The 57398-nt window shown below is 60.6% G+C and carries 51 protein-coding genes (1 of these 51 running past the window's edge); 17 read left to right on the plus strand and 34 right to left on the minus strand.

The genetic code is table 11. From position 1 onward, the window contains the following. Positions 1 to 370: 370 nt before the first annotated feature. The gene (locus P406_RS20210; protein ID WP_003412089.1) at positions 371 to 1789 is read left to right on the plus strand and encodes a short-chain fatty acid transporter; all 1419 of its coding nucleotides are present in this window, start codon (positions 371 to 373) and stop codon (positions 1787 to 1789) included. 4 nt (positions 1790 to 1793) lie between these two features. Here P406_RS20210 and P406_RS20215 read toward each other — a convergent pair whose 3' ends face one another. The 3 genes from P406_RS20215 to P406_RS20225 all read right to left on the minus strand — a co-directional run bounded on the left by P406_RS20215 (position 1794) and on the right by P406_RS20225 (position 3881). Then, on the minus strand, positions 1794 to 2120 hold the full coding sequence (locus tag P406_RS20215; protein ID WP_003407631.1) for an antibiotic biosynthesis monooxygenase family protein: 327 nt from the start codon (positions 2118 to 2120) through the stop codon (positions 1794 to 1796). After that, positions 2117 to 2839 (minus strand): CTP synthase C-terminal region-related (seleno)protein, encoded by a 723-nt coding sequence (locus tag P406_RS20220; RefSeq protein WP_046237160.1) that lies wholly within the window; start codon positions 2837 to 2839, stop codon positions 2117 to 2119. Before P406_RS20220 ends, P406_RS20215 begins: the two co-directional genes overlap by 4 nt. Positions 2840 to 2948: 109 nt before the next feature. Next, positions 2949 to 3881 carry a 2-hydroxyacid dehydrogenase gene (locus P406_RS20225; protein ID WP_046237161.1) on the minus strand — a complete coding sequence of 311 codons (933 nt, stop codon included), beginning with the start codon at positions 3879 to 3881 and terminating at the stop codon, positions 2949 to 2951. A gap of 274 nt (positions 3882 to 4155) precedes the next feature. Between P406_RS20225 and P406_RS20230 the strand changes: the two genes are divergently transcribed. After that, positions 4156 to 5298: a glycerophosphodiester phosphodiesterase gene (locus P406_RS20230; RefSeq protein WP_046237162.1), complete on the plus strand. Its 1143-nt coding sequence runs from the start codon at positions 4156 to 4158 to the stop codon at positions 5296 to 5298. Between the two features lie 38 nt (positions 5299 to 5336). On the opposite strand, the gene P406_RS20235 is transcribed toward P406_RS20230, so the two are convergent. Continuing rightward, positions 5337 to 7523 carry a TonB-dependent receptor gene (locus P406_RS20235; RefSeq protein ID WP_046237163.1) on the minus strand — a complete coding sequence of 729 codons (2187 nt, stop codon included), beginning with the start codon at positions 7521 to 7523 and terminating at the stop codon, positions 5337 to 5339. 291 nt (positions 7524 to 7814) lie between these two features. Between P406_RS20235 and pssA the strand changes: the two genes are divergently transcribed. Next, on the plus strand, positions 7815 to 9158 hold the full coding sequence (gene pssA / locus P406_RS20240) for a CDP-diacylglycerol--serine O-phosphatidyltransferase (protein WP_046237164.1): 1344 nt from the start codon (positions 7815 to 7817) through the stop codon (positions 9156 to 9158). A gap of 84 nt (positions 9159 to 9242) precedes the next feature. Here the strand turns inward: pssA and ligD are convergent, their stop codons facing one another. Both ligD and ku read right to left on the minus strand, forming a co-directional pair. After that, complete coding sequence (gene ligD, locus P406_RS20245; RefSeq protein WP_046237165.1) at positions 9243 to 11846, minus strand: DNA ligase D; 2604 nt, start codon at positions 11844 to 11846, stop codon at positions 9243 to 9245. A gap of 20 nt (positions 11847 to 11866) precedes the next feature. Beyond that, the gene (ku, locus tag P406_RS20250) at positions 11867 to 12772 is read right to left on the minus strand and encodes a non-homologous end joining protein Ku (protein ID WP_003412100.1); all 906 of its coding nucleotides are present in this window, start codon (positions 12770 to 12772) and stop codon (positions 11867 to 11869) included. Between the two features lie 388 nt (positions 12773 to 13160). On the opposite strand from ku, the gene ssuD reads away from it, so the two are divergent. Both ssuD and P406_RS20260 read left to right on the plus strand, forming a co-directional pair. Next, positions 13161 to 14300, plus strand: coding sequence for an FMNH2-dependent alkanesulfonate monooxygenase (gene ssuD / locus P406_RS20255; RefSeq protein WP_003407645.1), 1140 nt, complete (start codon positions 13161 to 13163; stop codon positions 14298 to 14300). Then, positions 14300 to 15406, plus strand: a complete 1107-nt coding sequence (locus P406_RS20260) for a sigma-54 interaction domain-containing protein (RefSeq protein ID WP_003391680.1) — start codon at positions 14300 to 14302, stop codon at positions 15404 to 15406. The genes ssuD and P406_RS20260 overlap by 1 nt, the downstream gene beginning before the upstream one ends. 367 nt (positions 15407 to 15773) lie before the next feature. On the opposite strand, the gene P406_RS20265 is transcribed toward P406_RS20260, so the two are convergent. Both P406_RS20265 and P406_RS20270 read right to left on the minus strand, forming a co-directional pair. Continuing rightward, on the minus strand, positions 15774 to 17177 hold the full coding sequence (locus P406_RS20265; protein ID WP_046237166.1) for an FAD/NAD(P)-binding protein: 1404 nt from the start codon (positions 17175 to 17177) through the stop codon (positions 15774 to 15776). Between the two features lie 41 nt (positions 17178 to 17218). Further along, a complete protein-coding gene (locus P406_RS20270) occupies positions 17219 to 17788 on the minus strand; it encodes a helix-turn-helix domain-containing protein (protein ID WP_046237167.1) in 570 nt (189 codons plus the stop codon). Positions 17789 to 17899: 111 nt separating this feature from the next. On the opposite strand from P406_RS20270, the gene P406_RS20275 reads away from it, so the two are divergent. From P406_RS20275 to P406_RS20305, 7 genes are all read left to right on the plus strand, one after another. Next, positions 17900 to 18835, plus strand: a complete 936-nt coding sequence (locus tag P406_RS20275) for a DMT family transporter (protein ID WP_046237168.1) — start codon at positions 17900 to 17902, stop codon at positions 18833 to 18835. Between the two features lie 194 nt (positions 18836 to 19029). Continuing rightward, positions 19030 to 21948, plus strand: a complete 2919-nt coding sequence (locus tag P406_RS20280) for a monovalent cation/H+ antiporter subunit A (RefSeq protein ID WP_046237169.1) — start codon at positions 19030 to 19032, stop codon at positions 21946 to 21948. Continuing rightward, entirely contained in the window at positions 21948 to 22292 is a 345-nt protein-coding gene (locus tag P406_RS20285; RefSeq protein ID WP_011268310.1) for a Na+/H+ antiporter subunit C, read from the plus strand. The genes P406_RS20280 and P406_RS20285 overlap by 1 nt, the downstream gene beginning before the upstream one ends. Further along, the gene (locus P406_RS20290) at positions 22289 to 23974 is read left to right on the plus strand and encodes a monovalent cation/H+ antiporter subunit D (protein ID WP_046237170.1); all 1686 of its coding nucleotides are present in this window, start codon (positions 22289 to 22291) and stop codon (positions 23972 to 23974) included. The genes P406_RS20285 and P406_RS20290 overlap by 4 nt, the downstream gene beginning before the upstream one ends. After that, a complete protein-coding gene (locus P406_RS20295) occupies positions 23971 to 24459 on the plus strand; it encodes a Na+/H+ antiporter subunit E (protein WP_003427088.1) in 489 nt (162 codons plus the stop codon). Before P406_RS20290 ends, P406_RS20295 begins: the two co-directional genes overlap by 4 nt. Next, on the plus strand, positions 24456 to 24734 hold the full coding sequence (locus tag P406_RS20300; RefSeq protein WP_002554071.1) for a K+/H+ antiporter subunit F: 279 nt from the start codon (positions 24456 to 24458) through the stop codon (positions 24732 to 24734). Before P406_RS20295 ends, P406_RS20300 begins: the two co-directional genes overlap by 4 nt. Next, positions 24731 to 25111: a Na+/H+ antiporter subunit G gene (locus tag P406_RS20305; protein ID WP_046237171.1), complete on the plus strand. Its 381-nt coding sequence runs from the start codon at positions 24731 to 24733 to the stop codon at positions 25109 to 25111. The genes P406_RS20300 and P406_RS20305 overlap by 4 nt, the downstream gene beginning before the upstream one ends. A gap of 18 nt (positions 25112 to 25129) precedes the next feature. On the opposite strand, the gene P406_RS20310 is transcribed toward P406_RS20305, so the two are convergent. After that, entirely contained in the window at positions 25130 to 25597 is a 468-nt protein-coding gene (locus tag P406_RS20310) for a hypothetical protein (protein ID WP_003349255.1), read from the minus strand. Between the two features lie 442 nt (positions 25598 to 26039). Here P406_RS20310 and P406_RS20315 point away from each other — a divergent pair, with 442 nt between their 5' ends. Then, positions 26040 to 26279 (plus strand): DUF2789 domain-containing protein, encoded by a 240-nt coding sequence (locus P406_RS20315; RefSeq protein WP_046237172.1) that lies wholly within the window; start codon positions 26040 to 26042, stop codon positions 26277 to 26279. A 19-nt stretch (positions 26280 to 26298) separates the two neighbouring features. On the opposite strand, the gene P406_RS20320 is transcribed toward P406_RS20315, so the two are convergent. The 14 genes from P406_RS20320 to P406_RS20380 all read right to left on the minus strand — a co-directional run bounded on the left by P406_RS20320 (position 26299) and on the right by P406_RS20380 (position 44055). After that, positions 26299 to 27783: a T6SS phospholipase effector Tle1-like catalytic domain-containing protein gene (locus P406_RS20320; RefSeq protein ID WP_046237173.1), complete on the minus strand. Its 1485-nt coding sequence runs from the start codon at positions 27781 to 27783 to the stop codon at positions 26299 to 26301. Positions 27784 to 28055: 272 nt separating this feature from the next. Continuing rightward, positions 28056 to 29660 (minus strand): methyl-accepting chemotaxis protein, encoded by a 1605-nt coding sequence (locus P406_RS20325; RefSeq protein ID WP_046237174.1) that lies wholly within the window; start codon positions 29658 to 29660, stop codon positions 28056 to 28058. Between the two features lie 192 nt (positions 29661 to 29852). Continuing rightward, positions 29853 to 30257, minus strand: a complete 405-nt coding sequence (locus tag P406_RS20330; RefSeq protein WP_002554078.1) for a TraR/DksA family transcriptional regulator — start codon at positions 30255 to 30257, stop codon at positions 29853 to 29855. A 302-nt stretch (positions 30258 to 30559) separates the two neighbouring features. Further along, positions 30560 to 31585 carry an ABC transporter permease gene (locus tag P406_RS20335; protein ID WP_003370536.1) on the minus strand — a complete coding sequence of 342 codons (1026 nt, stop codon included), beginning with the start codon at positions 31583 to 31585 and terminating at the stop codon, positions 30560 to 30562. A gap of 47 nt (positions 31586 to 31632) precedes the next feature. Next, positions 31633 to 33210, minus strand: coding sequence for a sugar ABC transporter ATP-binding protein (locus P406_RS20340; protein WP_046237175.1), 1578 nt, complete (start codon positions 33208 to 33210; stop codon positions 31633 to 31635). Between the two features lie 69 nt (positions 33211 to 33279). Then, positions 33280 to 34215: a sugar ABC transporter substrate-binding protein gene (locus P406_RS20345; protein WP_046237176.1), complete on the minus strand. Its 936-nt coding sequence runs from the start codon at positions 34213 to 34215 to the stop codon at positions 33280 to 33282. 44 nt (positions 34216 to 34259) lie between these two features. Continuing rightward, positions 34260 to 34430, minus strand: a complete 171-nt coding sequence (locus P406_RS29070) for a hypothetical protein (protein WP_154284836.1) — start codon at positions 34428 to 34430, stop codon at positions 34260 to 34262. Between the two features lie 252 nt (positions 34431 to 34682). Further along, the gene (locus P406_RS20350; protein ID WP_046237177.1) at positions 34683 to 35702 is read right to left on the minus strand and encodes a Gfo/Idh/MocA family protein; all 1020 of its coding nucleotides are present in this window, start codon (positions 35700 to 35702) and stop codon (positions 34683 to 34685) included. A 25-nt stretch (positions 35703 to 35727) separates the two neighbouring features. Then, positions 35728 to 36738: a bifunctional inositol 2-dehydrogenase/D-chiro-inositol 1-dehydrogenase gene (iolG, locus tag P406_RS20355; RefSeq protein ID WP_046237178.1), complete on the minus strand. Its 1011-nt coding sequence runs from the start codon at positions 36736 to 36738 to the stop codon at positions 35728 to 35730. A gap of 66 nt (positions 36739 to 36804) precedes the next feature. Continuing rightward, a complete protein-coding gene (iolD, locus tag P406_RS20360; protein WP_046237179.1) occupies positions 36805 to 38742 on the minus strand; it encodes a 3D-(3,5/4)-trihydroxycyclohexane-1,2-dione acylhydrolase (decyclizing) in 1938 nt (645 codons plus the stop codon). 54 nt (positions 38743 to 38796) lie between these two features. Beyond that, complete coding sequence (locus P406_RS20365; protein ID WP_046237180.1) at positions 38797 to 40299, minus strand: CoA-acylating methylmalonate-semialdehyde dehydrogenase; 1503 nt, start codon at positions 40297 to 40299, stop codon at positions 38797 to 38799. A 28-nt stretch (positions 40300 to 40327) separates the two neighbouring features. Further along, the gene (gene iolB, locus P406_RS20370) at positions 40328 to 41137 is read right to left on the minus strand and encodes a 5-deoxy-glucuronate isomerase (protein ID WP_046237181.1); all 810 of its coding nucleotides are present in this window, start codon (positions 41135 to 41137) and stop codon (positions 40328 to 40330) included. A 13-nt stretch (positions 41138 to 41150) separates the two neighbouring features. Then, a complete protein-coding gene (gene iolE / locus P406_RS20375) occupies positions 41151 to 42056 on the minus strand; it encodes a myo-inosose-2 dehydratase (RefSeq protein WP_046237182.1) in 906 nt (301 codons plus the stop codon). A gap of 61 nt (positions 42057 to 42117) precedes the next feature. Then, on the minus strand, positions 42118 to 44055 hold the full coding sequence (locus P406_RS20380) for a bifunctional 5-dehydro-2-deoxygluconokinase/5-dehydro-2-deoxyphosphogluconate aldolase (RefSeq protein WP_046237183.1): 1938 nt from the start codon (positions 44053 to 44055) through the stop codon (positions 42118 to 42120). Between the two features lie 283 nt (positions 44056 to 44338). Between P406_RS20380 and P406_RS20385 the strand changes: the two genes are divergently transcribed. Next, positions 44339 to 45247 (plus strand): MurR/RpiR family transcriptional regulator, encoded by a 909-nt coding sequence (locus tag P406_RS20385; protein WP_003315787.1) that lies wholly within the window; start codon positions 44339 to 44341, stop codon positions 45245 to 45247. Between the two features lie 11 nt (positions 45248 to 45258). On the opposite strand, the gene P406_RS20390 is transcribed toward P406_RS20385, so the two are convergent. Genes P406_RS20390 through P406_RS20400 form a run of 3 tightly spaced genes read right to left on the minus strand, consistent with a single transcriptional unit; the run spans position 45259 to position 48286 of the window. Beyond that, a complete protein-coding gene (locus P406_RS20390; RefSeq protein WP_046237184.1) occupies positions 45259 to 46257 on the minus strand; it encodes a lysylphosphatidylglycerol synthase domain-containing protein in 999 nt (332 codons plus the stop codon). Further along, complete coding sequence (gene clsB, locus P406_RS20395; protein WP_046237185.1) at positions 46254 to 47504, minus strand: cardiolipin synthase ClsB; 1251 nt, start codon at positions 47502 to 47504, stop codon at positions 46254 to 46256. The genes P406_RS20390 and clsB overlap by 4 nt, the downstream gene beginning before the upstream one ends. After that, positions 47501 to 48286 (minus strand): endonuclease/exonuclease/phosphatase family protein, encoded by a 786-nt coding sequence (locus tag P406_RS20400; RefSeq protein WP_046237186.1) that lies wholly within the window; start codon positions 48284 to 48286, stop codon positions 47501 to 47503. Before P406_RS20400 ends, clsB begins: the two co-directional genes overlap by 4 nt. A gap of 204 nt (positions 48287 to 48490) precedes the next feature. Between P406_RS20400 and P406_RS20405 the strand changes: the two genes are divergently transcribed. Continuing rightward, complete coding sequence (locus tag P406_RS20405; protein ID WP_003412145.1) at positions 48491 to 49030, plus strand: cytochrome b; 540 nt, start codon at positions 48491 to 48493, stop codon at positions 49028 to 49030. A 1-nt stretch (position 49031) separates the two neighbouring features. Here P406_RS20405 and P406_RS20410 read toward each other — a convergent pair whose 3' ends face one another. The 3 genes from P406_RS20410 to psrA all read right to left on the minus strand — a co-directional run bounded on the left by P406_RS20410 (position 49032) and on the right by psrA (position 51633). Next, positions 49032 to 49772, minus strand: a complete 741-nt coding sequence (locus tag P406_RS20410; protein WP_046237187.1) for an S-methyl-5'-thioinosine phosphorylase — start codon at positions 49770 to 49772, stop codon at positions 49032 to 49034. Between the two features lie 9 nt (positions 49773 to 49781). Continuing rightward, a complete protein-coding gene (nagZ, locus tag P406_RS20415; RefSeq protein WP_046237188.1) occupies positions 49782 to 50792 on the minus strand; it encodes a beta-N-acetylhexosaminidase in 1011 nt (336 codons plus the stop codon). Positions 50793 to 50916: 124 nt separating this feature from the next. Next, positions 50917 to 51633: a transcriptional regulator PsrA gene (psrA, locus tag P406_RS20420; RefSeq protein ID WP_003403692.1), complete on the minus strand. Its 717-nt coding sequence runs from the start codon at positions 51631 to 51633 to the stop codon at positions 50917 to 50919. A gap of 256 nt (positions 51634 to 51889) precedes the next feature. Here psrA and lexA point away from each other — a divergent pair, with 256 nt between their 5' ends. Both lexA and sulA read left to right on the plus strand, forming a co-directional pair. Continuing rightward, on the plus strand, positions 51890 to 52498 hold the full coding sequence (gene lexA, locus P406_RS20425) for a transcriptional repressor LexA (RefSeq protein ID WP_003315796.1): 609 nt from the start codon (positions 51890 to 51892) through the stop codon (positions 52496 to 52498). Between the two features lie 9 nt (positions 52499 to 52507). Next, a complete protein-coding gene (sulA, locus tag P406_RS20430; protein WP_046237189.1) occupies positions 52508 to 52978 on the plus strand; it encodes an SOS-induced cell division inhibitor SulA in 471 nt (156 codons plus the stop codon). 14 nt (positions 52979 to 52992) lie between these two features. Here the strand turns inward: sulA and P406_RS20435 are convergent, their stop codons facing one another. From P406_RS20435 to fadA, 5 genes are all read right to left on the minus strand, one after another. After that, a complete protein-coding gene (locus P406_RS20435) occupies positions 52993 to 53226 on the minus strand; it encodes a hypothetical protein (RefSeq protein WP_002554102.1) in 234 nt (77 codons plus the stop codon). A gap of 64 nt (positions 53227 to 53290) precedes the next feature. Next, entirely contained in the window at positions 53291 to 53812 is a 522-nt protein-coding gene (locus tag P406_RS20440) for a DUF6586 family protein (RefSeq protein WP_046237190.1), read from the minus strand. Between the two features lie 123 nt (positions 53813 to 53935). Continuing rightward, positions 53936 to 56548, minus strand: coding sequence for a type I DNA topoisomerase (topA, locus tag P406_RS20445; RefSeq protein ID WP_003417673.1), 2613 nt, complete (start codon positions 56546 to 56548; stop codon positions 53936 to 53938). A gap of 113 nt (positions 56549 to 56661) precedes the next feature. After that, positions 56662 to 56898: a DUF1653 domain-containing protein gene (locus P406_RS20450; RefSeq protein ID WP_003315802.1), complete on the minus strand. Its 237-nt coding sequence runs from the start codon at positions 56896 to 56898 to the stop codon at positions 56662 to 56664. 102 nt (positions 56899 to 57000) lie between these two features. Next, positions 57001 to 57398 carry the final stretch of an acetyl-CoA C-acyltransferase FadA gene (gene fadA / locus P406_RS20455; protein ID WP_003417674.1) on the minus strand. The gene runs 778 nt beyond the window's last position, so only the last 398 of its 1176 coding nucleotides appear in the window; the start codon falls outside the window, past its right edge; the stop codon is at positions 57001 to 57003.

Here is a 57398-nt window from a genome sequence, read left to right on the forward strand (position 1 = left end):
TCTTTTTTTTTTTAATGATCCGGCGACCACCGAGATCTACACTCTTTCCCTACACGACGCTCTTCCGATCTGAATTCGGGCCGGAAACGGAGCCAGGGGCTTTGGTCACTTTGGCCCCATCAAAGTGACTCGCCGAGGGGCGAAAAGGTGACCTGAGCCGAACCTCAATCCACCTGACATCGCAGAACCCCCGTGTGACGCGGAGCGTCACGAACTGCATTCCCACGCGGAGCATGGGAACGAGAGTCAACCGCCCAACTTTTTGGGGTCAGGTCACCAGCGTGGGAACGCCGTTCTGAATGCTCTGCGTCCGCAATAGTCGGCTGTTCAAGTAACTCCCCGATAATAATTACAAAAAGAGGTGCCCCAGATGGCCGCCAACATAGAAGAAAGCCGCTCCGCCCGATTTGCCTTGCGCTGTGCTGCGTGGGCTGAACGCTGGTTTCCCGATTCATGGGTATTTGCCGCACTGGCAGTGGTCATCGTCACGCTGGCGACACTGGCGATCGGCGCACGCCCTGCCGAGGCTGCCAAGGCGTTCGGTGACGGGTTCTGGAGCCTGATTCCGTTCACCATGCAGATGGCCTTCGTGGTCATCGGCGGTTACGTGGTCGCCAGTTCACCGCCTGCGGTGCGCCTGATCGACCGCCTGGCAAGGGTGCCGCGCAACGGCCGTTCGGCGGTGGCCTGGGTGGCGCTGATTTCCATGCTCGCCTCGCTGCTCAACTGGGGCCTGTCGCTGGTGTTCGGCGGCCTGTTGGTGCGTGCCCTCGCCCGCCGCACTGACCTGCGCATGGATTACCGCGCAGCCGGCGCCGCCGCCTATCTGGGCCTGGGTGCAGTCTGGGCGCTGGGGCTGTCGTCTTCGGCCGCGCAATTGCAGGCCAACCCGGCCAGTCTGCCGCCGTCGATCCTGGCGATCACAGGCGTGATCCCGTTCACCGAAACCATCTTTCTCTGGCAATCCGGGGTCATGCTCGCCGCGCTGGTGGTCATCTCACTGATCGTTGCCTACGCCACCGCGCCAGGCCCGAACAGCGCCCGCGACGCCAAGGCCTGCGGTGTCGACCCGGCCTTCAACCTGCCGCCACTGCCGCCCCGCACACGGCCCGGGGAATGGCTGGAATACAGCCCGCTGCTGATCATCCTCATGGTGCTGCTGGGGGTTGGCTGGCTGTTCAACGAGTTTTCGAGCAAACCGGCGATCACGGCGATTTCCGGGCTCAACACCTACAACTTCCTGTTCATCATGCTCGGTGCCCTGCTGCACTGGCGGCCGCGCAGTTTTCTCGACGCCGTCGCGCGGGCGGTGCCCACCACCACTGGCGTGCTGATTCAATTCCCTCTGTACGGTTCGATCGCCGCGCTACTGACCACGGTCAAGGGCGGCGATGCGCAAACCCTGGCGCATTACATCTCGACGTTCTTCACCAGCATTGCCTCCCACGACACTTACGCGATTCTGATGGGGGTCTATTCGGCCATATTGGGCTTTTTCATTCCGTCAGGCGGCGGCAAGTGGATCATCGAAGCACCCTACGTGATGCAAGTTGCCAACGATCTGCAGTATCACCTCGGCTGGGCAGTACAGATCTACAACGCAGCCGAAGCCCTGCCCAACCTGATAAACCCGTTCTACATGCTGCCGCTGCTGGGTGTACTGGGCCTGAAGGCGCGTGACCTGATCGGCTTCTCGTTCGTGCAGCTGCTGGTGCACACGCCGCTGGTGCTGTTTCTGCTCTGGGCACTGGGCACCACGCTGGCCTATGTGCCGCCGGTAATGCCCTGAATGCTTACGCGTCGAACGCGTAGTCACGCTCGACCCGGCAGATTCGCGTGGTAAACGCCTGATACCAGTGCGCACGTCCCTGCTCGCGGACCTGGGCATGATCGGCCTGCTGCTTCCAGGCCAGAATCGCGGCTTCATCGCTCCAGTAGGACACGGTGATGCCCAGGCCGTCGTCACCGCGCGCCGACTCCACGCCCAGAAAACCTGGCTGTTGTCGGGCCAGGCTCACCATGCGCTGCGCCGCCTCGGCGTACGCCTGATCATCGTCAGGCGTACGCAACGAGGTGAACACCACGGCAAAGTAAGGCGTGGCAAACCGCGCGGCCATCACGATAAGTTGCTCAGGCAGGCGCGGACGAACGCGGCCACCACAGGAGGCGTCTGGCCCTGCAACGCAGCGCGCTCGGGCTGGAACAGTGTGGCGACGTAGAACGGGTGCCCCTGCAATTCCATACAGCGCACTTCGCCCTCGGGACCGCGCCCACTGACCTTCAGATGCTCGCCGAACAGCGCCGACTCCAGCTCGCGGCGCAGGCCGTAGCGGCAGTGATAGCGCTCGTCGATGTCGAGCCGGCCATAGGCGTGGGCAATCAGCGTGTCGGGTTGCAACTGAATCGCTGCCACCGATTCAACCAGCGAGCAACTGAGTGGCTCGATAATCACGTTTGCCGCGTCCGGCGCCGTTTCGCCATGCTCGGCGTCTGCCCAGCCCAGCTGGTTGCGGGCGTACTCGACCAACGCGTGCTGAAAGCCGCCGCACGTCCCCAGAAACGGCACCCGATGCTCGCGAGCGAAACGAATGGCCGTCAACGCGCCCTGCATGTCCCGATACGGGCTGGCCGGAACGCACCACAGGCCGTCGAATTCGGCGAGTTGCGCACCGCTGCCAATCAGCGGCGTCGGCAACCATTCGAAACCGACCGGCACCTGCACGACCTCCGCGGCTCTCTGCAAGGCCAATGGAATGGCCTGATGCGCAGGGACATCCGCACTGAAGTCCCCTACCAGACCGATCCGTATCCCGTTGCGCGTGTTATCTGCTTTGCCCATGCCCTGCTCCCTGTTTGATGTCGTACAGCCCGGGCGGACTATAAACAGGCAGCAAAACCAGCAGAATGGGCGTTACAGCAATGCCTCGCGTGCAAGCGTGCACGGTTGCTCATTCAGTCACAGGCGTCAGCACCGGCTGCCCGGCGAAAAACGCCAGCAGGTTATCGTTGACCATTTGCACACTGTCTCTCGAAGCCTCGGGGGACAGGCCTGCCACGTGCGGTGTCAGCACCACATTGTCCAGCGTCTTGAGCACATCCGGCACAGTCGGTTCATCGTCGAACACGTCCAGCGCGGCCCCGGCAATCTGCTCATGCTGCAGTGCACTGACCAACGCCTGGGTATCCACCACGCTGGCGCGGGCAATGTTGACCAAAAACCCGTCAGGGCCCAGCGCCTCAAGCACCCGAGTGTCGATCAGATGCTGCGTGCCGCTGCCACCGGGCGTGGCGATGACCAGAAAATCCGATGCGGCCGCCAGCGCCTGCGCTGTCGCATGCCAGGTGTAATCGCAGTCGCTACGCGGCTTGCGGTTGTGGTAACCGATGGCAATATCGAAGGCGGCTGCACGCTTGGCAATCGCCAGCCCTACCGCCCCCAGCCCGACGATCCCCAGACGCTTGCCGGCCAGCGACGGGCGCACCACCTTGCGCCATTCACTGCGTCGCACCGAGGCATCGGCCTGTGGAATGTCGCGTACCAAAGACAGCAGCAACGCCAGCGTATGATCGGCCACCGTGGCGGCGTTGACGCCTGCACCATTGGTCACGACGATGCCCCGTGCCTGCGCGGCAGGCAGATCGACCTTCTCGTAGCCGGCGCCGCTTACGCAAATGATGCGCAGCTGCGGCAGTGCATCCATTTCCTCGGCGAAAAATCCCAGCGGCCCGCGTGTCACCACTGCGCTGATGCTCGGCCCGTGCGTGGCAATCGCCTCGGCGCGCAGTTCGGCCGTCGGGGCGCGAATCAACTGATAACCGCTGCTTTCAAGAATCGGCAAATACGTGTCCAGGTTTTCCACCAGCACCAATACCGTTGTCATGCGCGCTCCCGTTCGATCAGCAAAACGCTGACCTTAACGCGACTCGACGCGCTTGTGCAGCGTCGCTGGCGCCGGAACTGAAAAAAGCCTTCCCGAATACGCCGGGCGTTCATAAAGTGGACGCATTTGCCGGACAGACTAATGCGCAAGCTGACCCGGCAATCACCCTGGTGCGCTATCGTTGCGTGCAGTGACGCGCCCAGCGCCGCTATGATCTGGCGCGCAGGCTGCTCATAAAAACAGGCTTTCTCAAAAAACAAGGAAACACCCGCCCATGCAAGGACTTCCCACCACCCTGTTGAAAAAGACCCTATTGGCTGCGGCTGTCATGTCGGGCCTGATGCTGTCGTCAGGCATGGCAGCGGCGGCGGACGCCCCAGGCAAGGTGCTGAGCGAGAAATACGGCCTGCCCTGGCCGGCCGTGATCGCCCATCGCGGTGCTTCGTTCGATGCGCCGGAAGAAACCATCCCGGCCTACACCCTGGCGCGGGACTTGGGCGCGGACTACCTGGAAATGGACATCCAGCGAACCAAGGACAACGTGCTGATAGCGCTGCACGATGACGTGCTGGAACGCACTACCAACATTGCTCAAGTGTTCCCGACACGGGTGAAAGACCCGGTCAGCACCTTCACTCTGGCGGAGCTCAAGCAACTGGACGCCGGTTCGTGGTTCAACAAGGCTTACCCGGACAGGGCCCGCGACAGTTACAACGGGCTGCAGATCCTGACGCTGGATGAGGTCATCGACATCGCCGAGGGCGGCGCCAACAAGCCGGGGCTGTACATCGAGACCAAGGTGCCGAACAAGTTTCCCGGCGTCGAAGCCGACCTGAAAAAACTGCTGGCCAAACGCGGCTGGCTCGAACAGCGCCCTGCGGCAGCGCCCGGCCATGTCAACGTCGCGCACATGCCAGGACGCGTGGTCCTGCAGACGTTCGAGAAGCAAAGCCTGGAACTGTTGCAGAAAGAAATGCCGAAAGTGCCCAAGGTCATGCTGCTGTGGATTGGCGAAGGCTCGATAGAGCCCAAATCCAGCGTCGCGTTCAAGGACTCGGGGGCCAAGGACAAGGCCAGCTATTACGCGACCCAGGAAGTCAAATCAGCGCAAGAGTTCCAGCAGTGGATTAACTGGGCCAAGGCCCACGGCGCCATCGGCACCGGCCCTTCGTCGCAACTGGCCAAGGGTGGCGACCAGAGCTACATGGACCTGGTCAAACCCTGGATGAACAACCTGACCCACGAGAAAGGCATGGTGATCCACCCGTACACGGTGGACGACGCAGAGGACTTCAAGCGGATCAGCCATGATGGCGCGGACGGCTTCTTCACCAACCGCACCGCCGAACTGTTGAAGTTCTACGGGCGGCCGGCAAAAGAAAGCATTGAAACGATTCTGAAGCGTAACGGCTACTGATCCAGCGGCTGGCCGCATCCTGCGATGCGGCCAGTCAATCAGAAATCGATAGTGCCCGACAGCTTGAGGGTACGTGGCTCGCCCTGAGTCAGGTAACCGCCATTGGCTGATGCCCAATAATCCTTGTTCATCAGGTTCTCGACGTTGGCACGCAGGGTCACGTCCTTCTGCGCAACGTTGAAGGTGTAGCGTGCGCCCAGGTCGAAGCGGTTCCAGGTCGGGATGCTCAGGTTGTTGGCAGCATCGACATATTGCCCGCCGGTGCGCAGCATGCGCGCATTGATGGCCGCGCCTTCGATCCCCGGAATATCCCAATCGGCACCCGCGTTGAACTGGAAGGTCGGCACACCCACGGCGCGATTGCCGTCGTTGCTGCCGCCGGACGTACCGCTCACCTCGGTGTCCATCAGGGTCAGACCGGCCAGCAGACGCAAGCCGCTGACAGGCTGGCCAAAGACGTTCATCTCCACGCCGCGGTTACGCTGCTGACCGTCACGGACATAACGCGACCCGGTGCCTTCCAGAACCTGGTAACCGTCAGCCGGTTGCTCGATGCGATACACGCCCAGGCTCGCGCCGAACGTGCCCATGTCCAGCTTGACGCCCGCTTCCACCTGTTTCGAACGCGACGGCGCAAAAACTTCGCCAGGGTTGATGGTGACTGTATTTGGAGCCGTTGGACCTTGCGCGAGACCTTCGATGCGGTTGGCGTAGAACGACACATATTGCCAGGGCTTGAATACCACCCCGTAGACCGGCGTGGTGATCGCTTCGTCGTACAGCGCATTGCGCGGGCCGCTGCCGTATTCATACCCCTGAACACGCAGTTGCTGGCGGCGCAGGCCTGCGGTCAGCAACAGGCGATCATCGAAAAAGCCCAGCGTGTCGGAGAGCGCGACGCTGCGCATGCGGCTCTTGCCGACAATGCCGGGATCATTCAGATCGCCTGCGGTGAAACTGTCGAGTGCCGGGCGCTCTTGGGAGACGGGGTCGTAAAGGTTGTTGCTGGAGGTGCCGCCGAACAGATACGCACTGCGCTGTTCGGTCCAGATACCGGACAGCCCGAAGTTGACCTTGTGACTGACCGCGCCGGTCTGCAGCTTGCCATTGATGCCGGCCATGGCCGTCTTGTTATCTTCGTCATGCGGGATGAAAGATGGTGCGGCCGTGGTATTGCCTGCGGCGTCGTGGACGGTTGGCGAGCCATATACGCCGACCTCGCGGGTGTGCTTGGCGCCTACTGCGGCGTACAGCGTCCAGTCTTCGTTGAGGTCGTACTCGGCACGGCTCATGCCGAAAGTGTCTTCCGTTTCGGTCCAGGTCCAGTTCGGCGCGTAATTGGTATCCGAGTCCGGGGCATGCGGCACGCTGGTCAGGGCGCTGTCGACAAACACCGTGTTGCGGCTCTGGTTGATACGCTGCTTCTGGTAGGCGAAATCGCCGGACAGACGGAAGTTGTCACCTCGGTAATCAAGCCCCAGCGCGAACAGCTTGCTGCGATGCTCTTCGTCCTCGACGCCGGTCTCGCCTTCGCGCTGCGACAGGTTGAGACGCGCGCCGAAGCGATTGCCCTCGCCAAAGCGCTGCCCCAGGTCGAGATGCTCGCCGACCCGGCCGTCGCTGCTGATGTCGGTGGTGAAACGACGCGTCGGCGTATCCTGCGCGCGCTTGGGCTGCAGGTTCACGCCGCCGCCAATCCCGGAACCGGTCGGCGTCACACCGTTGATGAAGGCGTTGGGGCCCTTGAACACTTCAACGCGCTCCAGCGCATCGGTCGATATGATCTGGCGTGGCAGTACGCCGTAAAGGCCGTTGTAGGAAATATCGTCGGTGGTCAGCTTGAGGCCGCGAATGACGAAGATATGCGAAGCGTTGGCATAACCACTCGACTGACGCACCGATGCATCATTGAGCAATACGTCGCCGACGGTTTCGGCCTGCTGGTCCTCGATCAACTGTTCGGTGTAACTGCTCATGGTGAACGGCACGTCCATGATGTCGGCATTGCCCAGAACGCCCAGTTGCCCACCGCGCGCCACCTGCCCACCGGCATAAACCGGCGGTAGCGCGTGAGGGTCGGCCTTGTCGGCACTGATGTCGGTCTCGCCCAGCACCACAGGGCCGTCCTGCCGAGTGGCAGCCTCTGCAGCGGCCCAGGCCGGAGATCCAATGGAACAGCAAAACGCGAGCAACGTAAGGCGCATCGGGAACGATGGGGAGTTCATCAGTAGGTCCTGAAGACAAGTTGAACGAGATCGGAAGCAACCGTCCTGGACATCACCGATCGGGTGGATGCGAAAGGATATCAGATGTTACTGGTAATGCTTATCATTTGTTTACGTAGGAAAAATGACAATCGCGTAACTCCACGCGGTTCGTTTCCGTGCCCGGCGTGAAAATCAGCGCGCATGGCGGCCCGTGGCGTTCCGCAATGCTTTGAAACAGGTTGGCGACAGCCACAGGAGGGCCACTGTCGTGTAAGCTCACAGGCTATTGGTTTTCCCATCGAGAGGCCTATGCCGTCCACTTTCCGACGCTCGACCCTGGCAGCACTTCGTGGTTTTGCCTTGCAGAGCGATGCAATCTCCATTGTTCCTTCTGCCGCCGACTATCGACGCTGCCTGCTGGAAAAGATCGCTTCGGCCACCCGGCGCATCTATATCATTGCGCTGTACCTGCAACAGGATGAAGCCGGCCAGGAGATTCTCGACGCGCTGTACGCCGCCAAATCCGCGAGGCCGGAGCTGGATGTGGTGGTGCTGGTCGACTGGTTCCGCGCGCAACGCGGCCTGATCGGTGCCGGACGCCAGCCCGGCAACTCGACCTGGTATCAGGCGCAGAACCTCGAATACGATGAAGAAGTGCCAATCTACGGCGTGCCGGTGCAGACCCGCGAACTGTTCGGCGTGCTGCACCTCAAGGGCAGTGTGATCGACGACTGCGTGATCTACAGCGGCGCGAGCATCAACAACGTCTACCTGCACAAGCTCGACAAATACCGTCTGGACCGTTATCACCTGATCGAAAACGCGGCACTGGCCGACGCCTTTCAGAATCTGGTGCAGCGGGAAATACTCTCCTCGCCGGCCGTGCACCGCCTCGATCTGCAATCGCCGCCCAGCTCGCGCAGTTTACGCAGCGAGATCCGCGCGTTTCGTGGCGACCTGAAACGCGCTGCTTACGACACCTCGGCGGGCGAAAAGGAAAACGGCGAGATGCGCGTGATTCCGCTGCTCGGCGTCGGCCCGCGCAACAATCTCAACCGCGCCATCTGCGATCTGATCGCGTCGAGCAAGATCCAGCTGACCATCTGCACGCCGTATTTCAACCTGCCGGTGGCGGTCACTCGCGAGATCAATCGGGCCCTCAAGCGCGGCGTGCAGGTCGACATCATCATTGGCGACAAGACCGCCAACGACTTTTTCATCGATCCGGATGAGCCGTTCAAGGTGATCTCGGCCCTGCCCTATCTCTATGAAATCAGCCTGCGGCGCTTTGCCCACAAGCACCAGAAGGCAATCGCCCAGCACCGCCTCAATGTGCACCTGTGGAAACACGGCGATAACACCTTCCACCTCAAGGGCATCTGGGTCGACCAGCGCTATACCCTGCTAACCGGTAACAACCTGAACCCTCGCGCCTTCAACCTGGACCTGGAAAACGCCTTGCTGATCGACGATCCGAAGGGTCAGTGGAGCGCGCCACGGGAAGCGGAAATCGCGCATTTGATGCGCAACACGCAGCGCGTCAACCAGTATGACGAACTCGACACCCTAGCCAACTACCCCGAAGGCGTGCGCAAGTTTCTCAAGCGTGTCAGCCGCGTGCGGGTCGAGCGACTGCTGTACCGGATTCTCTAAGCTCCAGTGTGCAGCCGGCATGTCAGCTATTGCTTGGCGTGCCGGCCACGTATCCCCTTGCAAAACCCGGACAGTGGCCTTGCTTCAAGGCCGTTTCGCACCCAGTTGTTTCCACATCTTCTGCGTGATCTTGCGCCGGTTGCTGTAACCGGCCCACGGGTCGTCCTTGAGCCGCTTCAAGCGCTGCTCAAGGTTGGTGATGTCCCACTGTGCCGACGACTTCAGCCCCGCCAGCTCATCCAGCGCAATCGGCACCGAGACCGGCAACCCGGGCCGGGCGCGTACCGAATAGGCGGTCACCGTGCTGCCGCCGCGGCTGTTGCGCAGGTAATCGATGAAGATTTTTCCGACGCGGTTTTTCGGCCCCATGGTGGCGGTGAAGCGCTCCGGCAACTGACGACTGGCAAACTCGGCGATGGCCTTGGCGAACGCCTTCACGGTGTCCCAGTCTGCCTGCCGCGCCAGCGGCACGATGATGTGCATGCCCTTGCCCCCGCTGGTCTTGAGGAAAGCCTCCAGACCCAGCTCTTCCAGCACGGCGAGCACCATTTGCGTGGCCTCGATCATGCTGCGCCAGGGCAGTGCCGGATCGGGATCAAGGTCCAGCACGAAATGGTCCGGCGTTTCGATCCTGTCACGCGTCGCGCCCCAGGTATGCAGCTCGATGGCGCCCATTTGCGCAGCACCGACCAGCGCCTGCACCGAATCTATTTCCATCAGCGCGGCATGCCCGGGGTCCAGGGCACGGTCCAGTTGCCTGATGTGCGGGATCGCCAGATGCTCGGCATGCTTCTGGAAAAACTGCTCACCGTCGATGCCCTCCGGACAGCGCAGCAGTGCCACGGGACGCTTGTTCAGGTAGGGCAGAATCCAGTCGGCGATGGACTGGTAAAACTGTGCAAGTTCGATCTTGCTGGTGCCCGTCTTGCTGTCGATGACGCGGTCCGGATGACTGATGCCGGTGCCCGCCACATCAACTTTCCCCTGCGCGGCCTTTTTGCGCGCCTTGGGTACTGCCGTTGTGGTTGGGGTGTCGCTGGCCACGTTGGCAGGCTGTGCGTCTTCACGCACCACATCCTTGGCGGGCTTGTCGCTGCGCAGTCCGACAAAGGCGGCCTGGCGCACGATGCCTTCGCGGGTCCACTGGGCGAATTCGGCTTCGCAGACCAGTTGCGGTTCCACCCACTGCACGCCACGGGCCTGTGACGCGGAGAGCTTTTTGGCCAGCGGTGAATCCTTGCGCTGCAACTTCTTCAGCTGTTTATACAGTTGCTCAAGGGTCACTTCAGTGAACCCGGTGCCGACCCGCCCGGCGTAGACCAGCCCGTCCTCACCGGCATTGACCGCAAGCAACAGGGCACCGAACGCCGATCGACTGCCCTGCGGCGCCGTGTAGCCGACGACCACGAATTCCTGTCGCAAGCGGCATTTGAGCTTGATCCAGTCGGCATTGCGCTTGCTGACGTACGCACTGCCGGCACGCTTGCCGATCACCCCTTCCAGGCCCATTGCCGCAGCACTCGCGACAATGTCCTGATGGCCCGCCTGAAAGGCATCCGAATAACGCAACAAGCGGCTTTTTTGCGCGTCGAGAACGTGTTTCAAGGCGTCACGACGCTGCTCAAGCGGCACTTCGCGCAGGTCCTCCGCGCTCAAAAACGGCATGTCGAACAGGTAATACAGAATGTCCTTGCTGTTCCCCGCGTCAAAAGCATTCTGCAGGCCCTGGAAATCAGGCAGCCCCTGCTCATCGAGAACCACCACTTCGCCGTCGAACCAACTGTCGCGCAGCTTCATGCCCTTGAGCGCCTTGACCAGCTCCGGCAGCCGCTCGGTCCAGTCATGCCCGTTACGAGTGAACAGACGCACGTCATCGCCCTCAATGCGGGTCAGCATGCGGTAGCCGTCGAATTTGATTTCATACAGCCAGTCTCCGGCTGGCGGCGCCTCCACCAGCGTCGCCAGTTGCGGCGAAAGCGTGTCCGGGAAAGCCGCTTTCACTTTCCTGCGCGTCGGTTTTGCCGCTGGCGTCGGCGCTTTTGATTTTGATGTGGCGGCCTTGGCTTTTCCGTTTGCAGCACTGCCCGTGGACTTTTTCGGACTACTGCGCTCTTCGCCCACATGAGCACCACTGATCACGCTTTGCGGCTGCTCCTGGGTAATGTCGTATTCGGCAGCAGGTCGCGCGATGTCATCCTTTTCCTTGATCAGCAGCCACTGTTCCTTGCTGCCGCTGCCCTTGAGGCGGGTACGCACCAGTGCCCAGTCACCGCTGAGTTTCTCGCCGACCAGGGTGAACTTGAGCTTGCCCTCCTCGTAGGTCTTTTGCGGATCGCCGTGCGGCTGCCAGACACCGCGGTCCCAGACGATCACATCACCGCCACCGTACTGACCCTGCGGGATACTGCCCTCGAAGCCGGCGTAGTCCAGCGGATGGTCTTCGACATGCACTGCCAGACGCTTTTGCGTAGGGTCCAGGCTCGGGCCTTTGGGCACGGCCCAGCTCTTGAGCGTGCCATCCAGCTCCAGTCGAAAGTCGTAGTGCAGGTTACGTGCGTCATGCTTCTGGATCACGAAACCGAGCGCACCGGGCTGCGATTTGCCTTTGCCCTTGCGTTTGCTTTCCGCAGGCTCGGAGGTGATGGCGAAATTGCGCTTGCGGTTGTATTCACTGGCGGGCTTGGCCATCACCGGTCACTCCGTAGGGCTCAAGAGGCTTTGCTGGTTTTCTTGCGCGCGGCGGGCCGCTTGGGCCTGGGGCTGTCCTTGTCGGCCGGTTTTTCCTTCGCCGCAGGCTTGCTCGCCTTGCCTTTACTGGCACCGCCCTTGCCCGCCAGACTGCGCCGCAGCAGGTCGGTGAGGTCGATGACATCGGCACTCTTGCGCTCTTCATCGGCCGGATCGGTCTCGACATCCTCGATTTCGCCTTCGTCTGCCTTGGTCTTGACCAGGTGCATGATCTTGTCCTGAAAGGTGTCGCGATACAGCTCAGGCTGCCAGTCAGCGCTCATGTCCTTGACCAGGCGCTTGGCCATGTCACGTTCGCTCTTGTTCAACTTGGCGTCGGTCACCGCATCGCTCAGTTCCAGTGCATCCAGCTCACGCACGTCGGCAGGCCAGCGCAGGATCACCATCACCAGCGCCGATTCCAGTGGCATGACCGCTGCCAGGTGCTCGCGGGTATGCAGCACGACATTGGCCAGCGCGACCTTTTTGGTGTCGACCAGGGTTTCGCGCAACAACGCATAGACTTTCTCGCCGCGCTTGTCGGGGGTCAGGAAATAAGGCGTGTCGATGTTCTGCAAGGGGATCTGCTGGCTGTCGACGAAGGCGAATATGTCGATGGTCTGCGTCGATTTGGGGTGCGCAGAACGAATTTCCTCCTCGCTGAGCACCACGTAGCGATCCTTCTCGTACGCCACGCCCTTGACGATGTTTTCGCTGGTGACTTCCTTGCCGGTGACCTTGTTGATTCGCTTGTAGCCGACCGGGTCCATGCTGCGTTTGTCGAGCCAGTCGAAGTCGACACTGGTCGACGTTGTCGCAGAAACCAGCGCGACCGGTATATGCACCAGCCCGAAGCTGATTGCGCCCTTCCAGATTGCCCTTGCCATGGTCTGACTCCTGTTGGTCCTGGAAAGGTGACCGGACCGGTCGGAGAAAAGTTTCGGCAGCCTGACGAGCGCCGGGAAACCTGCCGCGCTGGAAACGTTTTTTAGCTCGACAGCAGACTTTCAGCGCGTCGGCGCTTAGCAGGCACTTTATTGATGGGGTCTCTGCCACCGTCAAAAGCCCTGTATTCAAAGGCTTGGCGCAGAGGTGTTCACAGGGTCGCGAGAGCTATATGCATTTAGAGTCTAAAAATATGGTTTAACGTTCTTTTGCGGAATAAAAAAGACGTTCTATAAATGGCCCCACCCCGAACGCTGTTGGTGAGGTGTCTGCCAACCGACAGCGGGTCCCGTCAGCTTTCACCCGGCTGATTACTTCCAAGGATTTGTCATGAACGTTTTCTGGTTTCTTCCGACTCACGGCGACGGCCATTATCTGGGCACGACAAAGGGCGCACGTCCCGTCACCCTCAATTATTTGAAACAGGTGGCGCAGGCCGCCGATGACCTGGGTTATTACGGCGTATTGATCCCTACCGGTCGCTCCTGCGAAGACTCATGGGTCATCGCCTCGGCGCTGGTGCCGCTGACCGAGCGCCTGAGGTATCTGGTGGCGATCCGTCCGGGGATTATCTCGCCGACCGTCTCGGCACGCATGGCAGCCACGCTGGATCGCCTGTCCGGCGGCCGGCTGCTGATCAACGTGGTGACCGGTGGCGACCCGGACGAAAACCGTGGCGATGGCAGCTTTCTCGACCACAGCGAGCGTTATGAAGTCACCGACGAATTTCTGAAAATCTGGCGTCGCGTCCTGCAGGGCGAGGCGGTCGACTTCGAAGGCAAGCACTTGCGCGTGCAGAATGCCAAAGCGCTTTACCCGCCGATTCAAAAACCCTACCCGCCGCTGTATTTCGGTGGTTCCTCCGACGCGGCGCATGACCTTGCGGCCGATCAGGTGGACGTGTACCTGACCTGGGGCGAGCCTCCGGCAGCCGTGGCGCAAAAGCTCGCCGATGTGCGTGAACGCGCCGCGCGCAAGGGACGTACCGTGAAGTTCGGCATTCGCCTGCACGTGATCGTGCGCGAAACCAGCGAAGAAGCCTGGAAAGCCGCCAGCACGCTGATCGAACACATCAGTGATGACACCATTGCTGCGGCACAGAAGTCCTTTTCGCGCTTTGATTCCGAAGGCCAGCGGCGCATGGCGGCACTGCATGACGGGCGCCGCGACAACCTGGAGATCGCGCCCAACCTGTGGGCCGGTGTCGGCCTGGTACGCGGCGGTGCAGGCACGGCGCTGGTCGGCAATCCCGAAGAAGTCGCAGCACGCATCAAGGAATACGCTGACCTGGGCATCGAGAGCTTCATTTTCTCGGGTTACCCGCATCTTGAAGAAGCTTACCGCTTTGCCGAACTGGTCTTCCCGCTGCTGCCTGAGCCTTACGCCAGCCTCGCCGGGCGCGGCATCACCAACCTGACGGGCCCGTTCGGCGAAATGATCGCCAACGATCTGCCCCCGCAGGCCAAGTGATGTCCGGACAACTGCTGACCTTACCGCACTCGCCTGCGCTGGCCACCTCGATCAGGGCCACTGCGCAGGTGTTCGAAGACCCCAAGTCCCGAGCCTTGCTCGCTCACGTGCGCCAGGTTGCGCCCAGCGATGCCAGCGTGCTGATTATTGGCGAGACCGGCACCGGCAAGGAACTGGTTGCTCGCCACGTCCACGAACTGAGCGCCCGCCGCGACAAACCGTTCGTGGCGGTCAACTGCGGCGCGTTCTCCGAGAACCTGATCGAGGCTGAATTGTTCGGCCACGAAAAAGGCGCGTTTACCGGAGCGATCAGCGCCAAGGCGGGCTGGTTCGAAGAGGCCAACGGCGGCACGCTGTTTCTCGATGAGATCGGCGACCTGCCCATGTCGCTGCAGGTCAAATTGCTGCGCGTGCTTCAGGAGCGTGAAGTGGTGCGTCTGGGCTCGCGCAAGAGCGTGCCCATTGATGTGAGGGTCCTCGCAGCCACCAACGTGCAGCTGGAAAAGGCCATCAACGCCGGGCATTTCCGCGAGGACCTTTACTACCGGCTCGACGTGGTCAATCTGGAATTGAGCCCGCTGCGCGACCGGCCGGGCGACATCCTGCCCCTGGCCCGGCATTTCATAGAGGTCTACAGCCAGCGGCTGCGGCATGGTCCGGTACGGATCAGCCCAGAAGCCGAGCACAAGCTCAAGACCTACAGCTGGCCGGGGAATATTCGCGAGCTGGAAAACGTCATCCATCACACCCTGCTGGTGTGCCGTGAAGGCGTCATTCAGCGTGATGACCTGCGCATGTCCAACCTTAGAATCGAGCGCCAGGATGAACAGAACCCGCCTGACGAATCAGCCGAGCAACTGCTCAACCGGGCGTTTCAAAAGCTCTTTGAAGAACAGGCCGGTGCCTTGCACGAGAAGGTCGAGGATACTTTGCTCAGAACCGCCTATCGCTTCTGCCACCACAACCAGGTGCACACAGCCAGCCTGCTGGGCCTGACCCGCAACGTCACGCGCACACGCTTGATCAAGATTGGCGAATTGGCGGTCAACAAGCGCAGACCGGGTGAAAACGTCCAGGGCGACCGCATGCTGCACCTGTCGGTGTGAAGGCTCAGACCGATGACGCAGAGCGTCACGAACGGCATTCCCACGCTGGAGCGTGAGGAACGATCGCTGTCCGGAAGAACACCATCGTGCCCATGCTCCGCGGCGCTGCGCTGCGCCAAGAGCTGACGCAGAGCGTCATGAACGGCATTCCCACGCTGGAGCGTGAGGAACGATAGCTGTCCGGAAGAACACCATCGTGCCCATGCTCCGCGGCGCTGCGCCAAGAGCTGACGCAGAGCTTCACGAACGGCATTCCCACGCTGGAGCGTGAGGAACGATCGCTGTCCGGGAGAACACTATCGTGCCCATGCTCCGCGTGGGTATGCGTTTCCGGACGCTCTGCGTCCTCTTCTGAGCACGCGGCGCCTTACGACAAACGCATCGCCAGCGCCTTGGCCTGGATCGCTACATCGGTCACTGCGGTGCTTTCCCACCACATGCCGCGCAGTGGCGGGCCCATGGCGAACAGGCGTGCCGAGTACTGACCGTGTGCGTCGAGCACTGCGCCAGCGGCGTCGGCGGCGATGCCGAGTGCCAGCGGGCCGGGCTGGATCAGCCCGCGTGCCAGCAACTGCCGGGGCAACGGGCGATCCACGCGCCGCCAGTCGTATTCAATGCCGGTGGAGTTGATCAACGCATCACCCGTGATCTGCGTCGGCTGACTCTCACCGCGCCGGCGCACACTGATCTGTACCTGACCTGACGGCAGACTGGCCACGCCCTGCAACGAGGCCGCGTCAATACTCAACCGCCCTTGCCTGATCAGCCGCGCCAGCAGCGCAGCGCTCGGTGGCGGGGAGCGATGGTGGTGACTTTCCCACCAAGGCCGTACATGACGGACGAACTGGCGGCGCTGCTGATCGCTGGCCTGATTCCACAGCCTGCCCACATTGGCGCGCACGGTGTCCAGCGGTGCCTGCCAGTCAATCCCGCTCTCGATGGCCAGCTCGCACTGTTCACGCACTTTGCGCACCAGTTGCCGAGTACTGCGGATACTCGGGTCCTGAGCGAGAAAATCAGACCATTCCGGCGGCTGACGCCGAACATGCGGCAGCAGGCCGTGCCGGGAAAAGATCTGGATGGGCCCACGATGCCCGGCCGTTTCCAGCGAGACCAGCGCATCGACCATGGTCAGCCCAGAGCCGATGATCAGCACCCTCGACTGCGGATCGAGCTTTCTCATCACCGCCACATCCCAGGGGTCCAGGGCTGCCGTGTTCAGCTCGTTCGAATCACGTCGCGGGGTGCGTGACGCCGCGTACATACCGGTCGCCAGCACGGCGCGGCTGCCGCGCAGCATGCGACCGTCAGCCAGCGAGACACTGACGCCACCGTCATGGACCTGCAGGTCCACTGCCTCGCCGGGCACATGCACGGCGGTCGAGCCAAAGGCTTCGCCAGCGCTTCGGGCTTCACGCAGCCGCTGCTGGACGTAAAGCCCGAACACCCCGCGCGGCGGAAACAGTTCGGCGACCGGGACCCTCTGCTCAGCGGCTTCAGGCCAGCCACCAGCGGCCAGATAGTCAGTCAGCCATTGGGTAAGGTCATCCGGGTTATCCGGATCGACGCTCATCCGCGCAGCGTTGCCATTGAGCGTATGGCCCGGCTCCGTCGCACTGTAGGCCTCGCCCCTGCCGAGTTCGCTGCGGGTTTCGATGATCAGGATTCGGCGCCGGCCCGGTCTGCGCAGCAGTTGCGCCGCCAGCATGGTCCCGCTCAGACCGCCGCCGATGATCAGTATGTCAGCCGTCTGGTGGGAATCTTCGGTCATCGAACAGTGCCTCGGTCGGGTTGCGATAAAGAATCGGAAGGTCAGAGCACAACGTTACGCACGAAGCGCAGGGGCACATCGGCATCGTTGCAATAGCGGTGCGGCTGATTGCTGGGGAACATGAAGAACTCGCCCGCCCCTATCTGCTGGATGGCCGCAGGGTCGGCAAAGCGCAGCGTCAGATGCCCTTCGACGACGTAGACCTGTTCACTCCAGCCATCAGGATCGGCCTCCGAGACATAGGCGTCCCCGGGTTGCAGACAGAATTCCCACAACTCCACCTCACGCCGGGCAACGGCCCTGGCCAGCAGCACCGCCTTGCTGCCGGCGATCGTACCGGCCCAAGCCAGCTCGTTGATGCGGCTGTAATCGCGATTTTCGGGTGCCTGGATCAGGTCGCTGAACGCCACTTCCAGGGCTTCGGCCACGCGGTCCAGAGTCGCAAGGCTGACGTTTTTCTCGCCGACCTCGATAGCGACCAGCATGCGTCGGCTGACCCCGGACTTTTCCGCCAGCGCCGTCTGGCTGAGGTCCGCACTGTTGCGCAGACGCCGTACGTTCTGGCTGACGTGCTGCAGCACCGGAGGGCGCTGGGAATTTTCTTTGTGCATGCAGGTGCTCACATCAAACCGTTGCGCATTATACTGCCCAGCCCAAGGACACTGTCAGGGTGTTCAGCCTCACACAACGCGCATGGCAATTAACAGGATTCCGGAGCTGACATGAAGTCTATCAGCCGCATACCCCGCATCAGCAAGGCAGAAGCCGTACTGATTCTGATCACCATGCTCTGGGGAGGCACCTTTCTGCTGGTCCAGCATGCGATGACCGTCAGCGGGCCGATGTTCTTCGTCGGCCTGCGCTTTGCCGCCGCAGCGCTTATCGTAGCGCTGTTTTCAATGAACGTGCTGCGCGGTCTTACCTTTCTTGAGCTCAAGGCCGGCGCCTTCATCGGCATCGCGATCATGCTCGGTTATGGCCTGCAGACGATCGGACTGCAGACCATACCCAGCAGCCAGTCCGCGTTCATCACGGCGCTCTACGTACCCTGCGTACCATTGTTGCAATGGCTGGTACTGGGCCGGCGACCAGGGTTGATGCCGACACTGGGCATCATCCTCGCCTTCACCGGGCTGATGCTGGTAGCCGGGCCGCAGGGCGCTTCCCTGCAACTCAGTTCCGGCGAGATCGTGACGCTGATCAGCACAGTGGCCATCGCCGCCGAGATCATCATGATCAGTGCCTATGCCGGTGAGGTCGATGTGCGTCGAGTCACCGTGGTGCAACTGGCTACCGCATCGGCGCTGGCATTTCTGATGATCGTCCCGACCCAGGAACACTTGCCGGATTTTTCCTGGTTGCTGGTGCTCAGTGCTGTGGGCCTTGGGATCATGAGTGCGGCGATCCAGATCGCCATGAACTGGGCACAGAAAAGTGTTTCGCCGACCCGCGCCACGGTGATTTATGCCGGTGAACCGGTCTGGGCCGGCATTGTCGGAAGACTCGCCGGCGAGCGTTTGCCGGGCATCGCCCTGCTGGGCGCGGCACTGATTGTGGCCGGGGTGATCGTCAGCGAAATGAAGCGGCGTTCGGCGTCTGATGAACAGACCATTGTCGACGAAGAGGAAAATGAACAGGGCGTGCGCAAAGCTGAGTGAACAGCGGGCGTTGCCGGCCATGAAACACCTTGCTTCTTCAAAGCTATTTCAAATACATATCGCTGCATCAGAAGCAATTATTTACCGAATTAAAAAAGCAGACACTTTTTGTAGGAAATTTCGGAAACCGTCCCTTTGGTATCGGAGTGTCTGGCACGTATGATGCTTGACATTCCCCTGCAGATTAGAAGCCTATGTCCCTGATAGTTCTACTGCTTCTGCCTTTCATCGGCAGCTGTCTGGCGGCCTTTTTGCCGCACAACGCGCGTAACGCGGAATCGTTTCTGGCCGGTCTGATCGCCCTCATCGGCGCAGTGCAGATGGCGTTGTGGTTCCCGCAGATCGCCGACGGCGGCGTGATTCGTGAAGAGTATTTCTGGCTGCCAAGCCTGGGCATGAACTTCGTTCTGCGCATCGACGGCTTCGCCTGGCTGTTCTCGATGCTGGTGCTGGGCATCGGTGCGCTGGTTTCGCTGTACGCGCGTTATTACATGTCGCCGGACGATCCGGTGCCGCGCTTCTTTGCGTTTTTCCTGGCCTTCATGGGCGCCATGCTCGGACTGGTGATGTCCGGCAATCTGATTCAGATCGTGTTTTTCTGGGAGCTGACCAGCCTGTTCTCGTTCCTGCTGATCGGCTACTGGCACCATCGGGCCGATGCCCGACGCGGCGCTTACATGGCGCTGATGGTCACCGGTGCGGGCGGTCTGGCGCTGCTGGCCGGCATGATGATCCTCGGCCATGTGGCCGGCAGTTACGACCTGGACCGTGTTCTGGCCTCCGGTGACGCGATTCGTGCGCACGCCCTGTACCCGGTGTTACTGACCCTGATTCTGATCGGCGCACTGACCAAAAGCGCCCAGTTCCCGTTCCATTTCTGGCTGCCGCACGCGATGGCCGCGCCCACGCCGGTGTCGGCGTATCTGCACTCGGCGACCATGGTCAAGGCCGGGGTGTTTCTCATGGCGCGGATGTGGCCGGCGCTGTCCGGCACCGAGCAATGGTTCTGGATCGTCAGTGGCGCGGGTGCCTGCACGCTGATTCTCGGCGCCTACGCAGCCATCTTCCAGAATGATCTCAAGGGCCTGCTGGCCTATTCGACCATCAGTCACCTGGGCCTGATCACCCTGCTGCTCGGCCTCAACAGCCCGCTGGCTGCGGTGGCTGCGGTGTTCCATATTCTCAACCACGCGACCTTCAAGGCGTCGCTGTTCATGGCCGCCGGCATCATCGACCACGAGAGCGGAACCCGCGATATCCGGCGTCTCAGTGGTCTGGTAAGGCTGCTGCCCTACACCGCGACACTGGCGATGGTCGCCAGCGCCTCGATGGCCGGCGTGCCGCTGCTCAACGGTTTTCTGTCCAAGGAAATGTTCTTTGCCGAAACCGTGTTCATTTCCGCCACTGCCTGGGTCGAGATTGCCCTGCCGGTGATCGCGACCATCGCCGGGATCTTCAGCGTTGCCTATTCGCTGCGCTTCACCGTTGATGTGTTTTTCGGTCCGGCGGCCAAGGATCTGCCGCACTTGCCCCACGAACCGCCGCGCTGGATGCGTGCGCCGGTCGAACTGCTGGTGCTGACGTGTCTGGTGGTGGGGATTTTCCCGGCGCAATCGGTCGCTCCCCTGCTCGCCGCCGCTGCGCGTCCGGTGGTCGGTGGCACACTGCCCGAATACAGCCTGGCGATCTGGCACGGCTGGAACCTGCCGATGGTCATGAGCCTGGTGGCAATGGCGGGCGGTATCATTCTGTATCTATTACTGCGCAAGCCGCTCAAGCACGAGCGCATCACCGCCCCGCCGCTGGTGGGACGTCTCAATGGCAAGCGCTTTTTCGAGCGCAGTCAGGTGGTGATGATGCACTGGGCGCGTCGTTTCGAACGCAAGGTCAGCACTCGCCGCCTGCAGCCACAACTGTTTCTGCTGGTGCTCGCGGCGGTACTGGGCGGTTTCATTCCGATGTATTTCAGCGGCCTGACCTGGGGCGACAGACCGAAGATTCCGGGTTCCGGGGTGTTTGTCACGCTGTGGCTGATCGCGATTGCCTGCGCCATAGGCGCGGCCTGGCAGGGTAAATATCACCGGCTGGCGGCACTGGTCATGGTCAGCGTCTGCGGGCTGATGACCTGCATTACCTTCGTCTGGTTCTCGGCGCCTGACCTGGCACTGACGCAACTGGTCGTGGAAGTGGTGACCACCGTGCTGATCCTGCTCGGTCTGCGCTGGCTGCCACGACGCAATGAAGACGTCGCCCCGCTCAGCGCACGCCTGCGTGCCCGCACCCGGCGCATACGCGACTTCGGCCTGGCGGTGCTCGTAGGGCTGGGCATGGCGATACTCTCCTACGCCATGCTGACCCGCCAGACGCCCAACGCCATCTCGTCCTTCTACCTGAGTCGCGCGCTGCCCCAGGGCGGCGGCACCAACGTGGTCAACGTGATGCTGGTGGATTTCCGCGGCTTCGATACGTTTGGCGAGATCACTGTGCTGGCGGCCGTCGCCATGACAGTGTTCGCCCTGTTGCGACGCTTCCGCCCACCGAAGGAAAGCATTCTGCTGCCCGCCCAGCAGCGCCTGCTGGCGCGTGACGTGGTAACGGACTTGGTCAACCCGCGCAGCGCCAGCGATACCGCGCTCGGCTTCATGATGGTGCCGGCAGCGCTGGTTCGATTGCTGCTGCCGATTGCCTTCATCATCTCGATGTACCTGTTCGTTCGCGGCCACAACCAGCCTGGCGGCGGGTTTGTTGCCGGGCTGGTGATGTCGGTGGCGTTCATTCTGCAATACATGGTGGCAGGCACCCAGTGGGTCGAGGCGCAAATGAGCCTGCGCCCGCTACGCTGGATGGGCACAGGCCTGTTGTGCGCAGTGCTGACCGGCGCGGGCTCGATGGCGCTGGGTTATCCGTTCATGACCACCCACACCGCCCATGTCGATTTGCCGATCCTGGGTGATATTCACATTGCCAGCGCGCTGTTCTTCGATGTCGGCGTGTACTCCGTGGTGGTCGGCTCGACGCTGTTGATTCTCACCGCACTGGCTCACCAGTCGGTGCGCAGCCATCGGCCGACGCAGTTGCCCAAGCCTGTCGCCAACCCGCAAGGAATCCTCTGATGGAAGAAGTCATTGCAATCGCCATCGGTGTACTGGCCGCCTCGGGCGTCTGGCTGATCCTGCGGCCACGTACCTTTCAGGTGATCATGGGGTTGTGCCTGCTGTCGTACGGGGTCAACCTGTTCATTTTCAGCATGGGCAGCCTGTTCATCGGCAGAGAGCCGATCATCAAGGACGGCATTCCTCAGGACCTGCTCAATTACACTGACCCGTTGCCACAGGCGCTGGTGCTGACCGCTATCGTCATCAGCTTCGCCATGACCGCGCTGTTTCTGGTGGTCTTGCTCGCCTCCAGAGGCCTGACCGGTACCGACCACGTAGATGGCCGGGAGCCCAAGGCATGAGCTGGATGAACCAACTGATCATCGCGCCCATCCTGCTGCCGCTGCTGACTGCCGGGCTGATGCTCTGGCTGGGCGAAAAGCACCGGCCGCTCAAGGGTCGTATCAATCTGTTTTCCAGCATCCTCGGGCTGGGCATTTCCGTGGTGCTGTTTCTCTGGGTGCAACACAGTGGCAGCAGCGGCTCGATCGGTGTCTATCTGCCGGGCAACTGGGGCGTGCCGTTCGGCATCGTGCTGGTGGTGGATCACCTGTCAGCGATGATGCTGGTGCTGACCGGGATTGTCGGGGTCTGCGCTCTGCTGTTCGCGCTGGCTCGCTGGGACAGGGCCGGTGCCAGCTTCCACGCGCTGTTCCAGATCCAGCTCATGGGGCTGTACGGCGCGTTCCTGACTGCGGACCTGTTCAACCTGTTCGTGTTCTTCGAAGTACTGCTCGCAGCGTCCTACGGCTTGATGTTGCACGGCTCTGGCCGGGCACGGGTGTCGACGGGCCTGCATTACATCTCGATCAACCTGCTGGCGTCGTCGCTGTTTCTGATCGGCGCTGCGTTGATTTACGGGGTGACCGGCACGCTGAACTTCGCCGACCTGGCCATCAAGATCCCGCAGGTGGCGGAGTCCGATCTGGGCCTGCTGCACGCGGGGGCTGCAATTCTGGCCACGGCGTTCCTGGCCAAGGCTGGCATGTGGCCGCTGAACTTCTGGCTGGTTCCCGCCTATTCGGCAGCCAGCGCGCCGGTGGCGGCGATGTTTGCGATCATGACCAAAGTGGGGGTCTACACCCTGCTGCGCCTGTGGACCCTGCTGTTTTCCGGTCAGGCCGGTGCGTCGGCCTTCTTCGGCGGCGACTGGCTGATCTACGGCGGCATGGCGACGATTTTCACCGCAGCCATCGCCATCATCGCCGCCCAGCGCCTGGAACGACTCGCCAGTCTGAGCATACTGGTGTCAGCAGGCATTCTGCTGTCCGCCGTTGGCTTCGCCCAACCGAGCCTGACCTCGGGCGCGCTGTTCTACATGGTCAGCTCGACGCTGGCATTGAGCGCCATGTTCCTGCTGGGCGAACTGATCGAACGCTCCCGCTCGGCCAACGAGATCCCTCTGGAATACGACGTGGATCAATTGCCTCGTACCCTGGAGTCTCTGCATCCGCCGCCCGGCGCCAACCTGGACGATGAACAGAAGGTCGTGGTCGGTCAGGTCATTCCCATAACCATGGCTTTTCTGGGTCTGAGTTTCATTGCCTGCGCCTTGCTGATCATCGGCATGCCGCCGCTCTCGGGGTTCATCGGCAAGCTCACCTTGATCAGCGCCCTGATGAACCCGCTGGGCCTGGACGTCGCGAAGGATGAGGCGCTTTCCACTCAGGCGTGGATGCTGATCGGCCTGCTGATCTTTTCCGGACTGGCGTCGCTGATCGCTTTTTCAAGGCTCGGCACGCAACGTTTCTGGACGCCACACGAGCGTCCTTCGCCGATGCTGCGTCGCAACGAATGCCTGCCGATCATCATTCTTCTGGGTCTGTGCATCGCGCTGACCTTCAAGGCCGAACCCTTGTTGCGCTACACCCAGGACACCGCTGCAGCGCTGCATGAGCCCAAACAGTATGTGCAGTCAGTGCTCGCCACACGCCCGATACCCGGCCCCACCAGTCGGGAAGTCGATGCGGAGGGACAGCCATGAAACGCCTGTTTCCAGCCCCTCTCCTCTCGTTGGCACTCTGGCTGCTGTGGCTGGTATTGAACCTGTCGATCAGCCCCGGTCACCTGCTGCTGGGCGCGGTGCTGGGTTTTCTCGCACCCGTGTTGATGGCTCCGTTGCGCCCGCTGCCGGTACGTATTCGCAAACCCGGCACGATCCTGAAGTTCCTATGGCGGGTGGGACGCGACGTGGTGGTCTCCAACGTGCAGGTCGGCCTGAGCGTCTGGCGGCTCGAAAGCCGTCCGCCACGCTCGGCCTTCGTGCGCATTCCACTGGATCTGCACAACGCCCACGGCCTCGCCGCGCTGGCGATGGTCACCACGGTAGTCCCCGGAACGGTGTGGTCGGAGCTGGCACTGGATCGCAGCGTGCTGCTGATGCATGTCTTCGATCTGGAGGACGAAGCGCAATTCATCGAGCACTTCAAAACCACCTATGAGCGACCGTTGATGGAGATCTTTCAATGAGTGCACTGCTCGACAACGCCATCCTGATCAGCCTGCTGATCTTCGCCCTGGCGATGGTGATCACCCTGCTGCGTCTGCTCAAGGGGCCTTCGGCCCAGGACCGGGTACTGGCGCTGGATTATCTGTACATCATTGCCATGCTGATGATGCTGGTGCTTGGCATTCGCTACGCCAGTGACACGTATTTCGAAGCGGCCATGCTGATTGCCCTGTTCGGCTTCGTCGGCTCGTTCGCTCTGGCCAAGTTCCTGCTGCGCGGAGAAGTGATCGAATGAGCGGACTGCCGAATACAGTGCCTTTCTGGGTAGAAATACTGACCGCCGGACTGCTGATCGCCAGCAGCCTGTTCGCCTTGACCGGCGCTCTGGGGCTGCTGCGCCTCAAGGACTTTTTCCAGCGCATGCACCCGCCCGCGCTCGCGTCGACGCTGGGCGCCTGGTGCGTTGCGCTGGCGTCGATCATCTACTTTTCGGCGCTGAAGGCGGAGCCGGTGATCCACGCCTGGCTGATCCCGGTATTGCTGGCGATCACGGTTCCGGTGACTACGCTGTTGCTGGCGCGAACGGCGCTGTTCCGCAAGCGCATGGCCGGTGACGACGTGCCCGCGGAGGTCAGCAGCGGTACCGGCAACGGAGAATCGGCAGGCGGCTGAATCAACGTCTGGCCAGTGTTACTCGCTGGCCTTGAACGTCAACTCGCCCTTGCGCCATTTGGCGGCCTTGCCGACGGCGCCTTTGAGAAGCTTGCTCATGCCGATCTGCAATTGCTCTTTCGCAGCGAAGACCATGAAGACGGTCTGACCTTCCTTGAACACGATGCCGTGACCTTCGGGGACGTCGACGAAGGCATATTCGCCCAGGCCATACACGGTGGTCTTGATTTCACGGAACTTCAATTCGAGCTTGCCGCCCTCGCGGCTGGGCAGAACAGACGCGCGGAAATGATCGCCCACCTTGAGTTCAAGGCGAGGTTTGTCGTCGACGACCAATGCGCTTTCGGTGTCGATTTCAGCGATATAAATGCCTTCGGCTGATTGCTCGGTGATGTAGACAAAACGGGATTGGAACTGCTTGACCAATTGTGCGCGGAGATCGCCGAGCACGAACAAGGCATGGGTATCCAGATTACTTACAGCCAAAGTACAAACCCTCAAACATGAAATGAGGCTGCCCGATGTCAGGGCAGTCGAGAAAGTGATTCATCCATAGACCGCTTCATGTGGCCGGAAATTCTCCGGCATGCTGCACGCAGAAGCGCAGACAGCGCCGCCGCAACCTTGTGCAGGCGGGTGGCGGATTCTACCGGCTCATGGCCGCTACGGGATATATACCTTTTGTACACAGCAGTGTCGCGCAAGCGCTGGCGCCACGAAAATAGCGCTCAGCCCGGGCACGGCGCAAAGGCTGGACGGGTTCCAGCCTGCGATGTGTGCATCTTGCGATAGCGGAAACATATCATTTATAGCCGCTGCAGAAAAAGCCATCTTTTCCTGCACAGCCAAATGCATCGAACTCTTGCCTGTGCCCGCCACTCCCATAAGAACTGATGACTACGGGGATAACCCCCGGCGAGGAGATGACATGGAACAGACTACAACTACCATCAACGACCTGTTCGCCCAATTGGCGCTGGACTCCGATGATGAGAGCATCGAAAAGTTTATCGTCAGCCATCCTCTGCCCGACGACGTCAAACTGATCGACGCAGAATTCTGGACGCCGCGTCAGTCTGACTTTCTCAAGGAACAGCTGCACGAAGATGCCGAATGGGCGATGGTGGTCGACGAACTGAACGTGCGTCTTCACAAAAAGCCCGAGTGAGCCACTCGGGCGTTGAGGCCTATTGCGGATAACCGGGCTGGCCGATATTGGGATGCAATATCCGGCCGCCTGGCTGGGGTGCGTGGACGAAAACAGCGTCGCCTAATGTACCTACTCTGCCGACCACTGCATTCCAGTGCGCGGACTGATGAATGTAGCGCCAGCGCAGTAATGCTTCTTCATGACTGTCCAGCAGGTAAGGCCCGCCTCGCGCATAGTCGATCAACCGGGTAGAGATGTTCTCGAGTTCGGGAGGCAGCTGGAATTCAGGTGTCAGTGGCACCGGATTGAAAGGCACACCCTCATCACACGCCAGTGTGTGCATGACCAGCAACGATACCCTCGACAAGTGGCCAAATACCTGGCGGCTCATGCCCACCGCGGCAACGACCGTACTCATGCCATTCAAGCTTTTCCTGCACCGATAACATTTGCTCTCGCATGCCTGAACCCTAAGCCAGGCCTGGCTATCGAGCGGGTCGATCCAGTAGTCGCGGTTCATCCGGTTTAACTCAGCCTGTGCCTCCTTCCAGCTCGATGCCGCCTCGTACGGGCTGCCACGGCTGACCACACTGCCGCGGGGGCGCGTGAGCAGTACGCTTTCTTCCATTTGCGGAGGATATCCCCCGCCGATATCGGAATGTGCACCAGGCAGAACGATTTCCCTGGGCCACACGGGCAGGACGCTGTTCAACGCAAAGTTGCGCCGTGACTCATCGCGAGCCACCAGATGCAGCACCTGCTGCGCGCACCCCGGAGGCAGGTACAGATTGACCCTCCTGTTGCTCGCATCGCGGGTATTGCCCATGTCCTTGAAGCTGCCTATGGCTGCAACGGTGTCGAACAGACCGATAACCTTGAGCCGTACGCTGCCGTTGCTCCAGCTGAAACTGTCGCTCAACCTGACCTTGCGGCTTTCGAGTATCGGCTCGAGCATGCCCGAACGCTGCTTGAGGATTTCATTGACCAGATGCCTGGCCGACGCTGCACCCCGGCTGAAGCCGAACACGTCCAGTTCCAGCGCGTCCAGCACACAATCGGGGTTGTCGCGGGGGAACGCCTTCAATACCGACTTCAGCTTTTTGAATGCGTTTTCCACCTTGGATATCACGCCGGTGGCCCCGCGGCCAAAACTCTGCCCCGGCCATACCGAATCACGGCCACCGGAAGTAGTGCCGGCGCCACTGACATAGATCGGGTAATACACCTTCAGGCCTTCACCGTCATTTTCGGCAACAGGTTGCAGGCGGTAGATATCGACCAGTCTGGCTATATTGCTCGGATCATTACTGTAACTACTGCCAGGCTGAACATGACGACCCGCACACGCTTTAATGTGCTGTCCCGCATTGATCTCGATCAATGCCTGGCAGTCGGCACCGATCTGACTGTTGACGCGGTTATTTCCCGTCCCATCGAAGAAAATGCCTACCCGCGCCGTGACGCGGCGGGTCACCACATCTGAAAGGACTGCTGACTGTTGGAAACTCCATTTATCGCTCATAACTTTTCCGTCCCTAGAGGCAAGCCAAGAAAAGGCCGCACTTAAATCAAAACGTAAATAACGTTGATTTAAACAGCTTGCTTAAAGACAGTGAGCAGTCAAGCCATGTTGCGCCTTTTCAGACCGTTCCTACGACTTCTATAGTCATGACTTTATTACTTATAAATAAAACCCTACACACACGCACCGATAACTTTTCTGATGCACTCTTTCATTGAAAAACCAACTAACAGGCCAGCCCTCTTGCCGACCTGAATGAGCGTTTACCCGTATCAACGGCCTTGCGGCCTGTACCCCAGGCGCAGACCACCCCAGTGTCGGCCGTTGATCATGATCGGCACGGACAGGTCGTGCATCAGTTCGCCGGTGTCTCGCGTGTAGGTTTGCAGCAGGACCGGCTGTTGGTGGCTGCCACAGCGAATGCCGGTACGGTCATCGAACTTGCGCTTGCTTCGATTGCGCGCGTTATCCAGCGTGGCATCGCCGGTCAAGGGCTGGCTGAAGGCATTGTTGTGCGTCGGCACATAGCCCTGTTGCGTACAGGCGATGGCAAATACCAGACCTTCATGACGCGACAGCAGCGGTTCCTGCAGTGCTGGCAGTACCTGATCGGTGTAACGGTCGAAACGCGTCGTAAAGCGGGTGGGCGACGTATTGGCGACGGATTTGTAATTGCGGTCGAACAGGTCATCAAGGCTGACGCGCCCCTGTTCGATATCGGCTTCGAACTTTTCGCTGATCATTCGCGCGCCTTCACGAGCCAGGTCGTAAATGCGCTGGTGGTATTCATCCAGACCGACCTGCGCCAGGCGCTGACTGATAGTCTCGGCCTGCCCCTCCATCTGCACTGCGGACTTGGCCAGTTGCCGGGTCTGCTCATCGCTGACGGCAAGATCACTGCGCATGTGCTCGACAGCGTCGAACAGGCTCGCCAACTGATCCTGATTGCTCCTCGCGCCCTGCGCGATTTCGCCGACCTGGCTTTCCAGCTCGACCGCAAGCCGGGCGATATTGCCCAGGTGCTCGCCGGTCAGCTCGACCTGCTCGACCCCCACATCCAGATCGGACGACAACTCGCGAATCTGCTCCACGACTTGTGCGGTGCGCTGCTGGATATCAGCCACCATCTGCCCGACCTCGCCCGTGGCACTGGCAGTGCGGCCGGCGAGACCACGGACTTCATCGGCAACCACCGCGAAACCGCGTCCGTGCTCGCCAGCCCGCGCCGCTTCGATGGCGGCGTTGAGCGCCAACAGGTTGGTCTGGCTGGCAATCGACTGAATGACCAGCGTCACACGCTGGATCTCCTCACTGCGCTGGCTGAGTGCCTCGATCAGCTCACGGCTGCCGACGGCACGCTTGCTCAGGCGGTGCATGCGTTCGATGGACTCATTCAGCACGCCACTGCCCGATTCGCTGCGCTGCCGCGCCTCGCTGGCAGCAACCAATGCCTGCTGGCTCAACTGGGCCGTCTGTTGCTCGGTGGCGATCATCTGCTCGGCACTGCTGACGATCTGTTCGGCAGCCCCCAGTTGCGACTGCACCTTGCCAGCCAGTTGACCAACGGAAAAGGCCACCTGGGCCGCGGACAGCGCGTTATGACTGGTGGTGCGCGACAGGTCGCGAGTCAGCAAGGCGATATCGCTGTCGCCCACCGCGCCGCCTGGCAGCGCTTGCCTGCTGCGCACCAGGCGCGGCAACCAGACCACCAGCAACGCCAGCGGAACGACGACATACAGCGACAGGCCCGCAACACTCATGGCGGCGAACAGCAAGCACAGACCAACGCTTTGCACCGCCGGCACCCACCACCTCGATGCAGCGTCGGGCGTATCGGCCAGCGGCAATCCGGCTGCCATGGATAGGTTATCGGCCATGTTGCGTCACCCCGTCTGTCATTGTCGTTATGGCGCTATTAAACGCCAGATAACGGCCTTGTGCCATGCGCTGTTGGTCGTAGCGCCCGAGCGATGGCGATCAACGCATCTTCGACAAACTCCGGGCACAACAAAACCGGGAGGCAATTGCTTGTCTCCCGGTCTGGTCACTCAGTCGCGGTTACCTGCGTATCAGGCCTGGCGCTGGTGCTTGTCGATCTGCTCGTGGCGCTCTTGCGCTTCGATGCAATACTTGGTGGTCGGGCTGATCAGCAAGCGCTTGAGGCCGATTGGCTCGCCGCTGTCGTCGCACCAGCCGAAGGTGTCGTCGGCAATACGCGAAAGGGCCATTTCCAACTGTGGCAGCATGCGCTGGTCGCGATCAATCACATTGACCAGCCAGTGACGCTCTTCTTCGACCGAAGCGGCGTCAGCCGGGTCGGCAGGCGTGTCCAGGCTCTCGATCGCAATGCGGCTCTGCTCGATACGCTCATGGATCTCGACCTTCATGCCCTGCAACAGCTCGACGAAGAAAGCGTGCTGCTCGGCGTTCATGTAGTCATCGGCCGGCATGGCCAGCAACTTTTCCTTTGTCATTTATTTCTCTATAAAAAAACGTGCATTGAGGAGCGGCCTGACGTTGCCGTTCAAACCAATAATCTCCAAGCGCCACCTGGCACTCAATTTACGAGGGGCGGCAGTCTAAGGCCGGCTAGCGGGCTCGGCAACACAATTGAAGGATTTTTGTACAGCAATTACCGTAAAACCCTTGAAATGCGGGCGAAAGACCTGGCCAGCAGGTTGCTTGATGAGGCTCTGACCCACTGACAACCAATCGGTTCCTGCAAACTCCAACGCACAAAAGGGCCTTGAAAGGCCCTTTGCTGCAGGTGATTGAATCAGCGCTTGGTCTTGCGCTTGTTGCGATATTGATCGATTACCACGGCCACGACAATGATCAAGCCTTTGATAATGTCCTGGACATAGGCGTCCACCCCGACAAAGGTGAAGCCGCTGGCCATCACGCCGAGGATCAGCGCACCGATCACCGTCCCGGTGATCCGCCCAACGCCTCCGGAAAGGCTGGTGCCACCGATGACCGCAGCGGCGATGGCGTCCAGCTCGTAGGACATGCCCATCCCGGCCTGCCCGGTTGCCGCACGCGCCGAGGCAACCACCCCTGCCAGCCCGGCCAGCAGCCCTGCGATGCTGTAGACAATCACCAGATGACGCTTGACGTTGATGCCCGAAGTACGTGCCGCCTGCATGTTGCCGCCAATGGCGTAGGTGTATTTACCGTACTTGGTGTAACGCAGGGCTATGTGAAAGATGACCGCCACCACCAGAAAGATGATCACCGGCATCGCGCCCTGGCCGATGGCCGTGTACGAGTCGGAGAGCATGCTCACCGGCTGACCTTCGGTGTAGAAGCGTGCCAGACCGCGCGCAGAGACCATCATGCCCAGCGTGGCAATGAACGGTGGAATGCCGGTTATGGCAATGATGCTGCCGTTAATGGCGCCTGCCAGCAGCCCGACCCCGAGCCCGACGACGACCGGAATCCACACCGGCAGGTCGGTCAGCGACGGGAACACCGCCCGGGAGAAGTCGGAGGTTTGTGCCAGGCTCGCGGCAATCATCGCTGAAAGCGCAAGCACCGAGCCGGACGAGAGATCGATGCCTGTAGTAATGATCACCTGAGTCACGCCGATGGCCAGCAAGCCGATGATCGACACTTGCAGGATCATCAATACCAGACGCTGGGAATTGAGCAGGAAGCTCTGATCACGGACGATCCAGCCGAACAGTTCAAAGATCAGGCCGATGCCGATCAGCACCAGAAAGATGCTCAGTTCGGTGGGCAGCCGCCGTTTGCTTCTGGTCGGCGTCATGGCCGGTTTATTTTGCAGAATCGCGTCGCTCATGTTCGTTTTCCTCTTGTTCTTCTTCTACCGAGCCCTGTAGTGCGAACTCAATGAACCTTGTGGCCGGAGGCCAGATGCATGACTTTTTCCTGGGTCGCTTCGCCACGATCGAGGATGCCCATCATTTCGCCTTCGTGCATGACCATGACCCGGTCACTCATGCCAAGCACTTCCGGCAGCTCCGAGGAAATCATGATGACCGCCATGCCTTCACTGGCCAGCAGGGAGATCAGGCGGTAGATTTCCACCTTGGCCCCCACGTCGATACCGCGTGTGGGTTCATCCAGAATCAGCACCCTGGGGTTGGTCATCAGCCAGCGCGCGAGCAGTGCCTTCTGCTGGTTACCGCCGGATAATGTATCGATGCACTGCTCCAGCGACGGCGTCTTGACCCGAAGCTTTTTACACATGTCTTCGCACAATGCGCGCAAGGCCTTCTGTTGCACGAAACCGTTACCGGCATAGTTGGCCAGCACGGCCATCTCCATGTTTTCCATCACCGACAGGCATGGAAACAGGCCGGTCAACTTGCGGTCTTCCGTGAGCAGCGCAAAACCCAGTTCGATGGCCTGATGTGGATCGCCGATGTGCACCGTCTTGCCATCGAAGCGCACCTCGCCGCTGTCGCTGGGGGTTATGCCAAACAGGGTCTCGGCCACGTTGGTGCGCCCGGAACCCATCAGCCCGGCAATGCCAAGCACCTCCCCGGCACGCAGGTCGAAGCTCACATCCTTGAAAATGCCGTTCAGGCTCAGCCGGTTGACGGACAGCAACACGTCGCCTGCCGGTTTCTCCCGCTCGGGGAACAGTTGGGTCAGTTCGCGGCCCACCATCATGGTGATCAGGCTGTCGCCGTCCATGCTGTCGGCGCGCTGCAGACCGATGTAGGCGCCGTCGCGAAACACCGCCACTTCGTCGGCGATTTCGAAGACTTCGTTCATCTTGTGGGTGATGTAAATGATGCCTTTGCCCTGGGCACGCAGGTCGCTGATGATCGAGAACAGGTGAGCGACTTCGGTTTCGGTGATCGCCGAGGTCGGTTCGTCCATGATCAGCACGTCCGAGTCGTATGACACGGCCTTGGCGATTTCCACCATCTGCCGCTCGGCAATGCTCAGCGTACCGACCAGTTCCTCGGGGTCGAGCTTGATGCGCAGGCGCTCCAGCAGTTCGGCAGTGCAGCGATGCATCTCGCGGTGATCGACCATGTGCAGGCCGTTGAGCTGCTCGCGACCGATCCAGATGTTCTCGGCAATGCTCATGAACGGCATCAGGTTCAGTTCCTGATGGATCATGGCGATGCCTGCCTGCAACGCTGAAAGAGGCGTATCGAAGCGGACCGGCTTGCCATGCAGACGGATTTCCCCCGAATCCGGCTGATAGATGCCCGCAATGATTTTCATCAGAGTCGATTTTCCGGCTCCGTTCTCGCCCATCAGCGCCAGCACGCTGCCAGGGCGAACGCGCAGTTGCACATCGTTGAGCGCAATGACGCCAGGGAAGCCCTTGCTGACATGGCTGATTTCCAGCAGATACGGGGCCTGGACATCAGGCGCCTCACCACCCCCGTCGCCGGACGGCAGATCGCGTTGCGCGGGCGGATTGGCAGTAGCAGAACCGAACATGATCACAACTCCTCAAGCGGCAGGCTGCGGGAGAGCATTTGCGGGCCCTCCCGGGCCTGGCGATCGTTGTTATTTGAAGGTGGCGACGTTTTCAGGGGTGATCAGGCGATAAGGAATGATGATCGCCTGGGGCTCGACCTTTTCCTTCCTGGCCAGTTTCACCGCGGCATCGATAGCCCCGTCGGCCTGCCCTTTCGCGTCCTGATAGACCGATACGGCCAGATCACCCTTGGTCACGGCGTTGAGCCCGTCCGGCGTACCGTCGACACCGGCGACGAAAATACTGCCTTTCGCGACGCCCGCCTGCTTCAGCGCCATCGCCGCGCCAATGGCCATTTCATCGTTGTTGGCCAGCACAGCGTTGAATTTGCGCCCTTGCGTGAGCCAGTCGTTGGTCAGGTCCATGCCCTTCTGGCGCAGCCAGGTACCAGTCTGCTCCTGGTCTATCTTGATGTCCGGGTACTTGGCCAAGACTTCCTTGATGCCCTTGGTGCGGTTTTGCGTGGAGTTGTTGGCCAGGTCGCCCAGGAGAATCATGACATTGCCCTTGTCTTTCATTTTGTCGGCGATGTATTGCGCCTGAAGTCGACCGGCTTCCATGTCATCCGACGTCACGGTGGCGACGCCTGCTGGCAGCTTCGGATCGTCCGGACGGCGGTTGACGTAGACCAGCGGGATACCGGCGGCGACCGCTTCCTTGGTGATCCGCGCGGTAGCCGCGGTGTCGACCGGATTGACGATCAGCGCGTCGACCTTCTTGTTGATCAGGTCCTTGACCTGATCGAGCTGTTTGTTGACGTCCGCGCGGGCATCGACGAATTGCAGGTCCACTTTCTCGGTCGTGGACATGACTTTGGCCTTGGCATTCATGTCGTCACGCAGGTAGGTCAGCCAGGTGTCATCGAACTGCGACATGGCCACACCGATCTTGATATCGGCCAAAGCTGCACCGCTGCCCAGCATCAGCGCCATCGCCAACGAGGTCAAAGCAATCTTGGTCTTCATGAGGATCTGTCTCCAAATTCTTGTTGTTGTGTGGATGCAGCGAATCAGCGTGACAGGCGGATCCCGGTAGCACCGGGAATGCAGAACAGTTGCGCATCCTTGTGGCGCACGCACAGGCCTTGGGCGACGACGGTGAGAAATCGCTCCAGGGTCCGGATCCAGAATGACGAGGTGGCAGAACGCTTGGCGGTGAGGCCAGAGGTAGGGGTTTTCATCGACAGTACCTATCTTTTGTTTTGTTTTTGTAGGGCTTGCTTCTCGTGATCTGAAAAACCTTCAAAACGCGAGTGATTCGATAGTCGGTAACCTGAAAACGACTCTATTGGAAAATATTTTCCAATTCAACTGATTTTAGAATTTTATTCCATTTCATTTTATTCGCTTACAGAGACGACAAAGCCCGACGCATGGCAGGCGTCAGGCTCTCTTCGCTAACGGGTGGCTGGATGCGCTGCAGCGCGCAATGGCTACAGCACCACAACGCGCCCTTCTCTGGCACTCAGGCGCGCGGCATCCATGATTTGCGCCGAGGCTATCGCATCATGCGGATTGACCGGATTACTGCCCTGCTCGTCAATAGCGCTTTGCAACTGGCGATAGAACTCCAGCCAGCAACCGCGCTCCGAGGGCACGCGCTCACGATGCTCGCCCTGCTCGAACCAGCCCCAGCGCCGATGCTCCTCGACACCCCAGCGCTCGCCCTCGGACTTTGGCGTGAGCCCGGCAAAGGCGGCCTCTTCCTGGCCGTCCAGCCCGTCGACGCTGTAACAACCCTTCGCCCCACTGACCCTGAAACGCGGCTTGGCACTGTTTTGCAGGCAACTGCCGGACAAGTGTGAAGTCACGCCGCAGGCATGGCGCAGGGAAACGAAGAACGTGTGGTCCAGTTCGTCGTGCGGCGCAGCGAATTGCAGTTCGGCATACACCCGTTCGACCGGGCCGAACAGCACCAGCGCCTGATCCACCAGATGACTGCCCAGGTCACGCAGCACACCTCCGCCGCTGGCCTTGCCGACAGACCGTGGCGAATAACGCTCGATGCTGGACTCGAACCGGCTGACCGCGCCCAGCGCCTCACTGTCGAGCAACTTGCGCACGGTGAGGAAGTCCGAATCCCAGCGGCGGTTCTGATAAACGCTGAGCAGTACGCCACGACGCTCGGCCGCGTCCACCAGCTCGCGCGCCTGCGCTGCATCACTGGCGAAGGGCTTGTCGCTGACCACCCCGACACCCAGTTCTATCGCTTCGAGGATCAACGCTCGGCGCGAGGCCAGCGGCGTGGAAATCACCACCACATCAACCCCGGCAGCGACCAGATCGGCCAGTGTGTCGAAGGTCGCCACGCCCGGATGGTCTGTGGCCACTTCCTGCTTACGCTCGGGTGAACGGGTGACCACCCCCACAAACGTGGCACCCGGCAAACTTGAAATCAGCGTCGCATGAAAGTAACGCCCGCCCTTTCCGTAGCCTACCAATCCTGCTCGCATGCATCCCTCCTTTATGTGTCGGGCGTCAGCCGTAGAAAGCCGGACGCATCGCCAGTGTGACAGGGACGATTGCCCCGCTGTTCTGCGCCAGAATACAGGCATCGGCGGACACGGCGGCGGCATAGCCATCCCAGGCGGAAGGCCCGAAGATCGTCCCGGCCTTCACTCCGTCGATGAAATCCTGCAGTTCAACGTCATAGGCGGCGATGAAACGGTCCTTCCAGTCCATCAGGATTTCGTTCGACAGCTTGGCTTCGCTGCGCAGCTGTACCTGTGACGGCTCGGGTAATCTGGCGGTGCCGCTCTCGCCCACCACTTCACACTGGATGTCGTAACCGTACTGACAGTTGACGAAGACCTCAACGTCGATGCGTGTACCGCGTGCCGTTTCCAGCATCACGATCTGCGGGTCTTTCATGTGTGCCAGGGCCTTGCTGGTCTTGCGCGGGAAGACTACCTGCACCGACACGTAGTCATCGTTGAGCAGCCAGCGCAGCACATTGAGTTCGTGAATCAGCGTGTCGGTGATGGCCATGTCGGTCTTGTAGTTCTCGCCCACACGCGGGTTGCGGTGCGCGCAATGCAGCATCAGCGGCTCACCTATCCGGCCGCTGTCGATAACTGCCTTGAGCGCGCGATAGCCTTGATCATAAGGGCGCATGAACCCCACCTGCACCAGACGCCTGCCACTGGCAATCTCGGCTTCGACAATGTGCCGGCAGCCTTCGGCAGTCACTGCCAGCGGCTTCTCGCAAAATACCGGCTTGCCCGCAGCGATGGCCGCCAGCACGTACTCTTCGTGACTGGGCCCCCAGGAGCAGACGAGTACAGCCTCGACGTCCGGCGCGGCGATCAGTGCGTGCCCGTCGGCATACACTTCGGCGCTGATGTCCAGCTCGCGCACGACCTTCGCTGCTTGTTCGAGATTGATGTCGGTGACAGCCACCACCTGACTGCCAACCAGCGTCTTGCTGCACCGCCGGATATGATCCTGACCGATTGCGCCTGTGCCGATCACGCCGAGTTTCAATGCCATGTTCATGTTCCTTTTTTTATTAGGTATTCCCGGGAAGGGAGTCATGGAGTCCGAACGAGAAAACGATCAGTACTGACGCGCCTTGGCCAGCTCGCGACTGAGCCTGTCGTACACCTGCGCCGTGGTGCCGGTGGTCGACACTTCGGCAACCCCGACACGCCACCAGGACAGGTAGTTGTGGATCATGGTCTTGGGCAGGACCTTGATGTCGATCAGCGTCGAGACTGTCTGCTGTTGCGCATCGGCCAGTGCGGCGCGCAGCTGCTCGGCGGTGCTGACCTTGTAGGTCTTGCAGCCGTAGGCGGCAGCGCTCATGGCGAAATCCACCGGCACAAAGTCGCCATCGAGCTTGCCGGTTTGCGGGTTACGGAACCGGAACTCGGTACCGAAGCTGTTCATGCCGTTGCCCATTTGCAGGTTGTTGATGCAGCCGAAGGTCATGTTGTCGAGCAACACCACATTGATCTTGCGCCGCTCCTGGATCGAGGTGGCCAGCTCCGAATGGAGCATCATGTAAGAGCCATCGCCGACCAGCGCAAAGACTTCGCGGTGCGGCGCTGCGAGTTTCACGCCCAGTGCGGCGTTGACCTCATAGCCCATGCATGAATAGCCGTATTCGACGTGATAGGTGTCGACCCCGGTGCTGCGCCAGGCGCGCTGCAGGTCACCCGGCAGGCTGCCTGCCGCCGCGACGATCACCGCGTCTTCAGGCACGCTATGATTGAGGATGCCCAGCACGCCACTCTGGGTCAGGCACGAACCGGTCAGCTCGATGAACTCGCGCAACACGGCCGGGTCTAGGTGATCGTTGATTTCCGGAACAAATTCCTCGCCCTGGTACTCGACCGCATACAGGCGGTCTACCTCGGCCTCCAGTTCGGCACGCGCGGTCTTTGGCGCATCGCCCCAGGCCGCGCGATAACCGCTGGCCTGCAGGCTTTCGCTCAAGGCCTGCAATGCCACCTGTGCATCGGCCAGCAACTGCACGCCGTCCAGCTTCTGCACATCGAAAGCGCCGACGTTGAGGTTGAGAAACTGCACATCCGGGTTCTGGAACAACCATTTCGACGCAGTGGTGAAATCGCTGTAGCGGGTGCCTACGCCGATGATCAGATCCGCTTCTTTTGCCAGCCGATTGGCTGCCAGCGTACCGGTTTCGCCGATGCCGCCCATGTTCAACGGGTGCGCCGAAACGATGGCGCTCTTGCCGGCCTGGGTTTCGGCGAACGGGATATCGAAGCGCTCGGCAAAGGCTTGCAAGGCATCGGCTGCACCTGAGTAACGCACCCCGCCGCCACAGATCAGCAGCGGCTTGCGCTTGCCGGCCAGCAGATGCAACGCGTCTTCGAGCATGGCCTGGCTCGGCGGGCGACGGTCGATGCGGTGCACGCGCTTTTGCAGGAAGCTGTCCGGGTAGTCGTAGGCTTCGGCCTGCACGTCCTGAGGCAGCGCCAGGGTGACGGCGCCCGTATCGGCCGAATCGGTCAATACGCGCATGGCATTGAGCGCCGCGCTCATCAACTGCTCGGGACGGTTGATGCGGTCCCAGTATTTGCTCACCGCCTTGAACGCATCGTTGGTGCTGATGCTCAGATCGTGGAACTGCTCGATCTGCTGCAGCACCGGATCGGGCTGGCGGCTGGCGTAGACATCACCCGGCAACAACAGCAGCGGGATGCGGTTGGCCGTGGCCGTTGCGGCAGCGGTGACCATGTTCGCCGCGCCAGGGCCGACCGATGAACTGCACGCGTAGATTTTGCGCCGCAGGTGCTGCTTGGCAAAACCGATGGCGGCGTGGCACATGCCCTGCTCGTTACGGCCCTGATGGACCACCAGGTCGCCGCTGTCCTGCTCCAGCGCCTGACCGAGACCCAATACGTTGCCATGCCCGAAAATGGTGAAGACACCCGCGACGAACTTGCTTTGTACGCCGTCGACTTCGACGTACTGGTTATCGAGAAACTTCACCAGGGCCTGGGCCATGGTCAGTCGGGTTGTACTCATGTTCACACCTTGTTGTTGTTTGAGGTGGAAAGTGTTGCGATGCGTTGCCGCGAATTATTTGGCAGTCGGCATACTGAACTCGGGGCCTTTGGCGATGCTGTCCGGCCAGCGCTGCATGACGCTTTTGTAGCGGCTGTAAAAACGTAGGCCTTCTTCGCCATAGGCATGGTGATCGCCAAACAGCGAACGCTTCCAGCCACCAAACGAATGCCAGGCCATGGGCACCGGGATCGGCACGTTAATGCCGACCATGCCGACCTTGATGCTGCGAGCGAATGCACGCGCCACGCCGCCATCGCTGGTGAAGCACGACACGCCATTGCCGAACTCGTGGGCATTGATCAGCGCCACGGCGCTGGCAAAATCCGCGACGTGGACGATGCCCAGCACCGGGCCGAAGATTTCTTCCTTGTAGATCTGCATCTGCGGCGTGACGTGGTCGAACAGCGTCGCGCCGACGAAAAAGCCCTGCTCGGCACCCGGCACCTTGAAGTTGCGCCCATCGACGAGCAACCTGGCGCCCTCTTTGACGCCCTGATCGATGAAACCCTCGACCTTGGCCTTGTGCACGGCGGTGACCAGCGGCCCCATGTCCGAATCGGCCTGCATGCCGTTGCCGACCTTGAGCTGGTCGATGCGCGGCAGCAGCTTGTCGATGAGGCGCTGGCCGACATCGCCAACCACCACGGCAATCGAGATCGCCATGCAGCGCTCCCCTGCCGAGCCATAAGCCGCCCCGATCAAGGCGTCGGCGGCCTGATCCAGATCAGCGTCGGGCATCACGATCATATGGTTCTTGGCCCCGCCCAGCGCCTGCACGCGCTTGCCGTGGGCAGTGCCTTGCTGATGGATGTATTCAGCGATCGGGGTCGAGCCTACAAAGGAAATAGCCTCGATGTCAGGGTGCTGCAGCAATGCATCGACCGCTACCTTGTCACCCTGCACCACATTGAAGACGCCGTCGGGCAGACCGGCTTCCTTGAGCAGACGCGCCATCAGCAGGCTGGCCGACGGATCGCGTTCGGAGGGTTTGAGGATGAAGCAGTTGCCGGTCACCAACGCCATGGGAATCATCCACAAGGGCACCATGACCGGAAAGTTGAACGGCGTGACCCCGGCGCAGACGCCCAGTGGCTGACGCAGGTTCCAGTTATCTATACCGCCGCCGATGTTGTCGCTGAAATCGCTCTTCAACAGGCTGGGAGCACCGCAGGCAAATTCGACGATCTCGATACCGCGCACCACCTCGCCGCGTGCGTCGGACAACACCTTGCCGTGCTCGCGGCAAATGATCTGCGCGAGTTCATCGTGGTGCTGGTCCAGCAGCTCCTTGAACTTGAACATCACCCGCGCCCGGCGCAACGAGGACTGCTCGGCCCAGGCCGGAAACGCAGCTTTGGCCGCCGCAACCGCTTCATCCACGGTCTTCACGCTGGCCAGCGCAACACGCGCCTGGACCGTGCCGATTGCCGGGTTGAAGACCTCGGTGTAACGCTCACCTTCGCCATTGCTCAGGTGTCCGTTGATGTAGTGGCCGATCACCGGTGACTCGTTCATCTCATGCCTCCAGAACAAAAATGGGAAATCAGAGATCCAGCAGCCAGCTGTGCTGCGGATCGTTGTGGAACTGCCAGGCGCGCGTCGGACCGGCCATTACGTTCAGGTACCAGGATTCATAGCCATAAGGGACGGAGACCGGGTGGTAGCCCTTGGGCACGGTCACCAGATCGTTGTTTTCCACGGCCATGGCCTGATCGATGCTGCGGTCGTCGGTGTAGACCCGCTGAAAAACGAAGCCCTGCGGCGGGTTGACCTGGTGGTAGTAGGTTTCTTCGAGGAAGCTCTCGTGCGGCAGGTTGTCCCGGTCATGCTTGTGCGGCGGGTAACTGGAGGAATGCCCGGAAGGTGTACGCACCTCGACCACCAGCAGCGAATGCGCCGCTTCGCTGTCCGGCAATATGTCGCACACATAACGGGTATTGGCGCCCTTGCCGCGTACGCTGCGCTTCATGCTGCCCGGCATGATCAAGCGTGCCGGAAAATGTTTGCCAGCATCGCCCGGCGCCGTGCATACGGCAAGCTGCACCGCGCCGCGCGCGACAAATTGCGCCTGGCTATGCGGCGGCAGGTAGACCGCGAATGGCGATTTCTCTTCGAACACCGATTGCCGGTCGCCGATGTTTTCCCAGTTGAAAACGCCCTGCCCCGGCGCTTCACCACTGACGCTGGCGTGCCCGGTCAGCAGGACCACGCACAGCTCGTTTTCTCCTGCGCTCAGTGGCAAGGTTTCTCCGGACTCCAGGCGGTAGGCGGCGAAGTTCACGTATTCCAGCGAACCGGGTGCCAGCGCTACGACGTCGCGGCCAGTGGATTTGCTCTTGGTCAGCAGATTCATGCTTGAGTCCTCCTTATCGTGCATCGGCCAGCAGCTGGCGCAACGTGTCATAGCCCTTTTTGGCATAGACATAGCTCGGCGCTACGGCGGGGTCCTGTTCGGCCTCGACCACCAGCCAGCCGCTGTAATCGGCCTGCAGCAAGACCTTGAGCAGCGCCGAGAAGTCGATGTCGCCGTCGCCCGGCACCGTGAAGGTGCCGTTGATGATGCAGTCCGGAAAGCTCCACAGATTGTTGCGCGCCAGTTGCACCACCGGCTTGCGCACGTCCTTGAAATGCACATGGCAGATGCGCTGGATGTGCTTGCTCAACACCTGAAGAGGTTCACCACCGCCCATGTAGCAATGCCCGGAATCGAACAGCAGTCCGACTTCCTCGCCGGTCAGCGCCATCAGCCGGTCGATATCCTGCGGCGACTCGACGTAGGCGCCCATGTGATGGTGATACGCCAGGCGCACGCCCCGGGACAGGGTAAAACGCGCCAGCTCGGTCAGTTTTTCGGCGTATTCATGCCAGGCGGCATCGGTGTGAAAACGCGGTCGTTCGACCAGCGGAATACGCTGCCCCTGAATCGAGTCGGCCACTTCGCCATACACCAGCACCGAAGCGCCATTTTCGGCGAGCAGTTGCACATGCGCAGTAATGGCTTCGATTTCCTCGGCCACCGAACGCCGCGCCAGGCGGCTGGAGTACCAGCCGGACACCAGCGCCAGATCATGGGGCCGCAATACATCGCCGACGCCCTTGGCATCTTTCGGAAACTTGCCGTTGAGCTCGAAGCCTTCATAGCCAATGGCTTTGCCTTCGCTCAGCGCCGTGCTCAGCGGGGTTTCTCCGCCAAGGGCCGGCAAATCATCGTTGCTCCAGGAGATCGGATTGATGCCGATGCGGATCCTGGGTGTGGAAGTCGAAACGGGCATGGCTGCACCTTTTTTGTTGTTATCGCGACGTTGTTGTCGTGACGTCGAAACCCGGAACCGATCAGGCGCGGCTTTCACGCCAGGACTCGATCAACCAGTTGAAGGTGCTCTGCACCCGACTGATCAGTGTCGCATCGTCTATTTCGCCGGCCATCCAGGCCCGGCTTGGCTCACGGAATATTGTCCGGCCGACGGCAAAGCCCTGGCAGACGCGGCTGTGGCGTGCTTCGGCAAAGCCGGCGCCGAGCTCTTCGACAGGCGCATTGAGCCCGAGCAGCACCACGCCGCGGCAATACGGATCGCGTTGCTGGATCAGTTCGTCCAGTTGCTGCCAGACCTGCGCGCTCTGCGCCTCGATCTTCCACCACGCCGGGTAGATGCCCAGGTTGTACAAGCGCTTCAGCGAGCGAAGCATCACGTCCGGGTGAGGCGACGGGTGATCCTTGGGCGGGATGATTTCCAGCAGCAACTCATGGCCGCTGACTTTCGAAGCGTCGTAGAGCGCCTTGATCTGCGCTTCCTGCTCCAGGCGCAACATCGGCTCGTCATCGGGGTGATATTGCACCAGGCACTTGATGATCTGCTCTTGCGGCCAGGCGAGCAGATTGCTGCCGATGGAGCGACCGTGCTCGAAGGCCAGCGGCCTTGAACCCTGTACTTCCACGGGACGCGCTACCCACCAGCCGCGACCGGTCGCCGCGTTGAGTGAATCCTGACCGAAGCGCTGGTCGGCAAGCAGACCGACATCGGCTTCGATGCCGCGCTTGCGCAGGTCGGCTTCGACCCGCTCGACCGCCTGCACGAACAGCTGCTTGAGCTGGCTGATGCTGCGAAGATCACGCCCGGCCTGTTGCGCCAGTTCGACCAACTGGCCGCGATGATCGAAGGCAAAGATGAACAACTGTCGCCACTGCTTGCGCGGCACGCTGACCTGATGCAGCCGTTGCAGGGCGACATCCTGATCAGGGCGAGTAATGGGTTCTGGGCTGTTGAACAGGTAATCGAGTTCGGCCGGGGTCGGCATGGCGGGCGCACAGGCGTGCCGCGACACCACCAGCCCGCCACAGGCATTGGCCAGCTGGCAGCAGTGTTCGTCGCTGGCCTCCTTGAGCCAGCCGCTGAGAAAACCGGACATGAACGCATCGCCCGCACCGAGCACGTTGAGCACTTCGACCTGCACGCCGGGGTAGATGGCGCCCTCCTCCAGCCGCGCAGGAATGGCCCCGTGAATCACCGTGCAGCCTTGCGGGCCGAGCTTGACTACCAGCGTTGCGGCCGTCAGTTCACGCACCTTGCGCAGGGCAGCGAGCAAATCGGTCGAACCGCCGGCAATCTGGAATTCTTCTTCAGTGCCGACGATCAGGTCGAAACGCGGCAGGATGCGCTGCACATGCTGGCTGACCTTCTGATCGGCAACGAACCGGGTCTCGCCATCGGCCTTGCCTGCCAGCCCCCAGAGCACCGGGCGGTAGTCGATATCCAGCACGCGTTTGACGTCATGCTTCTCGGCATAGTCGAGCGCCTGGCTGCTGGCCTTGAACACCTGATCAGTGGAGAAATGCGTGCCGGTGATCAGCAGCGCCTTGCTCGAGGCAATCTGCTGCTCGTCGATGTCCTCGGCGCGCAGGGCCATGTCAGCGCAGTTTTCACGGTAGAACACCAGAGGGAAGGTTTCACGATCCTTCAGCCCCAGCAGCACCATCGCCGTCAGGCGCTCGGGGTCGCGCTTGATCGCACTGACATCACAGCCTTCGCGGGCCAGGGATTCGACCAGAAAGCGACCCATGTGGTCGTCGCCGACCCTGCTGAGCATGGCTGACCTGAGCCCGAGCCTGGCCGTGCCGAAGGCAATATTGGCCGACGAGCCGCCCAGGTACTTGGCGAAACTGGAAACGTCTTCGAGTCGCGCCCCCACTTGTTGCGCATAAAGGTCGACGCCCAGGCGTCCGAGGCAAATCAGATCCAACTGACGCCCAGTGGCAAAGCGTGTCTGGCCCATGGTGGCTCCTGTTATTTTTATCAGCCTGCAGCGCTTGCATCATGTGTACACGCTGCTTTGTGAATGCAGCGTAAAACGTCAAGACACATCAATCAATATTTTTTCTATAATTATTTTTAGTGGAATATTTTTTCCATACAGCCACTCAAGTGCTGGCACACTGCGCAGGCGGGTAGGATATAGTCGTCGTTCCTGCCCCAAGGCAGCCTCCACCGTCAGGCCCACAACGGTCGTGCTGTGCACGCCGTTGCCCTGAAAAAGAACAAGCAGAAAGGATTTGAATATGACCAGCGCCGATCAGCCCACTCTGCCCGGGACGAGCGTCGACATGCCGCCGAACAGTGCCGAAGGCTTGTTGCGGCTGATCACTGATGAATACGAGGGACTGCCGCGCCAGCTCAAACGGATTGCCAGCTATATGAGCCAGCAGAGCGACCGGATCATGGTTGACCGGATCAGTGACATCGCCCGCGAGTGCGAAGTCCACCCTTCGGCCATCGTGCGATTTTCCCAGCGCTTCGGCTTCAGCGGTTTCAGCGAGATGCAGGCGTTGTTTCGCGAGGCTTATACGCACAAGACCACGCCGGTGCAGAATTACCAGCAGCGTATCCGCAGCCTGATCGCCAACAAGTCACAGAAGGCCAATGCAGGCGATCTGGCACGCGAATGCGTCAGCGCCACCCTCTCCGGCCTGGAACGCCTGAGTGTCGAGCTGGATGACGATGAATTCGAAAAAGCCGTGGACCTGGTGGTCAACGCCGACAACATCTATGTGGTGGGCGTGCGCCGCTCGTTCGCGGTGGCTGATTATCTGGTCTACAACCTGCAACACACCAACAAGCGCATTCACCTGATCTCCGGCCTGGGGGGCAGCTATCGCGAGCAAATGCGCAGCGTGCGCGCCAATGACCTGGTGATTGCCATCAGCTTCACGCCCTATGGCAAGGAGACCCAGCACTGCCTGCGCATCGCCCAGCACCATCAGGCCAAGACGCTGATCATCACCGACAGCAACCTGTCGCCGCTGGCCAAGCGCGCCAACTCGGTGTTGCTGGTCAACGAGGGCAGTTCGTTCGCCTTCCGCTCGCTGAGCGCCACGCTATGCCTGTGCCAGGCGCTGTTCATTGCCGTGGCGTATCGCCTGGAACTCAAGGTCGATGAAATACACGAGCAGGTCGGCTTTGATGACTGAGGGCTGAGCCCTCAGGATTTGGCTTCCTCGCCCATGCGCTGCTGGTTCTTCTCGCCCATCTTCTTCGCGCGTTTTTCCAGGACCAGATACACCACCAGTGCCAGCAGCAACGGCAGCAGGAAGTAGATCGCGCGGTAGCCGATCAACGCTGCGAGCAGGCTGCCCTTGGAGAACTGGTGGGCCAGCAAGGTGATGAACACGGTCTCGAGCACGCCGAGGCCCGCTGGAATGTGAGTAATCACCCCGGCGATGCTGCTGATCAGCAACACACCGAGAATCGCCGGATAAAACGCCTTGTCCGGCAGCAGGGTGTAAATTACCGCAGCCATCAACGACCAGTTCAGCGCGCCCAGACTGGCCTGCATCAAGGCCTGCTTCATCGACGGCAGATTGAATTCCTGATCACGGATGGTCCATGAGCGTTTCTTCGAAAACCGGCAGGCCAACAGGTAGGCGAAACACACGGCCAACAGTCCGAAACCAATCAGTTGCAGGGTTGTGGTGCCGATCGACCACTCTTTGGGCAACTCCAGAAAGCGCATCGAAAACACAAAACCGGCCAGCAGCATGTAGCCCAGCCAGTTGGTAATCAGGCTCAGGCTGAGAATCCGCGTGATGGTCGAAACGTCCAGCCCGAGTCGCGAATACAGGCGGTAACGCAAGGCGATGCCGCCGACCCAGGAACTGAGATTGAGGTTGAACGCATAGCAGACAAACGTCACCGGCACGATCTGCTTGATCGACAACGTGTGCCGGGTGTAATAACGCGCCAACACGTCAAAGCCACAGTAGGTCGCGTAGCTGGCAAAAGCCACCGCCGCCGCGATGGCCAAGGTGCTGGCCTTGTAGGACGCCAACGCCTGTTTCACCTCTTGCCAGTCAAGCTTCTTGACCAGCATAAACAGCAGAACCGGGACGGCGATGAAGAAAAACAGATTGAACGCCCGCTTTGCCCACTTCCACTTGGTTCCCTGCGCACTGTGCGGCGCTGCCTGCGTGGCTTGGGTCATAGGGTTTTCTCCTGGTCCATCGGATGGTTGTTCTGCTGCTGTTCGATTACTTTCGCTTCGGGCACTACATCACCGGCACGCAGGGGCTTGAGGCGCACTCCGTGAACCGGGAACAAACCGGCAATGGCCGGGAAACGGCGCAGAAAAAAGAAACTCAATACGATCATCGGCGCACGCCACCACTGGCCACGCGCCGCCCCCTTGAGGCTCATCTGCTTGCTGTGCGCAGCGGCAAGCTCCATCAGATGGCTCTGCAGATGCTCATTGAGCGCGCGATCACGAATGAACAGGTTGGCTTCCAGGTTCAGCGCGAGGCTCAGCGGGTCGAGATTGCTGGAGCCCACGGTGGACCAGTCCTGGTCGATCAGCGCGACCTTGCCGTGCAATGCACGTTGCTTGTATTCGTGAATCGCCACGCCATCGCGCAGCAGGTAGGTGTAAGTCAGTCGCGAGCAGACCCGCACGAACGGCATGTCGGGCTGACCTTGCAGAATCAGGGTGACCTTGACGCCCCGCCGTGAGGCATTGCGCAGCTCACGCAGAAAGCGGTAGCTGGGGTAAAAATACGCATTGGCCAGGGTGATGCGTTGCTTCGCAGCACGAATCGCCTCCAGGTACTGCTCTTCGATATCGGTGCTGTGCTCGTCATTGTCACGCTCGGCGAGCAGCATGCTGGCGTCACCGGCGCGGTCCAGCTTGAGTGCCACGGGCGGCAACTTTTCACGAACGACCTTGCTGAGCATATTCAACGCGCTGTGGTGAATATCGCCAACAATCGGTCCGCGGACCAGAACGGCGTAGTCCTGTTTGGCCGTCACCCCGGTGTCGGTCATATGATCGACGCTGTAGTTGATGCCGCCGATGAAACCCAGTTCGCCGTCGATCACCACCACCTTGCGGTGCAGACGGCGAAACAGGTTGGTGCGCATGCCCATGAACCGCGGGCGCGGATCGAACAGCTGGATCTGGATACCGGCGTCGATCATGGTTTTGACAAACGTCGAACTCAGGTCCGAAGTGCCATAGTCATCCACCGTGACGACCACCTTAGCGCCATTCGCGGCGGCTTCGAGCAACGCCTGTTGCAGACTCTCGCCGATCCGGTCTTCAAAAATGATGAAGGTTTCGATCAGCACCTCTTTGCGCGCGGCACGTATGCACTCGAATACCCGGGCGTAGAAATCCTCGCCATTGATCAGCAACTCTACCGAGTTGCCGTCACGCCACTGCCCTGTCGTATTGCTCATAAGGTCAACTCCACCGCCAGCGGTGCATGATCGGAAAGGTGGGACCACGGTCGGCTGGACAACACTTTCGGCCGGTGCGACGTTGCATTGCGGACATAGATCCGGTCCAGGCAGAGCAAGGGCCAACGGGCCGGAAAGCTTTTGGCCGGTGCGCCAAAGCGCTCGACGAAAACCTCATGCAGCCCACTGCCCTGCAGCGATGCATCGGCGCGCTGGCGCCAGTCATTGAAGTCACCGGCAACGATGACCGGCTCGCCCTCGGGAATACGTGCCATCAGCTCGTTAAGCAATTTGAGCTGCTGACGCCGATGACTTTCACGCAGCCCGAGGTGCACACAGACCGCATGCACCTGGCCTGCGTGTGGCACCTCGAGGATGCAGTGCAACAAGCCGCGCTGCTCGGTGCCATGAATGGAAATATCGAGGTTTTCATGCTGGATGATCGGGTACTTGGACAGCAACGCATTGCCATGATCGCCATCCGGGTACACCGCGTTGCGGCCGTAGGCAAAATCACTCCACATGCTGTCGGCCAGAAACTCGTACTGCGAAATCGTCGGCCAGTCCTTGACCCTGCGCGCGTGGCTCTGGTGTTCGCCGTGCACTTCCTGAAGAAACACGATATCGGCCGATACCGTGCGCACAGCTTCACGCAACTCCGGCAGAATGAAGCGGCGATTGAAAATGCCAAAGCCCATGTGCATGTTCATGGTCAGTACATTCAATGAAACACTGGCGGACACTGGTGTCGCTGGGCCGACAGGCGGATTGGCACTGGTCAAGACTTGCTCCCGGGTGAATATTCACGGCATATGAAGCCACCCGTGGGCACAGGTTCCGTCGCGTATTTCACGTGCTGTGTATTTGCCATATTTAGTGGCCGGAGAGGCACGTGAAAAAAATCAGGCCAACATGAAACGCAGGCGCCCGATCAACAGCCTAAGCTGTCTACCAGCCCTGCAAAAAAAGAGACAAGGAATCCAACCGTGGATGCATCGACTTCTCAACGCTACACCGCCCGGGCCAGATGGCTGCACTGGGTCATGGCCATTCTGATCGTGCTGGCCTATACCCTGATTCTGAGCCGCACTCAGTTCAGCAAGGGCTCGGAATACCGCTTGCTGGTCGTGCAGAGCCATTACTGGGTCGGCATTGTTATTCTGATCATGGCGTTCTTCCGTGCCGCCGAGCGTCGACGTCATCGTCCACCCGGCATTACACCGCCGCTTGAAGGGGCGTTGCGCATCGTCGCAACCCTGACCCATTACGCGCTGTATGCATTCCTGTTTGCCCAGCCGTTACTGGGCCTGCTGACAGTGATGGTGGAAAAAGGCGCACTGCCCATCCCCCTCACCGACCTGCAGATTCCCTGGCCGCTGGCCACCTCGGACCACCTGGCCGAAACGTTCGAAGACGTGCACAAGTTGCTGGGCTCGATCTTCTACTATGTCATCGGCCTGCATGTGATCGCTGCGCTCTGGCATCACCTGGTGCGCAAGGACAATACCCTCAAGCGCATGCTGTAACTCAGGACGCCGACAGGACCCGGGCAAGCGTGGCTTTCACCTTGCCCATCCCGTCGTGCAGGGCCTGTTCGATTTCCGCCATGGTAATGACGGTCGTCGATTTGCCCGCTGCCGGATTGACCACCAGCGCCAGGCAGGCGTATTCAAGCTCCAGTTCACGCGCCAGCGCGGCTTCGGGCATGCCAGTCATGCCAACGATGTCGCAACCATCACGTTCCAGGCGAATGATTTCGGCAACAGTCTCCAGACGCGGTCCCTGGGTGCAGGCATAGACGCCCCGATCGGAGAACGCGCATCCCTCGGCCGCCAACGCCGCAATCAGCCGGGCGCGCAGCGGTTCGCTGTACGGATAGCTGAAGTCGATGTGCGTGACCGCTTCCAGGTCATCGGCAAAAAACGTGTGCTGACGACCGCTGCTGTAGTCGACCAGATCATGCGGCACACAGAAATGCCCGGTGCCCATGGCCGGATGAATGCCACCGACTGCGTTGACCGCAAGAATCGCTTCGGCCCCCGCCTGCTTGAGCGCCCAGATATTGGCCCGGTAGTTGACCTGATGCGGCGGCAAGCGGTGCGGGTGGCCGTGGCGCGCCAGAAACATCACTTCGCGACCGGCATAGTCGCCGATCTGGATTTCGCCGGACGGTGCACCATAAGGGGTGTTCATTGGCAGGGATTGCCGAATGTTCAGGCCCTCAAGCTGGGTCAGGCCAGTACCGCCAATAATCGCGTAAACAGTCATTGCAAATCCTTAATCGATCAGTTGAGCAGCGCGCAGAGCCTGGAGCGCGGCCTGCCAGCGTGGGTGTTGCCGGTAGTCGGTGCTGGCAGAGGCCTGACCGCGCATACGCGCGATACGTGGCGAAGGCTTGACCTTCAGACGCTGCGCAGCGCCCAGCGCAAGCTCTGCGGCCGCGCGGTCGTTACACACCAGGCCCATGTCGCATCCGGCTGTCAGCGCCGCCTCGATACGGCTGGCCGCATCACCGACGACATGAGCGCCGGCCATCGATAGGTCGTCGCTGAAAATAACACCGTCAAATTGCAGTTCGTCGCGCAGAATGTCCTGCAGCCAGCGCCTTGAAAAACCGGCAGGCTGCGAATCGACCTTCGGGTAGATGACATGCGCTGGCATCACTGCAGCCAGCTGCTGACTCAGACGAGCAAACGGCACCAGATCACTGGCGCGAATCTCTTCCAGGCTACGCTCGTCATTCGGGATAGCCACATGAGAATCGGCTTCAGCCCAGCCGTGGCCGGGGAAATGCTTGCCGGTGGCAGCCATGCCCGCAGCGTTCATCCCACAAATGAACGCCCCTGCCAGCAACGCCGCGCGCTGCGGATCGCCTTCGAACGAACGCGTGCCGACCACAGCGCTGTGCTGATAGTCGAGGTCCAGCACCGGAGCGAAGCTCAGGTCCAGTCCGACCGCCAGCACTTCGGTCGCCATCAGCCAGCCACACTGTTCAGCCAGAAGCTCGGCGTCAGGCTTGTCGGCGATGGCGCGCATCGGCGGCAGGCGCACGAAGCCCTCACGCAGGCGCTGCACCCTGCCGCCCTCCTGATCGACGGCCAGCAGCAGGTCCGGGCGCACGGCACGAATCGCGGCGCTCAACTCACGAACCTGACGGGGATGCTCGATGTTTCGGGCAAAGATGATCAAACCGCCCACTTCGGGCTGACGCAAAAACTGACGGTCTTCGCTGGTCAGCCAGGTGCCGGCGACATCGACCATCAGGGAGCCTTGCAGGCCAGAACTCATAGAAAAACCCTTACATACCAGTGCTCGTTCACAATCCGGGCATGGTGCTTGATCCTGAAGCCCGACGCAATCCGACACGCCGGTGCAGCTTGATTCAGGCAGAGGCTGACTCAATACAGAGGCTTCAGGCCTTGGCGACCGCAGGTGTGCTGGTGCTGCTCTTGGTCCGCGGCCTGAGCTGGGCGGCGATCATCGCAGGGTCGCTGACCCCGGTGTCGGCGCGCATGCCGGCGGCCAGAAACGGCACCATCAGGCGCATGACCTGCTCGATGGAAGTATTGACGCCGAAATCGGTCTCGGCAATGGCGCGCAACGCCTTGATGCCGGACATGCTGAACGCCGCAGCGCCGAGCATGAAGTGCACGCGCCAGAACAGCTCGATGGGCGGAATGCGCGGCGCGGCTTCGTTGACCAGCGTCATGTAGCGACGGAACACCTTGCCGTACATGTCTTCGAGGTAGCGGCGCAGGTGGCCCTGGCTCTGACTGAAGGCAAGCCCCAGCAGGCGCATGAAGATCGACAGGTCGTTACCGCTGCGCGGCTGCACCACAAGCGCCTGCTCGACGAGAATCTCCAGCAGTTCCTCAAGGCTTGGCTTGTGTTCGGGTTTTGCCTGGCGACGTTCCAGCTCGCGATCGAGACTGATGCAGAACGGTCCCAGAAAACGCGAGAACACGGCCTGAATCAACGCCTTCTTCGAGCCGAAGTGATAATTCACTGCAGCCAGATTGACCGACGCCTTGCTGGTGATAAGACGCAAGGACGTTTCGGCAAAGCCTTTCTCTGCAAATAATTGCTCTGCAGCATCAAGAATGCGTTCAACGGTTTCCGACTGGGCCATGGCTCTCTGCCTAACAAACGAACGTTTGAAACATACGTATCAAACGCCTCGGTTGTCAAGTCGGCCCGTTCATTTTGTGGCCGAACAGTCACGATAGTGGATGTTAAATGACAAACCTCAGGTATTGCCGAGGTTTTTGACGGGAGGCGCTGCGTGGGTTGGCCACCGCTCGGCAGCGAAAATGAAATGGATGATTGCCAACGCGCCTTCACTGTATATAATCCCAGTCACTGTATAAAAAGCCAGAGCGCCCCTCATGATCAAACTGACGCCACGCCAGGCTGAAATCCTGGGTTTCATCAAACGCTGCCTGGAAGACAACGGGTTCCCGCCGACACGTGCGGAAATCGCTCAGGAGCTGGGCTTCAAATCGCCCAACGCGGCGGAAGAGCACCTCAAGGCACTGGCGCGCAAAGGCGCCATCGAAATGACCCCGGGTGCTTCACGCGGCATTCGCATCCCCGGCTTCGAAGCGCGGCCGGATGACAGCAGCCTGCCGGTCATTGGCCGCGTTGCAGCAGGTGCACCGATCCTGGCTCAGCAACACATCGAAGAGTCCTGCAACATCAACCCTTCCTTCTTCCACCCGAGCGCCAACTACCTGTTGCGCGTTCATGGCATGAGCATGAAAGACGTCGGCATTCTGGATGGCGATCTGCTCGCCGTGCACACCACGCGCGAGGCCCGCAACGGCCAGATCGTGGTTGCCCGGATAGGCGATGAAGTGACCGTCAAGCGTTTCAAGCGTGAAGGCAGCAAGGTCTGGCTGCTGGCGGAAAACCCTGATTTCGCACCCATCGAGGTCGATCTCAAGGATCAGGAACTGGTGATCGAAGGTTTGAGCGTCGGCGTCATTCGCCGCTAAGGAGACGTTATGCAGTTCCATCAAGCACCGCAATCGCAATTGCCGCTGTTCGAGGCGTTTCTGGCTCAGCCCATCGCCCCGCTGCTCACAGATGCAGTCGAAACGCCGTGGGGCGATGAACCAGAGCCCTTCAGTGAACTGTCATTGCGCGGTGCCGCCGGGAACTGCCTCAACCTTCTGGCGCCCATCCTTCGGGAACTGAGCGAGGAACTGGATGCGCGCTGGCTGACACTGATCGCCCCGCCATCCAGCCTGACGCAGACATGGCTACGCGATGCCGGACTGAACAGGGAGCGGATTCTTCTTCTGCAGCCACGCGGTACGCAAAGCGTACTGGAGCTGACTCGCGAAGCACTTCGACTGGGCCGTAGCCATACGGTGGTGAGCTGGATCAACCCGCTGGGCGCCATAGCGCGCCAGCAATTGATCAGTGCAGCAAAAATCGGGGAAGCGCAAAGCCTGAACATCCGGCTGGGCTGAGGCCCAGTCCTCGATCAGTGCAGAACGTGAGGCACATCATCCTTTTCGACTTCGCCTTCAGCCAGGCGGCCAGCCATCTGCACACCCACACTCAACATGGCTTTGGCGACCTCGACATGCTGACCTTGCATGAACGCTTTGGCATCCGCAGAAAAATCAAGCGTTACCAGAGAACCCTCGTCATCGGCACGACGCAGCTCGATACGTCCGTCAGGTAGTTCGACAATTTCCAGGAAAGAGGTAGGCATTGGTACAGTTACTCCGCGATAAGCCGGCATTGTAACAGCCTGCCAGCCCTTACTTCATTGGTTTTCAGCACTCGCTCAGGCCTTCACGAAAACGGATGGCCAACCCTTTGAGTTGTTGACGCCAATTTTCAAGCTCTGCACGTGAGAGTTCAGACTCCGGCTCGGCGTCCAGGTTCACTGCCTGTATCATCGGCTGCGTGACATCACCCTTGAGCTTTTTCGGCGCACGCGGTGGTTCATACAAGGCATTATAGGCCGCCAGCAATTGCGCAAGCCATGTCTGGCGATTCTGGGCGAGTTCTACCAGCTCGGCCATTTCGGGAATGGCGATGGCGTTCAGCACTTCCTGCGTCAACAATTCTTCCGCACGGCGCGCACCGGCCTGCGGCAGACGGTAATAGCCGGCGATCTCGTGACACAGGCCCAGCAGCGCACCATACAGATGAAACAGCGCGGATTCGCGCTCTGCCTGCAACAACGCAGGAGAGTTCACCGCCTGCCCCTTCTCCGCCCTGCCCAACGCTTCGAGCGAGAGCCCTGCGAAATAGATTTTCTGGTTGGTACGGGTATAGAGCTCATGAGCCATGGCGACACTCTCCATAACGATGGGATAGAGAACAGCATAGCCTGCGGCGCCTGGACACTCCGGCGAAACAGGCGAACGCCTATCGAAAACAGCGCCCGGCTCACGTGAGCCGGGCGCTTGCGATCAACGCTTGTCTTCAACCTTCCATGCGCTGCCGTCGTAGAACGCACGCCAGCCGGTAGGCTTGCCTTCTACTTCGGTCTGGACGTATTGCTCTTTGGTCTTGCGGCTGTAGCGGATCACTGCTGGACGACCGTCCGGATCCTTCTTCGGCGCTTCGCAAAGGAAGTGATACTTGGGATCGATTTCGTCCTTGTGCGGAGCGATTTCGATGACCAGCGGTGCGCGGGTTTCGCGATTCTTCGGGAACTGGCTGGCGGCCAGGAACAGGCCCGAAGCCCCATCACGCAGGATGTAGGTATCGTCAACCTTGTCGCACTTGAGCTCCGGCATTTTCACCGGGTCCATCTTCGGCGGCGCCGCGTCACCGCTCTTCAGCAGTTTACGGGTGTTCTTGCAGTCCGGGTTGGTGCAGCCGAAGAACTTGCCGAAACGGCCGGTCTTGAGCTGCATCTCGCTGCCACACTTGTCACATTCCAGGCTCGGACCTTCATAGCCTTTGATGCGGTAAGTGCCTTCCTCGATCTCGTAACCCGTGCAATCAGGGTTATTGCCGCAGATATGCAGCTTGTGCTTCTCGTCCAGCAGGTAGGCGTCCATCGCCGTGCTGCAGATCGGGCAGCGATGCTTGCCGCGCAGAACCCGCGACTCGGACTCACCCTCATCATCGTCGGCAATTTCGTCGCCAGGAGTCAGATTGACGGTCGCCTTGCAGCGTTCCTTGGGTGGCAGGCTGTAGCCGGAGCACCCCAGGAAAACGCCCGTCGAGGCGGTACGGATCTGCATTGGACGACCGCACACCTTGCACGGGATATCGGTCATCACCGGCTGGTTGGCGCGCATGCCGCCATCGGCAGCCTCGGCCACGTCGAGCTTTTTGCGGAAATCGCCGTAGAACTCGTCCAGCACGTTTTTCCAGTCGCGCTCACCCTGGGCCACGTCGTCGAGGTTCTCTTCCATCCCCGCGGTAAAGCCATAGTCCATCAGATTGGAAAAGCTTTCGGACAGACGTCCGGTGACGATGTCGCCCATCTTTTCCGAGTAGAAGCGGCGGTTATGCAACGCCACGTAGCCACGGTCCTGGATGGTCGAAATGATTGCTGCATAAGTCGACGGACGGCCGATGCCACGTTTTTCCATCTCCTTGACCAGGCTCGCTTCCGAGTAACGCGCAGGCGGCTTGGTGAAGTGCTGGCTCGGGTCGATCTTGTTCAGTTTCAGGGTCTCGCCCTGCGCCATGTCCGGCAGAACATCGTCATCGCCAGGCTTGGCCATCTGCGGCAGCGCACGGGTATAACCGTCGAATTTCAGGATGCGGCCCTTGGCACGCAGCTCGAAATCGCTAGCGGCGACCGTGACGGTGGTCGACAGGTATTGCGCAGGCAGCATCTGGCAGGCCACGAACTGACGCCAGATCAACTCGTAAAGCCGCTCGGCGTCACGCTCCATCCCGGTCAGTTTGCTCGGGTGAGTGTTGACGTCGGAAGGACGAATCGCTTCGTGCGCTTCTTGCGCGCCTTCCTTGCTGCTGTAGACGTTAGGCGACTCCGGCAGGTACTTCTTGCCGAATTCGGTTTCGATGTAGTCACGCGCCATGCTGACGGCATCAGCCGACAGGTTGGTCGAGTCGGTACGCATGTAAGTGATGTAGCCCGCTTCGTACAAGCGCTGAGCCATCATCATGGTCTTCTTCACGCCGAATCCCAGACGATTGCTCGCCGCCTGCTGCAGGGTCGAGGTGATGAACGGCGCCGATGGCTTGCTGCTGGTCGGCTTGTCTTCACGCTTGACGATGCTGTAGCTGGACGCCTTGAGCTTTTCAAGGGCAGCCATGGCCTGGGTTTCATTCAGCGGCTTGAACGCTTCGCCGTTTTCACGCGCCACTTCGAAACGCACATTGGCGCCCTTGGCGGTGCCCAGATCGGCGTGGATCTCCCAGTATTCCTCAGGGTTGAACGCACGGATTTCACGTTCGCGTTCGACCACCAGTTTTACTGCGACCGACTGCACACGTCCGGCGGACAAGCCGCGGGCGACCTTCTGCCAGAGCAGTGGCGAGACCATGTAGCCAACGACGCGGTCGAGGAAGCGACGCGCCTGCTGGGCGTTGACCCGGGCAATATCCAGTTCGCCTGGCTTGGAAAACGCTTCCTGAATGGCTTTCTTGGTGATTTCGTTGAACACCACGCGCTTGTAACGGCTGTCATCCCCACCGATGGCTTCGCGCAGGTGCCAGGCGATGGCTTCCCCTTCGCGGTCCAAGTCCGTCGCGAGATAGATGATGTCGGCATCCTTGGCGAGCTTGCGCAGCTCTTCAATGACCTTTTCCTTGCCGGGGAGGATCTCGTACTTGGCTTTCCAGCCGTGTTCCGGATCGACTCCCATGCGCGAGACCAGCTGGCGTTGCGCCTTTTCTTTCGGCGTCAGTACCGGGCCTTCGCCCGCAGCAGCCTTGCCACGCTTGGCGGCAGGATCTTTGGCGGCACTCGCCGAACCGCTGGTGGGCAGGTCTCGGATATGGCCGATACTCGACTTCACCACGTACTGGTTGCCCAAATACTTGTTGATGGTCTTGGCCTTAGCCGGGGATTCCACGATGACCAGCGATTTGCCCATGGATCAGAAAATTCCTGAATACTAGATGAAAGACAGTGAGGAGCTTGTAAAGGCCACGCTATATATAGTGGCTACAAGGTGAGGTCAAGCACAGCCTGTTGTGCAATCGCCTCTCACGTTCGGGAAAACAGGCTGGGTTCAGCCTCAACCAGAGCAAAGCGCGGGACGTGCTCGCCGTCAACCTCGACCGACTCCAGAAACATGCTCAAGGGACGTACCCACATGCCGAAATCGCCGTACAAAGCCTGATAAAACACGACTTCCTCTTCGGTTTCGGAATGTTTTGCAACGCTGAAAACCCGATAGTGCGGGCCCTTGTAATGGCGATAGAGCCCTGGTTGCAGTTGCATGTCGCGGTCCCCTTGTAACACGTCCAAAAAATTTGCCTGAAACCATTTTTTCAAAAAACAAAAGCCGGGGCACCAAGCCCCGGCTCGCATCACACTCGGGAATCAGACGCGTTCGAAAACGGTCGCGATGCCCTGACCCAGACCAATACACATGGTCGACACACCGAAGGTGCCGCCATTTTGCTTCATGACATTGAGCAAAGTGCCGGAGATGCGTGCACCGGAACACCCGAAAGGATGCCCAAGAGCGATGGCGCCGCCGTGCAGGTTAACCTTCTCGTTCATCTTGTCGAGCACTTTCAAATCTTTCAACACCGGCAAGGCCTGTGCAGCGAAGGCTTCGTTGAGCTCGAAGAAGTCGATATCGGCAATACTCAGGCCGGCGCGCTTGAGCGCTTTCTGGGTGGCCGGAACCGGACCATAGCCCATGATTGCGGGGTCGACACCGGCCACTGCCATCGAACGGATCACCGCCAGCGGCTGGATACCGAGGTCCTGGG

The sequence above is a fragment of the Pseudomonas syringae pv. coryli str. NCPPB 4273 genome (genome assembly GCF_000972175.1).
GTDB lineage: Bacteria > Pseudomonadota > Gammaproteobacteria > Pseudomonadales > Pseudomonadaceae > Aquipseudomonas > Aquipseudomonas syringae.

What these genes read in the sequence shown, in the direction of transcription:
- iolE (WP_046237182.1), bottom strand. Translation starts at nt 42,056, where the DNA reads ATGCCCGTTTCGACTTCCACACCCAGGATCCGCATCGGCATCAATCCG.
- P406_RS20270 (WP_046237167.1), bottom strand. Translation starts at nt 17,788, where the DNA reads ATGCACAAAGAAAATTCCCAGCGCCCTCCGGTGCTGCAGCACGTCAGC.
- psrA (WP_003403692.1), bottom strand. Translation starts at nt 51,633, where the DNA reads ATGGCCCAGTCGGAAACCGTTGAACGCATTCTTGATGCTGCAGAGCAA.
- P406_RS20265 (WP_046237166.1), bottom strand. Translation starts at nt 17,177, where the DNA reads ATGACCGAAGATTCCCACCAGACGGCTGACATACTGATCATCGGCGGC.
- ku (WP_003412100.1), bottom strand. Translation starts at nt 12,772, where the DNA reads ATGGCAAGGGCAATCTGGAAGGGCGCAATCAGCTTCGGGCTGGTGCAT.
- P406_RS20260 (WP_003391680.1), top strand. Translation starts at nt 14,300, where the DNA reads ATGTCCGGACAACTGCTGACCTTACCGCACTCGCCTGCGCTGGCCACC.
- P406_RS20235 (WP_046237163.1), bottom strand. Translation starts at nt 7,523, where the DNA reads ATGAACTCCCCATCGTTCCCGATGCGCCTTACGTTGCTCGCGTTTTGC.
- P406_RS20290 (WP_046237170.1), top strand. Translation starts at nt 22,289, where the DNA reads ATGAGCTGGATGAACCAACTGATCATCGCGCCCATCCTGCTGCCGCTG.
- clsB (WP_046237185.1), bottom strand. Translation starts at nt 47,504, where the DNA reads ATGAGCAATACGACAGGGCAGTGGCGTGACGGCAACTCGGTAGAGTTG.
- sulA (WP_046237189.1), top strand. Translation starts at nt 52,508, where the DNA reads ATGCAGTTCCATCAAGCACCGCAATCGCAATTGCCGCTGTTCGAGGCG.
- P406_RS20330 (WP_002554078.1), bottom strand. Translation starts at nt 30,257, where the DNA reads ATGACAAAGGAAAAGTTGCTGGCCATGCCGGCCGATGACTACATGAAC.
- iolG (WP_046237178.1), bottom strand. Translation starts at nt 36,738, where the DNA reads ATGGCATTGAAACTCGGCGTGATCGGCACAGGCGCAATCGGTCAGGAT.
- P406_RS20380 (WP_046237183.1), bottom strand. Translation starts at nt 44,055, where the DNA reads ATGGGCCAGACACGCTTTGCCACTGGGCGTCAGTTGGATCTGATTTGC.
- P406_RS20385 (WP_003315787.1), top strand. Translation starts at nt 44,339, where the DNA reads ATGACCAGCGCCGATCAGCCCACTCTGCCCGGGACGAGCGTCGACATG.
- P406_RS20350 (WP_046237177.1), bottom strand. Translation starts at nt 35,702, where the DNA reads ATGCGAGCAGGATTGGTAGGCTACGGAAAGGGCGGGCGTTACTTTCAT.
- iolD (WP_046237179.1), bottom strand. Translation starts at nt 38,742, where the DNA reads ATGAGTACAACCCGACTGACCATGGCCCAGGCCCTGGTGAAGTTTCTC.
- P406_RS20320 (WP_046237173.1), bottom strand. Translation starts at nt 27,783, where the DNA reads ATGAGCGATAAATGGAGTTTCCAACAGTCAGCAGTCCTTTCAGATGTG.
- P406_RS20410 (WP_046237187.1), bottom strand. Translation starts at nt 49,772, where the DNA reads ATGACTGTTTACGCGATTATTGGCGGTACTGGCCTGACCCAGCTTGAG.
- lexA (WP_003315796.1), top strand. Translation starts at nt 51,890, where the DNA reads ATGATCAAACTGACGCCACGCCAGGCTGAAATCCTGGGTTTCATCAAA.
- P406_RS20440 (WP_046237190.1), bottom strand. Translation starts at nt 53,812, where the DNA reads ATGGCTCATGAGCTCTATACCCGTACCAACCAGAAAATCTATTTCGCA.
- ssuD (WP_003407645.1), top strand. Translation starts at nt 13,161, where the DNA reads ATGAACGTTTTCTGGTTTCTTCCGACTCACGGCGACGGCCATTATCTG.
- P406_RS20230 (WP_046237162.1), top strand. Translation starts at nt 4,156, where the DNA reads ATGCAAGGACTTCCCACCACCCTGTTGAAAAAGACCCTATTGGCTGCG.
- P406_RS20450 (WP_003315802.1), bottom strand. Translation starts at nt 56,898, where the DNA reads ATGCAACTGCAACCAGGGCTCTATCGCCATTACAAGGGCCCGCACTAT.
- P406_RS20365 (WP_046237180.1), bottom strand. Translation starts at nt 40,299, where the DNA reads ATGAACGAGTCACCGGTGATCGGCCACTACATCAACGGACACCTGAGC.
- P406_RS20435 (WP_002554102.1), bottom strand. Translation starts at nt 53,226, where the DNA reads ATGCCTACCTCTTTCCTGGAAATTGTCGAACTACCTGACGGACGTATC.
- P406_RS20325 (WP_046237174.1), bottom strand. Translation starts at nt 29,660, where the DNA reads ATGGCCGATAACCTATCCATGGCAGCCGGATTGCCGCTGGCCGATACG.
- P406_RS20345 (WP_046237176.1), bottom strand. Translation starts at nt 34,215, where the DNA reads ATGAAGACCAAGATTGCTTTGACCTCGTTGGCGATGGCGCTGATGCTG.
- topA (WP_003417673.1), bottom strand. Translation starts at nt 56,548, where the DNA reads ATGGGCAAATCGCTGGTCATCGTGGAATCCCCGGCTAAGGCCAAGACC.
- P406_RS20275 (WP_046237168.1), top strand. Translation starts at nt 17,900, where the DNA reads ATGAAGTCTATCAGCCGCATACCCCGCATCAGCAAGGCAGAAGCCGTA.
- P406_RS20340 (WP_046237175.1), bottom strand. Translation starts at nt 33,210, where the DNA reads ATGTTCGGTTCTGCTACTGCCAATCCGCCCGCGCAACGCGATCTGCCG.
- P406_RS20210 (WP_003412089.1), top strand. Translation starts at nt 371, where the DNA reads ATGGCCGCCAACATAGAAGAAAGCCGCTCCGCCCGATTTGCCTTGCGC.
- P406_RS20285 (WP_011268310.1), top strand. Translation starts at nt 21,948, where the DNA reads ATGGAAGAAGTCATTGCAATCGCCATCGGTGTACTGGCCGCCTCGGGC.
- P406_RS20220 (WP_046237160.1), bottom strand. Translation starts at nt 2,839, where the DNA reads ATGGGCAAAGCAGATAACACGCGCAACGGGATACGGATCGGTCTGGTA.
- P406_RS20390 (WP_046237184.1), bottom strand. Translation starts at nt 46,257, where the DNA reads ATGACCCAAGCCACGCAGGCAGCGCCGCACAGTGCGCAGGGAACCAAG.
- P406_RS20295 (WP_003427088.1), top strand. Translation starts at nt 23,971, where the DNA reads ATGAAACGCCTGTTTCCAGCCCCTCTCCTCTCGTTGGCACTCTGGCTG.
- nagZ (WP_046237188.1), bottom strand. Translation starts at nt 50,792, where the DNA reads ATGAGTTCTGGCCTGCAAGGCTCCCTGATGGTCGATGTCGCCGGCACC.
- P406_RS29070 (WP_154284836.1), bottom strand. Translation starts at nt 34,430, where the DNA reads ATGAAAACCCCTACCTCTGGCCTCACCGCCAAGCGTTCTGCCACCTCG.
- P406_RS20335 (WP_003370536.1), bottom strand. Translation starts at nt 31,585, where the DNA reads ATGAGCGACGCGATTCTGCAAAATAAACCGGCCATGACGCCGACCAGA.
- ligD (WP_046237165.1), bottom strand. Translation starts at nt 11,846, where the DNA reads ATGGCCAAGCCCGCCAGTGAATACAACCGCAAGCGCAATTTCGCCATC.
- P406_RS20305 (WP_046237171.1), top strand. Translation starts at nt 24,731, where the DNA reads ATGAGCGGACTGCCGAATACAGTGCCTTTCTGGGTAGAAATACTGACC.
- P406_RS20300 (WP_002554071.1), top strand. Translation starts at nt 24,456, where the DNA reads ATGAGTGCACTGCTCGACAACGCCATCCTGATCAGCCTGCTGATCTTC.
- pssA (WP_046237164.1), top strand. Translation starts at nt 7,815, where the DNA reads ATGCCGTCCACTTTCCGACGCTCGACCCTGGCAGCACTTCGTGGTTTT.
- P406_RS20315 (WP_046237172.1), top strand. Translation starts at nt 26,040, where the DNA reads ATGGAACAGACTACAACTACCATCAACGACCTGTTCGCCCAATTGGCG.
- P406_RS20225 (WP_046237161.1), bottom strand. Translation starts at nt 3,881, where the DNA reads ATGACAACGGTATTGGTGCTGGTGGAAAACCTGGACACGTATTTGCCG.
- P406_RS20280 (WP_046237169.1), top strand. Translation starts at nt 19,030, where the DNA reads ATGTCCCTGATAGTTCTACTGCTTCTGCCTTTCATCGGCAGCTGTCTG.
- iolB (WP_046237181.1), bottom strand. Translation starts at nt 41,137, where the DNA reads ATGAATCTGCTGACCAAGAGCAAATCCACTGGCCGCGACGTCGTAGCG.